Below are 55,339 nucleotides of genomic sequence, written 5' to 3' on the forward strand. Positions count from 1 at the left end.
CAACCCGCTCGCGCAAATCCATCGAATATCCAGCCATCGATGCTGGCCTCCTGCCCAGCAGCGATGTTGAATCAGATCATTGCTGATTTGGGAATCCAACGACTCCTACAAACCTCATCCCGCTCTAATCCGCAACGGTTGCGCTGATTTTCACCGAAACGCGCAGTGAAAATCGTCTCTGCCGGGCCTCTATTTTGCTAGCTTGCGCAGTGCAGCTTCGTATTTGTCCATGACAACGCGAGCCGCGTCCATTTGCCGTTGGTGGTTGTCGTGGCGGATTGGCCTTAGAATGAGGCCATCGTCGGTTTCGATGATCTGGAGCTCATCGCCAACTTGAAGGTCCAAGCTGTCAAGCATTTCGCGTGGCAGCAGCAGGGCCCCCGATCCGTCCTCAAGCCCGTGGATGGTTGTCTTGAACATCATCGCGCCATGGTTGTGTCTATTTCCATGGAACAACCTTTCGGCCAAATCAGCAAGCCCTCACTGATCGGCCAGCAACCGATCCATCAGCCGGTTCGCCGCTTCCGGGATGACCGTCCCTGGCGGAAAGATCTCGGCAGCACCCGCCGCAAGCACCGCGTCATAGTCCTGCGGCGGGATAACGCCGCCGGCGACGATCAGCATGTCGCCATGGCCGAGCTTCTTCAGCGCTTCCTTGAGCTCGGGGATCAGCGTCAAGTGCCCGGCGGCCAAAGAGGAGGCGCCGATGATGTCGACGTCGTGCTGCACCGCGAGCTTCGCGATCTCGTCCGGCGTCTGGAACATCGGCCCGACGGTGACATCGAAGCCAAGATCGGCAAAGGCGCTGGCGATTACCTTCTGGCCGCGGTCGTGGCCGTCCTGGCCCATCTTGGCGACCAGGATGCGCGGCTTGCCGCCGGATTTCTTCTCGAACGCTTTGATCTTCTCCTGCAGCGGGTCGAGCGCCGGGTTGTCGCCGAGCGCGTCCCGGTAGACGCCGGAGATCGTCTGCACCGCCGCCGTGTGGCGGCCGAACACTTTTTCCAGCGCCAGCGAAATCTCGCCCACGGTCGCGTTGGCGCGCGCCGCGCGGATCGCGAATTCGAGTAGGTTCTCGTCGCCCTCGGCCGCGCGGGTCAGCGCCGCCAGCGCATCCTCCAGCGCCGCGACGTCGCGCGTGCCCTTGAGCCGCTGCAGCTTCGCCAATTGCCTAGCCTTCACCTCGGCATTGTCGATCTTCAGCACATCGACTTCGATATCCGTCTGCGGCCGGTGCGCATTGACGCCGACCAGAATTTGCTCGCCCGAATCGATGCGGGCCTGGGTGCGGGCCGCCGCTTCCTCGATGCGTAGCTTGGGAATGCCTTTTTCGATCGCGGCCGCCATGCCGCCGAGGTTTTCGACCTCCTCGATATGGGAGAGCGCTCGCGCCGCCAGATCATGCGTCAGCCGCTCGACATAGGCCGAGCCGCCCCACGGGTCGATCATGCGCGTGGTGCCGGATTCCTTCTGCAGGATGAGCTGCGTGTTGCGGGCGATCCGCGCCGAATGGTCGGTCGGCAGCGCCATCGCCTCGTCGAAGGAATTGGTGTGCAGCGACTGGGTGTGCCCCTGCGTCGCCGCCATCGCCTCGATCATGGTTCGGGTGATGTTGTTATATGGGTCCTGCGCCGTCAGTGACCATCCGGAGGTCTGGCAATGGGTGCGCAGCGACAGCGAGCGCTCGTCCTTCGGCGCGAAATTCTTCTTCATCAGGCTCGACCACAAGAGCCGCGCGGCCCTGAGCTTGGCGACCTCCATGAAGAAGTTCATGCCGATCGCCCAGAAGAAGGAGAGCCTTGGCGCGAAGCGGTCGATGTCGAGACCGGCGGCAACGCCCGCGCGCGCGTATTCGATGCCGTCGGCGATCGTGTAGGCGAGCTCGAGGTCGGCCGTCGCGCCGGCTTCCTGCATGTGATAGCCGGAGATCGAGATCGAGTTGAACTTCGGCATGTTGTGCGAGGTGTAGGCAAAAATGTCCGACACGATCCGCATCGAAGGCTTCGGAGGGTAGATGTAGGTGTTGCGGACCATGAACTCCTTCAGAATGTCGTTCTGAATGGTCCCGGCCAGATCCTTCTGCGCGACGCCCTGTTCCTCYGCCGCCACGATGTACAAGGCCATGATCGGCAGCACGGCGCCGTTCATGGTCATCGACACGGTCATCTCGTTGAGCGGAATGCCGTCGAACAGCTGCCGCATGTCGAGAATGGAATCGATCGCCACGCCCGCCATGCCGACATCGCCGGCGACGCGTGGATGGTCGCTGTCATAACCGCGATGCGTGGCGAGATCGAAGGCGACCGACAGGCCTTTCTGGCCTGCCGCGAGATTGCGCCGGTAGAAGGCGTTGGATTCCTCGGCCGTCGAGAAGCCGGCATATTGCYGGATTGTCCAGGGCTGCTGGACATACATTGTGGGGTAGGGGCCGCGCACGAAAGGCGGCATGCCCGGATAGGTGTCGAGATTGGCAAGCCCCTTCAGGTCGCCTTGAGTGTAAAGATGTTTTACGGCGATGCCTTCCGGCGTCATCCGCTGGCCTTTGAGCTCGACCGGCGCGCGACGCGGCGCCGTCCAGCCGATCTGGCTGAAATCCGGGATCATGATCCGGCTCCGATCGACTGGTCGATGCGCACCGGAAACAGCGGCTCGCAGGTCGCGACGCCTTCGGTCAGGGCTGGGCGCCGCTCCTGCGGCAGCGTCTCGACCGGGCGTTCCGTGCCGACGCGGTAAAGCGTTGTTCCGACAATGCCGCGTTCGCCCGACCGGTAGGCGCCGTTGCGCTTGGCGGCAGCAGTCTGGACCCGATTCTGGATATAGCCCTGCTGCAGGCTGGCGAGCACGCCGCCCTCGGCCTCGATGCGCTGGAATTCTTCCCAGGCGGCGGCGCAGAGGTCGTTTGTCAGCGCCTCGACCGCGCCCGAGCCGCTCGCCGGATCGGCGACATGGCCGATATGGCTCTCCTCGGCCATGATGAGCTGGGCGTTGCGGGCGATGCGGCGGGCAAAGCCCGCCGGCAGCCCATGCGCGATCGTGTGCGGCAGGATCGAGATCGAATCGGCGCCGCCGGTCGCCGCCGCGAAGGCCGCGATCGCAGTGCGCAGGATGTTGGTCTCCGGGTCCGCTATGGTCATCATGCGGTAGGAGGTCTCGGCATGGATGCTGGCGGTCGAGGCCGGGATCGAGCAGGCTTCCTGGATGCGCGCCCAGAGCTTGCGCAATGCCCGCACCTTGGCCATCGACAGGAACTGGTCCTGGTCGACGCTGAGGGCGAAGCCGATATGGGGCGCCGCATAGACCAGAGGCTGGCGCGCCTTCTCGAACATCCTGAGATAGGACACGACAGAGGCCATCATCGTGCCGAGCTCCTGCGCCTCGGTGGCGCCGGCATTGTGGAAGACGCGCCCGTCGGCCTCGAGCAGCACGCCCGGCACACCCATCGAGAAGAAATGCGCCAGCGACTGCGGCATCGATTCCTGCAGCGCCTCGATCGAGGTGCGCAACCGCCCGGTTCCGGCGAAGATCGCCGCCGGGTCGATGCCGAAGGAGAGGTTGAGCTTGGTCGGGTCGGAGCGGCGTTTGCTCAAGAAAGCGAGCAGCCAGTCGGCCACGGCGCGGCTCCAGGGATGCGCGTCTATGCGCACCTGYACGCGGTTGAGCGGCACGCCGTCGAGCACCCTTTCCAGCGCTTCCGCGGTGCGCGGCAGGCCGTAGCCGAAGGCATTCGGCGCGCCCTCGAAGACGAGCGACAGGCCGGTGGCGCCTTGGGCGATGTCTTCCAGGGCCTGAGCGCTGGCCCGGGCGATGTCCGGGTTGTCGACACGCTGGCTGACGATCCAGGGCGCGGTCGGATTTGCGCGCGGCAACGGCTCGCCGGCCGTCGAGCGTTGGCTGAGCGGTTCGATGCGGATTCCGTCATCGGTGTGGGAGACGAGCTTTTCCTCGAAGGAACCACCGGCAAGCGCCTTTTCCGCCAGCGCCTGCCAACGCTTGGCATCCGGGTTCGGAAGGTCGACATCCCTGGTCAAGGCGCCGGCGCCCATCGCTCTCCTCGCTTATCGGCCGCATCAGCCGGTCCAGCCAATCTAAGGTCAGGAACCGGATATCACAATGCGTCATCCGGCCGGGTTCTCTCGCGGCCAGCCAATCGATTGCCAAACAAGCGCGGAATCCGCAAGCGCCAAGAGCCAAATTCGGGTGTGCCGCAAAATCGATACTGGGCATTGCCGCATGCGACGAGCGTTACTATACCTCCGGGTGAGGCCCTTTGAGCGGAACAGATTGCGGAGACCGGATATGGTTGACGAGACCAGCATCTTCATCGGCGCCAGCCGCAAGCCCGACGATTCTTATCAGCGCGCGGAGGAGCTGCTGCTGCGCTACGGCAATCGCCACGGCCTTGTCACTGGGGCTACGGGCACCGGCAAGACGGTCAGCCTGCAGGTCCTGGCCGAGGGCTTTTCGAACGCCGGCGTGCCCGTCTTTTGTGCCGACATCAAGGGCGACCTTTCCGGCATATCCATGATGGGCGAGGCCAAGGATTTCCTGGTCAAGCGCGCCGAGCAGGTGAAGCTCGATCCTTACCAGTTCCAGGAATTCCCGGTCATCTTCTGGGACCTGTTCGGCGAACAGGGCCACCCGATCCGCGCCACCATCTCCGAGATGGGACCGCTGCTGATGTCGCGGCTGATGAACCTCACGGAAGCGCAGGAAGGCGTCATGAACATCGCCTTCCGCATCGCCGACGAAGAGGGCCTTCTGCTGCTCGATCTCAAGGACCTGCAGGCGCTGCTCGCCAACATGGCCGAGCGCTCCGACCAGCTCAGCGCGCGCTATGGCAATGTCACCAAGCCCTCCGTCGGCGCCATCCAGCGCACGCTCCTGGTGCTCGAGAGCCAAGGCGCCGCGAACTTCTTCGGCGAGCCGGCGCTGCGCATCGCCGATCTGATGCGCACGACGCGAGACGGCCGCGGCGCGATCAACGTGCTCGCCGCCGACAAATTGATGATGAATCCCAGGCTCTACGCCACCTTCCTGCTCTGGCTGATGTCTGAGCTGTTCGAGGAACTGCCCGAGGTCGGCGATCTCGACAGGCCGAAGCTGGTGTTCTTCTTCGACGAGGCGCATCTTTTGTTCGAGGACGCGCCGAAGGTTCTGATCGACCGCGTCGAGCAGGTGGTGCGGCTGATCCGTTCCAAGGGCGTCGGCGTCTATTTCGTCACCCAGAACCCGCTGGATATTCCCGAAAAGGTGCTGGCCCAGCTCGGCAACCGCGTCCAGCACGCGCTGCGCGCCTATACGCCGCGCGAACAGCAGGCGGTGCGCACCGCGGCCGAGACCTTCCGGCCCAATCCCGATTTCGATTGCGCCACCGCCATCACCCAGCTCGCCACCGGCGAGGCGCTGGTCTCGATGCTGGAGGACAAGGGCGTGCCGGCCATGGTCCAGCGCACGCTGATCCGCCCGCCATCGTCGCGGCTCGGACCGATCACGCCCGACGAGCGCCGCAAGATCATCGCCGAGAGCCCGGTCGCCGGCCAGTACGACGAGGCTGTCGATCGCGAATCGGCCTTCGAAATGCTGCAGAAGAAGACCAAGGAGGCGCAGGACGCCGAAGCGCAGGCAAAGCAGCAGAACRGCGGCGGCTCGCGCTGGACCATTCCCGGGTTCGACGATGTTTTGGGAACCGGCAATCGGCGGTCCTCCAACCGCCAGACGGTCGCCGAAGCAGCCATCAAGTCAGTGGTGCGCTCCGTCGGCTCCTCCGTCGGCCGCGCCATCGTGCGCGGCATCCTGGGCAGCCTGGCCAAGGGACGGTGACGGCCGTCAGCCAGGCCCCTGAGAGGTCACACCGGAATGAGTGGCGCGACCTCGCGATCGGACGGCCGCTCGCTCGCTGCCAGGCCGGCCAGCACGCCGGCGCGATCGGCCGCGTTGCGGTTCTGGCTCATCTTGCGCTTGCCTTCGAGCTTCGTGATCGGCATGCGCAGGCCGACAATGCCTTTCAACTGCGACTGGATGAAATCCGCCGGCGCGTCCGACACGGCCCAGGGTGTGCTACGCTCGCCTTCATGCAGGTTGGTCAGGCGGGTCACCACGTCGAGCAACCTGCCGGCGTCCTCGAAGAATTCGATCGGCCCATGGGCGTGGACGGCGACGTAGTTCCAGGTCGGCACCACTTTCCCGGTCTCCTGTTTGGTCTGGTACCAGGCCGGCGTCACATAGGCGTCCGGCCCCATGAACATCGCCAGCCCGCCGCCCAGCACCGGTGCGCGCCATTGCGGGTTTGCCTTCGCGACATGGCCATAGATCACGCCTTGCTCGCCCTCGTTCTCGTCAAGGAAAAGCGGCAGAGGCGTCGCCAGCGGGCCTTCCGCCGTGGCGGTGACCAGGATTGCAAGTCGCGCGGCGCGGATCGTGGCCGTCAGGCTCTCATGATCGTCGTCGCGGAACGCGGGCGGTGTGTACATGGCTAAACTCCTCGGGGCATAAAATGCACGAAGTCCGGCCCGCTTAGAACATCCAGTCTTGAAAGTTTTGTGTGGTCCAGCCTGGCTGGAGGCCTGGAGCCTGCCCGGATAACCGATGTTCGTCCCAGCGCCGGGCCGCGGTGCCGGCCGCCATACTGGCCAAGCACCGCTGAGAGATCGGGGTCGTTAGAAAATCTCGTTGGTGAGCTGCTTCACCGGGCCGAGCAGGATCGAGCCCGTCGGCACGCCGTTGTCGATCGGGATCGCCTTGCGCTCCGGCATGTCCTCTTCCGGCGCGCCGATATTGGCCGTCACGATGACCGGCGTCTTGGTCGGCACGCGGTCGTAGAGGTCGATGATGTCCTGGTTGATCAGGCGCACGCAGCCCGACGATACCGACTTGCCGATCGACCACCATTCGGGCGAGCCGTGCAGGCGGTAGAGCGTGTCTTGGTTGCCCTGGAAGAGATAGAGCGCACGCGCTCCGAGCGGGTTTTTCAGGCCGCCCGGCATGCCGCCATTCTTGGCGCTGTATTGCGTCAGCTCCGGCTGGCGGGCAACCATCTCGTCCGGCGGCGTCCATTTCGGCCACTTCTGCTTCCACTGCACGACCGCGTCGCCCGACCATTCGAAGCCGGCACGGCCGAGGCCGACGCCGTAGCGGATCGCCTGACCGCCCTCGCGCACCAGATAGAGGAAGTGGCCGGTGGTATCGACGACGATGGTGCCCGGGCGCTGTCCGGTCGGATCGGGAACGATCTGGCGCAAGAATCTGTGATCGATCTTGTTCACCGGGATGGCCGGCAGGTCGAAGCCATTATCCGACATCGCGCCATACATCGTCTCGTAGTCGCCGAGCGGCGGCTCGACATAGGTGGGCGGCGGCGGCTGGATGGGAGCAGGGGCCGGACCGGTGGTGGTGCAGGCGGACACGGCGGCCGAAGCAGCGCCAAGGGCCGTGAAATTGAGGAAGCCACGGCGGCTGATGCGGAAGGAAGCGTCTGACATGGTTGCCTTTTCTAGGTCTTAATTCGCAAGAAAGCATGAATCCGCGGGCAGGTCGCCGGGGGCATTCATAACAGTCGGCGGCGATAGGCGGTTCCAATTCTGGCCTGAGGGTGGACAGAAAAAGGCGAAGCTGTGACCGAGCAGCCGCTGTTGCGCTGCAGCAACAGCGGCGTCAGACGCCTCGCCCTTGCTCTATTTTTCCGGCAGGCCCGCGGTCATCGCCAGATGGCGGACGTCGTTAGGGGCCGTCCCGTAGCGAAGCCTGAACTGGCGGTAGAAGGTGGAAGGCTCGACGAAGCCGGCCTCGAAGGCGATGTCGGCGATACGCCGCAGGACCTGCCGGCGGTCGATCAGGCAGCTGTGCACATAGGCCAGTCTGAGCTCTGTCAGGTAATCGGAAAAACTGGTGTTTTCGGCGGCGAACAACTGGCGGATATAACGAGTGCTGATGGCGAACTTACGCGCGACCTGGTCGACGTTCAGCCCCGGTTCATGGAATGCGGTGGAAAGGTGCTGCTTGATCGCGGCCAGTCGCGCCGCCCTGACACCGGACGACGCGGTATCGTGGCGCGCGCCGAGCGCTAGGACGAGCAAGTCGGTGACATGCCGGGAAATCAGCGCGGTCAGTGCCGGCGGTGCCGTGTCCGGTGACAGCGACGAAAGGTAGCTGAACAGCAGGCGATGCACCGGATTGCTGCCGTCGATGTAATCGGGGCGGATGTCATCCAGGTTCCTGACGAAGGGCGTCACCAGCGAACGCTTGAATTGTATCGCCATCGACCAGGTCGAATCTTCGGTGGAAACGGAAAAACGGCGATCGAGCGCCAGCAGCGCCGGAACCGCTGGCCGGGCCGCGAAATCGCCCAGGCCGGGCATCGAGACGTGGGAACCGCCCCTGTTCCACGACAGCATGATGTCGTCGTTGCCGTCATCCATCAATTCGGCCGTCCGTTCCCATGCCATGAGGGAAACCGACCCTTTCGTGCACATCATATCGGGCAGAAGCACGGTCGTGCCGTCGAACTTGAGCGTGTGGTCGCGGTGCGGCGAAACCTCCATCCGCCTCTGGGTGCGCCCGCAAACATCGCGGATGAACGCTTCGCGATGCTGGACCGGAACGTCATCGAGGCTGAAGGATACGACGTTGTCGGCGCTTGAGAACACGCACCGTTCCCCCCAGAACTGTTGATCGTCCTATGTATGATAGGGCCACGTATGATTTGCAACCAAAAGGTGTGCCAGGCGCGTGTGGCCCTGCGTGCAAACCGGCCTCGCACGCGTCTCAGACGCCCGCCAAGAGGCCCTCGAGCGAAGGCAGGATAAGCCCGGGCGGAAAGTCGCGGTATTCGTCCGGCTGGTTGGTCCGGTTGATCCAGACCGTGCGGAAACCGAATTTCGTCGCGCCGGCGACGTCCCAGCGGTTGGACGATTGGAAAGACACCGCGCCCGGGTAGAGCCGCCAGTTGGTGACCACCATGTCGTAGACCGACGGGTCGGTCTTGAAGCGTTTGACCTGGTCGACCGAGAACACGTCGTCGAGGATCTGGTCGAGCGCGGCGGATTTGACCGCCGCGGCGAGCATCTCCGGCGAGCCGTTGGAGAGGATCGCGAGCTTCGCGCCCGACGCCTTGAGCGCCTTCAGCACGGCCGGCACCTCCGGGTAGCAATCGAGCCGCCAGTAAGCTTCGAGCAGTTTCGTCCGCAGCGCGGGATCGGCCGAGGGCACCTTGCGCAAAGCGAAATCCAGCGCCTGCTCGGTCAGTTGCCAGAAGTCGGCGTATGAGCCCATCAGCGTCCTGACCCAGGAATATTCGAGCTGCTTGGCGCGCCAGATTTCCGACAGCAGCTGGCCATCCGGACCGATCTCGCCGGCATGGCGGCGCACGGCGGCGTGCACGTCGAACAACGTTCCATAGGCGTCGAAGACATAGGCCGCATGATGCATGGAAAGAGTTTTGCGGCGGCAAGCCGCGCCGTGCAAGCGCTGATTGCCGTTAAGTACCGCTGGCCTCAACGATTTTCGGCCATGTCGGTTGACGCCGACCCTGAAAACATCGTCCTATGCCGGCCCGAAATCACTCATTTGGACGGCAAACATGACACTGGCGGCGGCGGCGCAAACCGCGACTTGGACCTATGTGGACGGCGACTGGTATGAAGGCAATGTCGCTATACTGGGGCCGCGCAGCCATGCCATGTGGCTCGGCACCAGCGTCTTCGACGGCGGCCGCTGGTTCGAAGGCGTCTCGCCCGACCTCGAGCTTCACGCCGCTCGCGTCAACGCTTCCGCGACCGCGCTTGGCCTGAAGCCTTCGATGACGACGCAAGAGATCGTCGGCCTGACCTGGGATGGTCTGAAGAAATTCGACGGCAAGACCGCGGTCTATATCAGGCCGATGTATTGGGCCGAGCATGGCGGTTATATGGGCGTGCCGGCGGACCCGGAGTCGACACGCTTCTGCCTGTGCCTCTATGAAGCGCCGATGATCCCGCCATCCGGCTTCTCGGTCACGGTCTCGCCGTTCCGCCGCCCGACCATCGAGACCATGCCCACCAACGCCAAGGCGGGCTGCCTCTACCCCAACAATGGCCGCGCCATACTGGAAGCCAAGGGCCGCGGCTTCGACAACGCGCTCGTGCTCGACATGCTGGGCAACGTCGCCGAGACCGGAACCTCCAACATCTTCCTGGTCAAGGACGGCCATGTGATGACGCCGGCGCCGAACGGCACCTTCCTGTCGGGCATCACCCGCTCGCGCACCATCAACCTGCTCGGCGACTACGGCTTCAGGACGATCGAGAAGACGCTTTCGGTTCGCGATTTCCTCGAAGCCGACGAGATCTTCTCGACCGGCAACCACTCCAAGGTCGTGCCGGTCACCCGCATCGAGAACCGCGACCTGCAGCCCGGACCCGTGGCTAAGAAGGCGCGTGAGCTCTATTGGGAATGGGCGCATTCGGCGTCCGCCGCCTGAGCCGTCGGAGCGTTTTTCCGTTTCGCGGAAACGGCGAACCGCCCATCTCCTTGTTTTGCGCAATTCCGGGCGGAAACCGTTTCACACTTTTCCCGGAATTGCTCTAAAAAGTCGCTCGGCGCTCCATTCCGGAGTTGCCCCGATCCATTCCAGACCTATCTTAGCTCGGTAGTATCACCGGACTTTTTTCCTCGAGGGAGTACCATCCATGGCTTTTGAGTTGCCCGCTTTGCCTTATGACTACGAGGCCTTGCAGCCTTACATGTCGAAGGAGACGCTGGAGTATCATCACGACAAGCATCACAAGGCCTATGTCGACAACGGCAACAAGCTGGCCGCCGAGGCCGGAATGGGCGACCTGTCGGTCGAAGAGGTCGTGAAGCAGTCCTTCGGCAAGAATGCCGGGCTCTTCAACAACGCCGCCCAGCACTACAACCACATCCATTTCTGGAAGTGGATGAAGAAGGGCGGCGGCGGCAACAAGCTGCCCGGCGCGCTGCAGAAGGCTTTCGACAGCGACCTCGGCGGCTACGACAAGTTCAAGGCGGATTTCATCGCCGCCGGCACCACCCAGTTCGGCTCCGGCTGGGCCTGGGTCTCGGTCAAGAATGGCAAGCTCGAAATCTCCAAGACCCCGAACGGCGAGAACCCGCTGGTCCATGGCGGCTCGCCGATCCTCGGCGTCGACGTCTGGGAGCACTCCTATTACATCGACTACCGCAACGCGCGGCCGAAATACCTCGAGGCCTTCGTCGACAGCCTCATCAACTGGGACTATGTCCTGGAACTCTACGAGAAGGCCAAAGGCTGATCGATCTTACTGAAAAGCCCCGGCATGCCGGGGCTTTTCTTTTCGGGCGATGGAAACGGCAAGCCAGCAGGCAAAATCGTCACGGCGAGGGGGAATAATCCCGTTGTGACGTCCGTTAACGTTCAGTCGCGTACTCTCCTTCCTCACCACGGAGCCAATTGAATGAGAAAGCTTGTCCTCGCCATCTCTATGCTTGCCTTTGCCGGTTCGGCCGCTGTTGCCGATCCGATTCAGGATCGCCAGGCCCTGATGAAGGAGCGCGGCAAGCTCGCCGGCCAGTTGTCCAAGGTGGTCAAGGGCGAGGAGGATTTCGATGCGGCCGCCGTTCTGGCGACGCTGAAGGCCCTGCAGGCCAATGCCGAGAAATTCGATGCCGAAAAGCTTTTCCCGGCCGGCTCCGACAAGGGCGACACGACGGCCGCGCCGAAGATCTGGGAAGATATGGCCGGCTTCAAGGCCGCCGAGGACAAGTTCCTGGCCGATGCCAAGGCCGCGGTCGCTTCCCCGCCGGCCGATGCCGACGCGCTGAAGGCGCAGCTCAACACGCTGGGCGGYGATTGCGGCACCTGCCATCAGACCTACCGTATCAAGAAGAGCTGATCGCCTGACGATGGCCTGGTTGAGGAAGCTTGTCGGCGCCGTCATCGTGCTTGGCGGTGCCGGGGCGGTCGCCGGCTGGGTCCTGTCGGCGCCGGTCAGGCTGGACGCCGGCACCATCGCACAACTCGGCCCCGGCGACGCTGCAAAGGGCAAGCGCATCTTCTACGCGGGGGGCTGCACTTCCTGCCACGCCAAACCGGGCGCCCAGGGCGACGCCCGCCTCGAACTCGCCGGTGGCCTGGAGCTGAAGACGCCGTTCGGCACCTTCGTTCCGCCCAACATCTCGCAAGACCGGAAGGACGGCATCGGCGCCTGGAGCGAGGAGGACTTCGCCAACGCCATGCTGAAGGGCGTTTCGCCTTCCGGCGAGCATTTCTACCCGGCCTTTCCCTATGCATCCTATGCGCGCATGAAGCCGGCCGACATCGCCGATCTCTATGCCTTCATGAAGACGTTGCCGGCGGTTGCCGGCAAGGCGCCGGACCACAAGCTGTCCTTCCCCTTCACTATCCGCCGCGGCATCGGCCTTTGGAAGCTTCTCTATCTCAGCCCGGACCCGGTGATCGCGCTACCCGGCGGCATGCCGGACAAGGTGCTGGCCGGGCGTTACCTGGTCGAAGGGCCGGGCCATTGCGGCGAATGCCACACGCCGCGCGATTTCGCCGGCGGCGTCAAGAAGAGCGAGTGGCTGGCGGGCGCCGTGGCCGCGGAAGGCTCAGGGGTCGTGCCCAACATCACCCCGCAAGGYGGCACCAAGGACTGGTCCGAGGCCGACATCGCCAACTATCTCGAAACCGGCTTCACGCCGGATTTCGACTCGGTCGGTGGCGCCATGGTCGACGTGCAGCGGAACATGGCCCAACTGACGGCCGACGACCGGGCGGCGATCGCGGCCTATCTGAAGGCTGTCCCGCCGCACTCCAACGGCTACCCGGCGCGCAAGCCGGCGAGTTGACCTTCCGCCTGCATCTTACGGATGACGGTCGCCCAGAAAATCGAAGCCGTTTTCGAAGAAATGATTGTAGTTGCAGGTGAGTTCCTCGCCCGGTGCGATGTCGCGCAGCGCGTAAGTCTCCTCGGGCGAGGAGACGTCGCAGTTCGGATCGTCGTCGTGGTTCATGTAGCGCGCGTCGTCGGCTTCGAACACGATGTAGCTCGGGTCGTGCCGGTCCGGATAGGAATAGCGGTCGAGATAGGATTTCACCGGTCCCGTCTGGCTCTCATAGGTGTCGACGGGAATGCGCCGGTCGAACCGCGGGTCGAGCTTCCAGATCAGCGTTCCCTTCGGGATGCGATTCCTGGCGAAGACACCGATGCCCTGGATGGACGATTTGTCGAGATAAGTGTCGACGAGAAGCATGACGAACCTTGTTGAATGCAGATTAGCCGGCCCGAACGCGGGATCCAAATGACCGCGCCCAAGACGACCGTGCATTGCGTAACGCGCGGTCTTGCGGATTGCGAGCGGAAAATCAGGCTTTGCCCGTCACTTTCAACGCATAGGCGTAAATGTAGGCGATCTCCTCCAGCCGCGAGAACCGGCCGGAGGCGCCGGCGTGCCCGGACTCCATGTTGATCTTGAACAGGACCGGATTGCCGCCCGTCTTGCGTTCGCGCAGCCGCGCCACCCATTTCGCCGGCTCCCAATAGGTGACGCGCGGATCGGTGAGGCCCGCCAGCGCCAGGATCGGCGGATAGTCGAGCGCCGCCACATTGTCATAGGGCGAATAGGCCGCGATCGTCTCGTAGTCGTCGGCGGACGCGATCGGATTGCCCCATTCCGGCCACTCCGGCGGCGTCAGCGGCAGGCTGGCGTCGAGCATGGTGGTAAGCACGTCGACGAAAGGCACCTCGGCGACGATGCCGCCGAAATCCTCCGGCGCCATGTTGGCGATCGCCCCCATCAGCATGCCGCCGGCGGAGCCGCCCTGCGCCACGATGCGGTCGTGCCTTGTGTAGCGCTCGGCGACAAGATGGCGGGCGCAGGCGATGAAGTCGGTGAAGGTGTTCATCTTCTTCGCCCRCTTGCCGTCCTCGTACCAGCCGTAGCCCTTGTCCTTGCCGCCGCGCACATGCGCGACGGCATAGACGAAGCCGCGGTCGACCAGCGACAGGCAGTTGGTGTTGAAGGCGGAAGGAACGGTGATGCCGTAGGAGCCGTAGCCGTAGAGCAGGCAGGGCGCGGAACCGTCGAGCTGTGTCTCGCGATGGTAGAGCAGCGAGATCGGCACCAGCTCGCCATCGGCTGCCGGCGCCATCAGCCGGCGCGTGACATAGTGCTCGGGATCGTGGCCGGAGGGCACTTCCTGCGTCTTCAAAAGCACGCGCTCGCGACTGCGCATATTGTAGTCGAACACCTGCGCCGGCGTCGTCATCGACGAATAGGTGAAACGCATCACTTCGGTGTCGTATTCGTAGGAGCCGGAAAGGCCGAGCGAGAAAGCTTCTTCGTCGAAGGAGATGAAATGTTCCTCGCCGCTTGAGCGCTCGCGCACGACGATGCGCGGCAGGCCGTCCTTGCGTTCGAGCCGGACCATGTGATGCTTGAAACCGAGCACCGACAGGATCAGCCGGCCCGGCTCGTGCGGCACCAGTTCCTCCCAGTTGGCGCGCACCGGATTGTCGACCGGCGCGGTCATGATCTTGAAGTCCTTGGCGCCGTCGGCGTTGGTGAGGATGAAGAAGACGTCGCCGCCTTCTTCCAAATCGTATTGTAGGCCGGTCTCGCGCACCGCCACCAGCTTCGGCGCTGCGGTTGGATCATTGGCGGGAAGCAGGCGGCATTCCGAAGTTTCATGATCGTTGATGCCGATCAGGATCCAGTCATTGGCACGCGTGCCGCTGACATCCATGAAGAAGCCGGGGTCGGTTTCCTCATAGATCAGCCGGTCGTTTTCCGACTTGTCGCCGAGYGCGTGGAAGAACACTTTCGACGGGCGATGATTGTCGTCGAGACGGGTATAGAAGAAGCCGTCGTGGCCGGCGTTCCAGACCCCGCCGCCGCCCGTATCCGGAATCTGGTCGGCAAGGTCCTTGCCGCTCGTGAGATCGCGCACGCGCAGGGTGAAGAACTCCGAGCCCTTCTCGTCGAAGGCCCACAGGAGCTGCCTGTGGTCGCCCGAATGGTCGACGCCGCCGAGCCTGAAATAAGCCTTGCCCTCGGCCTCCTTATCGCCGTCGAGCAGGATCTCCTCGGCGCCGCCGTCGCGCGGCGTGCGGAAATAGCGCGGCTGCTCGCCGCCTTGCCGGAAGGAAGAGCCATAGGCAAAGGGGCCGTCCTTCATCGGCACGGTCGAGTCATCCTCCTTGATGCGCCCCTTCATCTCGGCAAACAGCTTGCCGCGCAGGTCCGCCGTGCCCGCCATCAGCGCCGCCTGATAGGCGTTTTCAGCCTCGAGATGAGCCCGGATGCGGCCGTCGAGCAGGGAAGGATCACGGAACACGGCCTGCCAGTTGTCGGCCCGCATCCAGGCATAGTCGTCGTTGCGGGTGACGCCGTGATGCGTGTCGGAAACCGGATGTTTCTCAGGGATAGGCGGGCTGGCGGCCGGGAAGGCGGAAGTCAAGGCGGGAGCTCTGGTCATTACGTCTCGCTGCGGAATTTGCTTGAATGACGAATGAACACGCCGCTCAGCGGCGGTTCAAGAGGCGCGGCTCAAGATGGTCTACAGAAGCTAAGTCGAAGGGGGAAAGATGAAATCCTGTGTTTCTACCGCAATGTCTGTCGCCGTCCTCGCGGCGGGTCTGGCTTTTTCCAGCCAGTCTCATGCAACCGTCTTTGCCGCCTGGCAAGTGGCGGGCGTGCCGTTCGGCGACACGCTCAATGCGCGAAAGTATCCGTCCAACGCATCCCAGAAACAGGCTGCCTATCCGAACGGCACCGTGCTGCAGATGACCGGCCGCTGCACCGGTGGCGTAAACCTGCTCGATATCGCCCGCCAGCCGCAATGGAAGCAGCGCCAGACGATCCGTTATCGCTGGTGCGAGGTCTGGCACGATCCGGCGCAGAACGGTCATTTCGTCACCGGCTGGGTCTACGGCAAATATATCGCGCCTCACTGAGGGATACCATCGCGCCGCCTTGTCGGGTCCAGCCGCCAAGGCGACGTCCTTGCGCTTCGTTGCGCCACAGGATTCGTTGTGCTGGCGCAACGGCGCCCAAGCATTGGCCAAGCATTGAACGCCGTGTAGAGCGGCGATCGGATGTCTAACATGCGGATGACGCAACGTCACGGCATGCTGGTCTGGCCAGAAAAATCTCGCGAAGTTACACGGTGCACGAATTTTTGAAGCTGAATCGGCAATATTTGATGAATATCGACCAATATAAGTCAATATGCGAATTGACTTACTTTCAATGCGGCGTCATTAAGATAACCGACGCGAATCTCAGAGCCTTTCCTGAATGAAATTCGCGCGATGCCCGATCCAAGAAAAAGGGCGCAGTTTTAGAAACAAACTCTCGTTGGGGCCTTAGCACTATGGAAATCGTCGAAACACCTTCGAAAAACGGTGATGCGCTGATCGAGCTGACTGCCGATGTCGTCGCCGCCTATGTCAGCAACAACCCGGTGCCGGTCGGGGAACTGCCGAACCTTATTRCCGACGTCCATGCCGCGTTGGGCCGCGTCGGCGGCTCGTCGGAGCAGCCGTCGGCCGAAAAGCAGAAGCCGGCCGTCAACCCGAAGCGCTCCGTCCACGACGACTACATCGTCTGTCTCGAGGACGGAAAGAAATTCAAGTCGCTGAAGCGGCATTTGATGACCCATTACAATCTCACGCCGGAAGAGTATCGCGAGAAGTGGGGTCTGGACGCCAACTACCCGATGGTCGCCCCCAATTACGCGGCTGCCCGCTCGCAGCTGGCCAAGAAGATGGGTCTGGGCCGCAAGCGCAAGGGCCGCTGATAAGCCTCGCCTGCTGCAGTTCGACGGCGCCCTCCGGGCGCCGTTTGCTTTAAAGATCTGAGGTCAGGCCGTCTGCTTCAGCGCCGCTTCCGCGTCGCGTTTGATGCGCTTGACCATCGAGCGGAGGCCGTTGGCGCGTTGCGGCGACAGGTGCTCATCGAGGCCGAGCTCTTTCAGCGTCGCCTCGGCGTCCGTGTCCTGGATCTCGCTTGCCGGCCGGCCCGAAAACAATGCCAGCATGATGGCGACGAGGCCGCGCACGATATGGGCGTCCGAATCGCCCTGGAAGCGGATGACCGGATCGGTACCTGCTCCCTGCTCGGTGGTCAGCCACACCTGGCTCACGCAGCCGGGCACCTTGTTAGCGGCCGTGCGTTCCGCCTCGGGAAAAGGCGGCAGGCCTTCGCCGAGCTCGATCACATAGCGATAGCGGTCCTCCCACTCGTCGAGCAGGGAAAAGTCGTCGCGGATCGTCTGGATCGACGGAGTCATCGCACCGCATATAGTGGCCCGGCACCGCCACGTCACGGAAAAAGAAAGACGCCGCGGGCGTCGAGAGGTCGGACGGGCCCGCGGCGGAGAGCAATTCCAGGAAAAGTGCGTAGCGGTTTTCCGTCCGGAATTGCGCCAAACCGAATAAAGAGCAATTCCAGGAAAAGTGCGGAGCGTTTAGGCTCGGCGACTTCGCCGCAGCCTCTCCGTCTGGAATTGCGCCAAAACCAAAGAGCCGAGCAAACGGCCGAGAAAGCTCTCAGTTCTTCGCCGTCAGCATCACCGGAATGTTGACCTTGGCGGGCAGCACGACCTCCTCGGCGATGCTGCCGGTGGTCGCGACGGCGCCATCCGCGACCTTCGTCTCGGGCGCGGCGGGCTGCCCGGACTGCTGCTTGTCGTCGATCATGGCCGCGGCGATCTTGGCCGTTTCCTTGGCGCGAACGGTGATGGTGTACATGGCCGATTTGCCGGTTTCGCAGACATCCGGCTTGCGCTCGCAGAGCCCGGCAATGTCGCCGACCGCCTCGCGCGCCGCAAACAGCGCCTGGATCGGTCCGACGCTCTGCTGCCCGTCTTCGCCCGGGCCGACGCCGAGCGGCAGCGCCAGCAGCACCAGCGAGAACCAGAAAGCCATCCTGATCAGAAAGCCCATCTTACTTGCCTCTCATCCGGGATGGATGATGCATCCATCCGTCACGGATCATGCATCCCTTGGCATGACCTCTTTTATGGGCGCGATAATGGCACAGTCACGCAAAGGACGACTTGCATCGAAGCCGCCAATTTTCCTCAAATTTTAGGCAAATTCGAAAGGAATTGGTTTTGAAACGGACTTGTCTCGAATCTCGTGGACCACGTTTACTTTATGATAACCATATATCCTATTGCTATTAAATGATTTTTCCTCATGTGACGGTTAGCCGGATCAAGGTGCGGCCCGTTTTGGAACAGGCCTCGCGGCTAACTCGCCGTTTACCATGGCGGCAACTCGGCGTGCTTTGCGGGGCCGGCGTCACAATATTTGCCTTGGACGGGTCGCCGGCCCCACCAGCCTTATCCATTCCTTAAACGCTGGATGCGAGTTTCAAGTCATTGATTGAGTCACCTGCCAGGCAGGGCGTTTTTTACCACCGGGTACGCGTGCGTTGAGTTCGATTTCAGCCAGATACGTTCAATTGCCCGGGGCGGTTTCAGCCGGCTGCGAACRCATGGTTCACCCGACCGTGACGGGTGAGGCCGAACGCTTGCGCCAGCGCCGCTTCATCGGCGTCATGCTCGCCGCTCCGTTCCTGGCCGCGGGCGCCGCGGTCACGCTCGTCACATCCGGCCTCGGCGCGGCCGTCACGATGGCCGCGATCTTTGCCGCTTTCGGCCTGTGCTGGTTCGCGGCGCTTCTGGTGGCGGCCACCGGCCATATGGCGCTCGCCGGCCGCATGGCGGTCGTGCTGGGCGGTTTCGCCCTTGCCGGGGCTGTTGCCGCGGCGGGCGGATTGGCCTCGCCGGCAGCACTCCTTGCCATCGCCTTGCCGGTTGAGACCTTGTGGGTCTCGGGATCGCGGCGGGCCGCGCTGTCGGGCGCGCTGGTGGCCATTGCCGCCATCGCGCTGCAGCCCTTTGTCGGGCAGTTCCTGYCGCTCGGCGAAATCGCCGCCTGGCATTGGCTGCTGCCGCTCGCCTGGGCGCTGACGCTGTTGCCGCGGGCCGCCGCCTTCGCCAACCCGGCAGGCTCGCAGCTGACGGAGCCTGGCGGCGATCGCCTTGAGGACGTCATCGACGCCGTCGTCCTGCGCGTTGGGCGCCAGGGCGACGTGCTCGACGCGTCCGCCAAGGCGCGTTCGATCCTAAAATTGGCGCCGGAGCTCCTGCTCGGCACCGGCCTTTTCGACCGCGTCCATCTTTCCGACCGCGTCGCCTATCTCACCGCCTTGGCCGACATGCGCGAGGGCGCGCCGAAGCGCCGGCTTGATCTGCGCATCCGCTTGCCGCGCGAGGGTTCGAGCGCGTCCGACAATTTCCGCCCGTTCAGCCTCGAGCTGCTGCGGGGCGAGGCCGACCGCGATGTCTTCACCCTGGTCCTGCGTGAAAACGACGATGTCGCGGCACTTCGCGAGGAGCTTGCGGAAGCGAGGGAGGCGGCCGCGACCGCCGAAGTGGCCAAGGGCCGCTTCCTTGCGGTGGTCAGCCACGAGCTGCGCACGCCGCTCAACGCCATCATCGGCTTCTCCGACATGCTGCTGCATGAGATGTTCGGCGCCTTCAAGGATCCGCGCCAGAAGGAATATGTCGGCCTCATCAGGGAGTCCGGCCAGCATCTTCTGTCCGTCGTCACCTCGATCCTCGACGTATCGCGCATCGAGGCGGGCGCCTATGCGACCGAGCTGGAGCCGTTCCGCTTCGTCGAGGCGGTCGACATGTGCCGCTCGATGATGCGGCCGCTGGCCGACGCCAAGGGCATAGTTCTCGCCACGCAGATCGCGCCGGATGCGGGCGAGATCAATGCCGACCGCCGCGCCGTGCAGCAGATCCTGATCAATCTCGCTTCGAACGCCRTCAAGTTCACGCCCGATGGCGGCAGCGTGGTGATCGGCGCCAAGCGCGTCGGCTCGCGCCTGCATTTCTGGGTGAGCGATACCGGCATCGGCATCGCCGAGGAGGATATGGCCAATCTCGGCAAGCCATTCATGCAGATCCAGAACGACTACACGCGCCGCTTCGAGGGAACCGGGCTCGGCCTGTCGCTGGTCAAAGGTCTGGTGGCGCTGCACGACGGCACGATGTCGATCGAGAGCGCGCCGGGTGAGGGCACCACGGTGACGATCGGCCTGCCGGTGAACGGGCCGAAGCGGCATACCGGTGCGCCTTCCGGCGTGCTGGCCATGCCGGCGGCGAAGCCGAAGGGGGATAGAGATGGGGAGAGGAATGGCTCGCTCCGCAAAACGGCCTAAGGTCGTCGAACCCGAACGCGGCGTCCTTGCCGAAGGCGCGGTCGCGGTCGGTCAGCTGATCGCAAGCAATCCGGTCCTCGTCGGCGGTTCGACCGCCTTCCTGGTGACGCTGTTCTATGTCTCGGCCAATGCGCTCTGGTACCAGCCTTTTCCACATACCGGCGCCTTCTTTGCCACCCGCAGCATCGAGAATTTCCCGCACACCGTCTCCAACGAACCGGAAACCACCATCAACATCGTGCGCCAGGCACCGGCGCAGCCCGTGGCCAAGCCGGACCCGGTCGTCCAGCAGGTGCAGGGCATTCTGAAGGACCTCAATTTCTATGACGGTACGGTCGATGGCCTTACGGGTCCGGCGACCCGAAAGGCCATCCAGGCCTATCAGCTGAAGGTCGGGCTGCCGGGGTCGGGCGAGATCGACGGGGCGCTGCTCGACCAGCTTGGCGCCCGCCAGACGACGGCGGCCATTCCCCACCCGGCGCCGCGGCCGGCCGATGCGGCAGCCGCCACGCCGTCCGCCAAGCCATCGGTCATTCCGGTCTCGGCGCCGGCCGGTGACCCCACATTGTCTCCCGACGCCCGCATCGTCAGGATCCAGGCCGGCCTCAAGGCCTTCGGCAACAACGACATGCAGCTCGACGGCAAGGTCGGCGCCCGCACCAAGGCTGCGATCAAGGAGTTCCAGGCCCTCTTCGGCCTCCCCGAGACCGGCGAGCCGGACGAAGCGGTCTATGTCAAGATGCGCGAGATCGGCCTGACGAACTGAGCGACCGCATCCGATCGTTTCGGTTCCTTCACCGCTGCTGTAAGGAACCGCGCATGCCATCCGGAAACCTCCCATGCGCGTAACCACTGATCTCTGGGTTTCGGCCCTCGTCCGCCGCGTCTTCGGCGCCGGCGGTTTTGCCGCTATCGTCAAGCGCGGCGCGACCGAGGCGGGCGCCGTCTTCGTGCTGTCGCGCGGACGTCTGGGGGAGGTGGCCCTCTACGGGCCGGCGCCGCAGACGAGCTACGATTCGGCCAAGCCCGACGAGCGCTTCTTCACCCTGCTCGATTCAAGCGACGACAGCTCGGCCTTCGATGCCCGGCTGGAGCGGGAGAAGAAATTCGATCCGGACATCTGGGTGGTCGAGATCGAGGCGGGAGCCGTTCCGGTCGAAGAGCTTCTTTCCGTGAAGGCGGAGTAGCCGCGTCAGGAGGCCTTGAGGCCGGCGCGCGCCTCGTCGCTGTTCGAGGCTTCGCGGCTCTCGATGCTCACCGCGTCGGGAGCATTGCCGCGGATCGCCCGCGAAAGGGTCTCCGCCTTCCAGGCGCGTACCTTATCGAGCGCCGCCTCGCGGTGCATCAGCCGGTAGCGGTCGAGGAAGAGGCGGATCGCCTGCGGATGCGGGAACTCGCCGGGATAGACCGCGACCGCGATCAGGAAGGCCCTGTCTTCGCTGAGGTCGAGGGCGCGCAGCGCTGCAAGCAATGCGCCATAGCTCGATTGCCCGGTCACCGAGCGGGCCGTCGCGAAGTCGATCCCCAGCGCATCGGCAAGGGCGGTCTGGAAGAAGGCAGCGTTGCCGGTCAACGCCGTCTCGCGCAGCTTCACATAGGCCGGCTGGCCGAGGAATGTGTTGACGTCGGCAGCGTCTCCGGTCGGGCGCATCATCGACCGCAGGCGGCGCCGCGCGTTCTCCGCGGCTTCGCCGGAGGCGGGACGGTCGGAGTCGGTCTTTCCCGCGGGCTCCGGTTTCGGCGTGAGCTTCGTGACCGTCTCCGGCGGCCGCGTCTTGACCAGCGTCGGTCTTTCCAGCGCGCGGATGAGGTCGGCGATCGTCGGGTTGAGCTCCTTGCGGCGCGCGATGGCGCGCGCGTGCGGCAGCCCGTGCCGGCCGATCAGCGCGATGAGATCGATGTCGCTCAGCGCATTGGAGCGGGTGAGCAAGGGAGCTGCGGTCTCGACCGGCTCCTCGGCCAGCCGCCGCACCAGGGCTGTCGGCGCGTAGTCGCATTCGGAAAGGGCGGCGGCGACGTAGCGGCGCGACTCGACCGAGACCTCATCGAACAGCGGCAGCGTCAGATCCTCGAGCTGCGCGATCTCGCGGCGCGAGGGACGGGTCAGCGAGCAGAAGGCCGACACGGCGGCGCGGAACAGCCTTTCGGCCTTTCCCGCTTCGGTCCGGATAGCGATTTGCCTGAAATCCGAAGATGACACGGAGGATACGCCCGACACTCGACACAATCCCGAACTTGCGCAATCCGGCCGGGCCGGTTTCGCGTCTTCAGGAAAAACAAACATCAAATTAGCGGCGATCCGTTAGCGCTCCGTTAACCCTCTACGCCCCTTAATCGACTTTGGAGGCGTTGCGTTGTGCTCCGGTCAAACCGAGAGGAATGCGCGAACCATGGGCATGGTCCTGTCTTTTGTGCCGCGTGCGGCACCTGTAAATCGAGCAAGTCACGACACCACGACGGCGGCGGCGGTCATTATCTTCCCCGGCGTCCGCTATGAGTTGCGTCCGCAGGCCGATGAGGCCCGGCCGGACAGCGGCGCTGACAGGCCGGGCTCCCCGCCACCCGCCAAGCCGCATCACTGATCGGCCCGCCTTTCTCAGTAGTCCTGCAATTCGCAGGCGCTCTGCTCGAGGAAGCGTGACACGATCGGCTTCCAGCTCTCGTCCGGCACGAAGGCGCGGACGACGAAGATACCTTCCTCGATCGGCGCTTCGACGAAGATCGCGCCCTGCAGATCCTCCGGAAGGTCGCGCCGCACATCGATCATCTGCGCCGGCGTCAGCACCACCGCATCGAGCTTCTCGCCATTGGCGTTGTGATCGTTGAAGGAATAGATGTTGTGGCCGTTGCGGTCGTAGACCGAGGCCGACCAGAACGGCACGTCGCCCGGCGCCCTGATCCTGACCAGCCCGTCCGTGAGATCGAACCGGCAGGCGGCGGCATAAAACAACGGGTCGACCGACTTGACCACCGGCGCGCCGCCGGCCTCGGCGTCCAGCCGCGTCATCTTGTAGAGGTCGGATGCCATCGCCAGCCGCGACCAGGCATCGCGTTCGGAAAATTCCGGCACCAGGAACAGCACCACGATATGCACGATGCCGGCGCCGAGCAGGCCGAGGATCAAGGCATGCAGCAGCTTACGCATTGCAGCCCGCCTTCAGGATGCGCGGCAGCGTGACGTCCGAGAGACCGGTGCTCGAGGCGATCGGCGTGTCGTAGAAGGTCAGCACGAAATACATCTTGCCGGAGCCGCCAGTCAGCAGCCAGTTGCCGGGAGCAGGGCGGCTGCCGACGGAAATGACGACCGAATTGTCAGGCCGGCGCAGGACTTCGTAGGACTGAAGCGCTGATTGCCTCGGCTTGCCTGTGTCGATCACCCCTAGCGACTGGTCGGCGGCATAAAGCGTCCAGAAGCGGGCGGCGGGATAACCGCCTTCGATCGTGTAGGTGCATTCGCGTTTCAGCGGCTCGCCGGCATCGTCGCGCTCGGCGACGAATGCAAGCCCCTCGGCCTGGCCGAGCGCCAGCACGCCCTCGCGTGCCACACGCGCCTTGGAGTAGGGGTCGGCGGCTAGAGTCCCGACTTCGGGGAAAGCGGTCCATTGGCCGATGCGGATCGCGCCGACGCCGTCCTGCGCATTAAGCGCATACCAGACGCTGTAGCCGCCGAGCCCGATGGCAATGGCAAGCGAAAGCAGCGTCAGGATGGCGTTCTTGAGCATGAGAGCCGCAACAGAGGAGATTGCCCGGGATATCGCGACGCGGGGTGCCGTGGCAAGCCGGCTTCACGCCAGCGCCGCCCTAAAGCGCATCGCAATTTTTCAGATTCGCTCCCTGCACTTTAGGTTTTTGATTTTACGCATGTCGTCATCCCGAAACCGGTTCCAACTTTCGGGAGACATGCTTTTTAAAGCGCCGAAAGCGTCTCCGGCAAAGCGGGGGCGCTGAGCACGGGCGCGGCCTGGAAAGCCTTGGTCATGTCCCGCAGCGTCTGACTGGTGCGGCTGGACAGCACCGGCGGGCGTTCGGCCTCGGCCTGGGCCGCCGCGGCGTCGGCTTCCTTCTTCGCCGCTTCCTCGGCCTTGGCTGCGACCTCTGGATCGACCCAAGGATGATCGATGCCCGGGATCGGCTTCAGGTCGATGTTCTGATGCGCATAGACCATCAGCCGCTGCCAGACCATCGCCGGCAGCGTGCCGCCGGTCATCTTGTTGGTCGGCGTGAAGTCGTCATTGCCGAGCCAGACGGCGGCCGTGTAGTTGCCGGTGAAGCCGACGAACCAGGCGTCGCGATAGGATTGGGTGGTGCCTGTCTTGCCGGCGACGACGATGTTGGGCAACTGGGCGCGCCGCGCCGTGCCGATCGCCGGCACCGCCGCCAGCATCGTGTTCATGTATTTCAGCGCCTTTTCCGACAGCACGCGGTGCGGCGGCGGCGCATCCTTGGCCCAGTCATAGACCACCTCGCCGGTGCGGGTGACGAGCTGGGTGATGCCATGGCGGGAGCCCACGAAACCGTTCTGGGCAAAGACGCTGTAGCCGGTCGCCTGGTCCATCACGGTCATGCCGGACGTGCCGAGCACCATGGTCTTGTGCGATTCCAGCGGCGATTCGACGCCCATCGATTCGGCCATCGCCTTGATCGGGGRAATGCCCAGGTAGTCCTTGGCCAGCCGCACCGGCACGGTGTTGATCGACTTGGCGATCGCCGTGAGCAGCGTGACATTGCCGGCCGAGCCGCCATTGTAGTTATGCGGCGACCAGCCGCCCCAACTGATGGCGCCGCCCGAAACGACCGAATCCGGCGTGAAGCCATGCTCCATCGCGGTGGCATAGACGTAGGGCTTGAACGACGAGCCGGTCTGGCGCAGCGCCTTGGTCGCGCGGTTGAACTGGCTGGTGCCATAGTCGCGGCCGCCGACGATGGCGCGAACCGCGCCATTGGTCTCGATCACCACCACCGCGCCTTCGGTGACGTTGTATTCCTTGCCGAACTGCCGCAGATGGAATTCGACCGACTCTTCCGCGGCCTTCTGGATATTGGCATCGAAAGTGGTGTGGGCGACCAGCGAGTGCTGGCCGGGCTTGGCGATCTTCTTCACCTCGTCGAAGGCCCAGTCGAGGAAATAATCCGGGCTCTTCTGCTCGCCGCGGTCGACGACGTCGGCCGGATGCAGCCGCGCCTGCAGCACCTGGCCTTCGGTCATGAAGCCGGCGTCGACCAGGTTGGACAGCACCACATTGGCGCGTGCGCGCGCCGCCGGCAGGTTGATGTGCGGGGCGTATTTGGTCGGCGCCTTGAACAGGCCGGCCAGCATCGCCGCCTCGGCGAGGCTCAGGTCCTTGACGCTCTTGCCGAAATAGAAGTCCGCCGCCGCCTCGATGCCGAACGTGCCGCCGCCCATATAGGCGCGGTCGAGATAGAGCTGCAGGATCTCCTTCTTGGAGAGATTGGCCTCGAGCCACAGCGACAGGAAGGCTTCCTTGATCTTGCGCTCCAAGGTGCGCTCGTTGGACAGGAAGAGATTCTTGGCGAGCTGTTGGGTGATGCTGGAGCCGCCCTGGACCACCGAATTGGCGCGCATATTCTCGAAGAGCGCACGCGACAGGCCGAGCACGTCGATGCCGTAATGGTCGAAGAAGCGCCGGTCCTCGGTCGCCAGCACCGCCTTGATGACGATGTCCGGCATCTCGTCGACCGGCACGGAATCGCGCTGGATGATGCCGCGCTGGCCGATCTCGTTGCCGTAGCGGTCCAGGAAGGTGACGGCGAAGTCGCCCTGGTTGCGCCAGTCGCCGGCGGTGATGTCGAAGGCCGGCATGGCGAGCGCCAACAGCACCACGAAGCCGCCGGCGCCCATGGTGAAACCCTCGCTCAGCACCTCGATGATGGCGCGGCGCCAGCCATGCACGCGGAAACGACGGGAAAAGATGGTCGCCGCTTCCCAGAATTCGCGCGCTTTGAAGCTGATCTCATAGAGCGAGGAATCGAGCCAGGCGTCGACGGCAAGAGCCGCCGAGGCGATCCGGCCTCTTCTCTTGCGTGGTTTCGAAGGACTTGCCATTCCAGACTTCCGCCCCAACGCGCTTTCGCCCGAAAACAGCATGCGGGCAGTTTCAGGGTGGCGCCCCTGTCGAAACTATTCGACCATTTTATCACCGCCCACAAGGGCAGCGAAGCCACAGCACAAGCTTTGTTGATTGGAAGTACGCCGTTAGCGGCCGATCGGTATCACCGCGCCGCGATGAAGCGCATGAAATGCGCCACATCCGCCTCGGTCGGCTCCAGCCCGGTGAAGGAGCGCAGATAGGCGGCGAGATGGCTGACGCGCGCCTCCACCGGCTCCTTGAGGTCAAGCACGTAATAGCCGATCTGCATGTAATAGAGCACGCGGGCGCGGATGAAGGCGTCCTCGCTCTCATAGCCGTGCCGGCGGTACATGTCGCGTATGGCCAGCAGGCGCTCCTCGTCGGCCTTGTCGATCATGCGCCGCACGTCGTCCGAGCGCCTTGCCCATTCGCGCACGGCGAAGTCGAGCCGCGGATCGAACAGGCGCTCGTCGGCCCAGCATTCGAACACGTTCATCACACCCATGATGATGGTATCGGCCGGCCGGCGGGCCCGCTCGACGATCGCCGTGGTGTTGGTCTCGTGCCAATGCTTGAGCAACTGGTCGAGCAGGTCCTGCCGGCTTTCGAAATACCAGTAAAAGCTCGAGCGCGAGACGCCGAGCTTCTGTCCCAGCGTCAGCACGCGCACGCTCTCGATGCCGTCGGAAATCAGCGTCTGCAGCGCGAGGTTGATCCAGTCCGCGCGGGTCACCTTGATATTGCCGGGCGGCGGCTCGTCCCGGGGAGCAGTCATGATCATGACCGAACAAGTGGCACGGCGCGCGGCGGCGTGCAAGCTCTGGACAGAAGTGTCTAGACACATATGTCCAGGAGATGTATCGTAAAAGCCTCCAACGAGAGGGAGAGGCTCGTGAAGTCGCATTACCGGGCAGTTGTCATCGGGGGAGGCGTGGTCGGCGCCTCCGTGCTCTATCATCTGACGCGTTTTGGCTGGAGCGATGTGGCGCTGATCGAGCGCGCCGAACTGACGGCGGGCTCGACCTGGCATGCGGCGGCCGGGTTCCACGCRCTCAACGCCGATCCCAATGTCGCGGCGCTGCAGGATTACACGATCAAGCTCTATCGCGAGATCGAAGCCGAGTCCGGCCAGAATGCCGGCCTGCACATGACCGGCGGCGTCAACATGGCGAGCGACCCGCAGCGCTGGGAGTGGCTGAAATCGGCCTGGGCGGTGTTCCAGTCGGTCGGCATCGAGACGGCGCGGCTGGTCACGCCGGAGGAAATCAAGGAGATCTGCCCGATCGTCGACGTGAATGGCGTGCTGGGCGGCCTTTATGATTCCAACGAGGGCCATCTCGATCCTTATGGCACCACGCACGCCTATGCCGGCGCCGCCAAGAAGCGCGGCGCCGACGTCATCCTGCGCAACCGCGTCGTCGAGCTGAAGCAACGCGCCGACGGCGGCTGGGACGTCGTCACCGAGAAGGGCACCATCGTCGCCGAGCACGTCGTCAATGCCGGTGGTCTTTGGGCCAAGCAGGTCGGGCTGATGGCCGGCGTCGACCTGCCGGTGACGCCGATGGAGCATCATTACTTCGTCACCGAGGACATTCCGGAAGTTGCCGCCCTCGACAAGGAACTCGGCCTGGCCGTCGATCTCGACGGCTTCTCCTATCTTCGCCAGGAGCGGAAGGGTGTGTTGCTCGGCGTTTACGAGCAGAACCCGAAACATTGGAACATGGACGGCGCGCCTTGGGACTACGGCATCGAGCTGATTCCGGAGGATATCGACCGCATCAGTCCCGAGCTTGCCAAGGCCTATGAGCGCTTTCCCTGCCTGGCCAAGGCCGGCATCCGCAAATGGGTCAACGGCGCCTTCACCTTCACGCCGGACGGCAATCCGCTGGTCGGTCCCGTCAGGGGGCTCAGCAACTACTGGGTCGCCTGCGGCGTCATGGCCGGCTTCAGCCAGGGCGGCGGCGTCGGCAAGTCGCTGGCCGAGTGGATGATCCACGGCGAGCCGGAAGCCGACATCTTCGGCATGGACATCGCCCGCTACGGCGCCTTTGCCGCCAACCGGGAGTATCTGCGGCAAACCACGGGCCAGTTCTATGCCCGCCGCTTCGTCATGACCTTCCCCAACGAGCGCCTGCCTGCCGGCCGGCCGCTGAAGCGCCCAGGCGCGTATGAGGGCATGAACGCCGCCGGCGCCGAATGGACGGCGTCGTGGGGGCTGGAGATCCCGGCCTATTTCGCGCCGATGGGGTTCCGCGAGGAGACGACGCTGAAGCGCTCCAACGCCTTCGAGATCGTCGGCGACGAGGTGCTGCAGGTTCGCCGCGCCGCCGGCCTCGTCGATACGACGGCCTTCTCGCGCTATGCCGTGTCAGGCCCCGGCGCCGCGGCCTGGCTCGACAGGCTGCTCGCCTGCCGGCTGCCGAAGCCCGGCCGCGCGAAGCTGGCCCCGATGCTTGGCTCCGACGGCCGGCTGAAGGGCGATCTCACCGTGCTCAACTGGGGCGGCGGCGAATACTGGATCATGGGCTCCTACTATTTGCGCGAATTCCATATGCGCTGGTTCGAGGCGCATATCGCCGAAGGCGTCTCCGTCACCGACATATCGGATGGGATGTCCGGTTTCCTCGTCACCGGTCCGAACGCACGCCGGATCGTCGAACGCACCACGCATCAGGACGTCTCGGCGGCAGCCTTGCCGTTCATGGCTTGCGGTGAGTTCGACATCGGCATGGTGCGCGCCCGAGTGGCTCGGCTGTCGATTGCCGGCGAGCTCGGTTTCGAGATCAACGGCCCGGCCACCCTGCATTCGACCCTGCGCGAGACGCTGCTTGCCGCCGGCGAAGACCTCGGTCTGGCCGAGATCGGCTATTACGCGCTGAATTCGCTCAGGCTGGAAAAGAGTTTCGGCATCTGGTCGCGCGAATTCACGCAAGGCTACACGCCCGGCCAGACCGGGCTCGACCGCTTCATCGCTTTCGACAAGGGCGATTTCATCGGCCGCGAGGCGGCGCTGAAAGAGCGCGAGGCCGGCGTCTCGCGACGCATCGTGACGCTGGAGGTCGACGCCGTCGACGCCGACGCCAGCGGTTTCGAGCCGGTCTGGTCCAAGGGCCGGCGTGTCGGCTTCGTCACCTCCGGCGGCTACGGCTACACGCTTCGCAAGAGCGTCGCCCTGGCGTTGCTCGATGACGGTTTCGCCGGGGAGGGGACGGAACTTTCCGTACACATTGTCGGGGTCGAACGGCCGGCGCGCGTCATCGCGGCCTCGCCCTACGACCCCGAAGGCAAGGCGATGCGGCAATGAGGAGGAACCGCCATGATCGATGAGGCCGCACGTGATGTCCGGCGCGAGCGCCGGCGGGGACGCACCGGCGAGGCGGGCAGCGAATCCAGCCGCCACCCGAACTACCGGTCGCTGAAGAACCCCTTCCTGCCGCAGCCGATCTTTTCCGACGATCACGTCGCCGCCATCCACGCCACCGCGCTGCGCGTGCTGGAGGAGCTCGGCATCAAGGTGCTGCTGCCCGAGGCCCGCGCCGTCTACGCCAGGGCCGGCGCCTTGGTCGATGAAGACAGCCAGATGGTGAGGATCGGCCGCGACATGGTCGAGGCCGGGCTCGCCTCGGCGCCGCGCTCCATTCCTGCCTTTGGCGGCGACCGCTCGCGCGACCTGATGCTCGAACTCGGCTCGATGGCCTTCCTGGCCGGCTCCGGCGCCCCCAACGTCACCGACCTCGAGCGCGGGCGCCGGCCGGGCACGCTCCAGGCCTTCGAGGAATTCACCAAGCTGATCCAGCATTTCGACGTGCTGCATATGCTCGGGCCGTGCGTCGAGCCGCAGGACATTGACAATCGCTTCCGCCACTACGCCGTCAACCGGGCGCAGCTGACGCTCTCCGACAAGTTTCCCTTCGTGTTCGCGCGCGGCACACCTCAGGTCGAGGACAGCTTCGAGATGATCCGCCTGGCGCGCGGCCTCTCCGAGGACCAGTTCCGCGCCGGCGCCCATTGCTACACCGTCATCAACACCAATTCGCCGCGTCAGCTGGACATCCCGATGGCGCAAGGCATCATCGATTTCGCCAAGGCCGGCCAGGTTCTGGTCATCACGCCCTTCTGCCTGGCGGGCGCGATGGCGCCGATCACGGTCGCCGGCGCGCTGACGCTGCAGCATGCAGAGGCGCTGGCGGGCCTGACGCTGGCCCAGATAGCGCGCCCCGGCGCGCCGGTGGTCTATGGCTCCTTCTCGTCCAATGTCGACATGAAGTCCGGCGCCCCGGCCTTCGGCACGCCGGAACACATCAAGGCGACGCTTGGGGCGGGGCAGCTCGCCCGCTACACCGGCCTGCCTTGGCGCTCCGGCGGCGGCAGCGCCGCCAACGTCTCCGATGCGCAGGCGGCGCATGAGACGCAGTTCGCGCTCTGGGGCTCGGTGCTGGCCGGCGCCACTATGTGCATCCACGCTGCCGGCTGGCTGGAAGGCGGCCTGAGCGTTTCCCTGGAAAAGCTGATCACCGACATCGAGGCGCTGCAGACCGTCGCCGAACTCTGCGCGAAGCCCCCGGGCGACGAGGATGCGATCGGCTTCGAGGCCATCGCCGAGGTGCAGCCCGGCGGCCATTTCTTCTCGGCGGCGCATACCATGACGCGCTACCGCACCGCCTTCTATGAGCCGGTGGTGGCCGACTGGTCGAATTTCGGCAACTGGACGCAGGCCGGCGGCAAGACGGCGACAGAGCGCGCGACCGGTATCTGGAAGCGGATTCTCGCCGACTTCCAGCCGCCGGCCTCCGCTGCCGCCGCCGGCATGCTCGACGAGTTCATTGCAAAGCGCACCGAGGAAGGCGGCGCCGCGCCGGTCTCCTGATTTGACGAAAACGTAATAAATTCGAGACCTTCGCCATTCACGTTATAGTCAAAACGATTCGCGATCTGGCTTCGGATCGCGAGCGCGGCTACGTTGTTGGGCCGCGGCGCGGAGACATGTGTTGGCGATGGACGGTAGATGACGGCGCCTGGCGATTTGATGCAGGCCTTGTTCCTGAGGCTGAAGACCGATGCGTCGCTATCGGCGCTGCTCGGCGGCGCCGGCCTGCTCGAGCAGGCGAACGACAAGGCGGCTTTTCCACACGTGACCTATGGGCGCACCAGCGCCTTCGACCTGGACACCGGAGCTGACAACAATGGTGACCAACTGATCACCTTGCATGTCTGGTCGAAAGCGCAGGGCGAGGCCGAGACGCGCCTCATCATGGACAGCATCAAGGCGCGCCTCGATGGCGCGGCACTGTCCATCGGCCCGCGTGGCCAGACGCGGCTGTCGCTGGAATTCGCCGAGGCGCGTTATGACGAGGACCTTGCGGTCCATCACGGATTGCTGCGCTTCCGCGCCTTGACACAGGAAGCCGTCTGAGACGCTGGCTAGCGCATGATCCCGAACCGAAGGTCAGCGCAGCAAAAAGTGGGAACCGGTTTTCGGAAAAGATCATGTTCAACAAGGAGTTGGATCAGGGTGACGATTCAACGAAACGTCATCCTGATCTAAGCTGCCCCTGGATGGCGGCCTTGTCGATGACCGACCACACCTCTCTTATGCGGCTGCCGTGGAACTCGTAGAAGACGTTTTCGGCGAAGGAAACGCGCTTGCCGTTGACCGGCAGGCCGAACAGCACGCCCTTGGGATGGCAGTCGAAATGCAGGCGCGCCGCCGCGCGCGGCGGCTCCGAGATCAGAAGCTCGATGTTGAAGCGCAAGTCAGGAATGGCCTCGAAATCGCCCTCCAGCATGCGGCGGTAGCCCGAAAGCCCGATCGTCTCGCCATTATACTGCACCTCCTCGCCGACGAAACGGCCGAGATTGTCCCAATCCTGGTCGTTCAGGCAGGCGATGTAGCCCCGGTAGAGATCGGCAATATTGTCGCGCGTCATCGCATGCTCCTATGATCGTCCGGCGTACCTGCACTAGCTAGCGCAGGATGGAGAATCCGCACCCGAAAAGCGTAGCCGATCGACTGTTTTTCCGGCTATGAATTCGAAGCCGGGCTTGAGGAAGCCTTGGCATCGGCACGCGGGGGAATGGCGGCATGAATTTTCGATCGTTCACCGTTCATTTCACGTTCAGCCCATATGCGGTAGAACCGTGATCATGAAAAATCTCGGCTTCCACCTCCGCAAAGCAGTGCTGGCGCTTGCCGCAGCCGGCCTCTTTGCGTCGCAGACGACGGCGATGCCGGTCATCGATCCGTCGGTCGATCAGCCCGTCGTGCTTGCCGCCGGCGATTGCTACGCCATCGGCCAGCAGGTCGCCGCGCAGAATGGCGGCACGCTGGCCAAGGCCTCGCAGGCGACGCGGGGGGGCCAGCAGGTCTGCGTCATCGTCGTGCTCGTTCCCGGCAAGGATGGACAGCGTCCGCGCCGCTCGGAAATCGTCGTCCCGATGGGCTGACCCCTCTCGTTTCCCTGGCTGGCGGAATCGGCCTATACGTCTACCCAACAACAGGCTTCAACCCATGCGCGTGCTCGTCGTCGAGGATGACAAGGATCTCAACCGGCAACTGGCCGAGGCGCTGGTCGATGCCGGCTATGTGGTCGACCGTGCCTATGACGGCGAGGAGGGGCACTTTCTCGGCGACACCGAGCCTTACGATGCCGTGGTCCTCGACATCGGCCTGCCGCAGATGGACGGCATCAGCGTCGTCGAGCGTTGGCGCCRCGGCGGCCGCAAGATGCCGGTGCTGATCCTCACCGCGCGCGACCGCTGGAGCGACAAGGTCGCCGGTATCGACGCCGGCGCCGACGACTATGTGACAAAGCCCTTCCATATCGAGGAGGTGCTGGCCCGGGTGCGGGCGCTGATCCGCCGCGCGGCGGGTCACGCGTCGTCCGAGCTCACCTGTGGGCCGCTGCGGCTGGACACCAAGGCCTCCAAGGCCGACGTAAACGGTGTGCCGCTCAAACTCACCTCGCACGAATTCCGACTTCTCGCCTATCTGATGCACCATATGGGCGAGGTGGTGTCGCGCACCGAGCTGGTCGAGCATCTCTACGATCAGGATTTCGACCGCGATTCCAACACCATCGAAGTGTTTGTCGGCAGGCTTCGCAAGAAAATGGGTATCGACATGATCGAAACCGTGCGTGGCATGGGCTATCGCATGCGTGAGCCGGAGGCGTGACGCGGAACCGCTGAAGCCAACGATGAGAACGTGGCTTTCAAGGCTGCGGCTCTGGCCGCGCTCGCTGACCTTTCGCGTTATCGCCTTTTCGACCATCTGGGCGATCCTGACGCTGGTCGTCATCTTCACCCTCATCACCACGCTTTACCGCCAGGCCAGCGAGCGCGGCTTCGACAGCCTCCTTTCGGCGCATCTGTTCAACCTGATCGGCTCCGTCGGCATTTCCGACAACGGCGCGCTGACCGGCTCGCCCGACCTTGGCGACCTGCGCTTTTCCGAGCCCAATTCCGGCTGGTACTGGTCGGTGGAGCCCGCCTCCGAAGGCGTGCACGGCGAAATCCATTCCTCCTCGATGACGACCTCGCTTCTGTCGCCGAGCGTCGCGGAAGTCCCATTCAACGCGAACTTCCAGCGCAGCTACTCGATGGAGGGCATCAAGGGCGAGCAGCTCGAAGTGTTCGAGAGCGAGTTCGTGCTGGACGCCAAGAACCGCGCCGCGCGTTTCCGCGTCATGGGCAACCACAGCGAACTGGAACAGGAGATCGCCAGCTTCCAGCGCCGCCTGCTCACCTATCTCTCGCTGTTCGGCGTCGGCATGATCGCCATCAACGCCATCGCCATCCTCTTGGGCCTCCAGCCCTTGCGCCGGGTCCGCAATGCGCTGGCCATGGTGCGCGAAGGCACCGCGCAGCGGCTCGACGGCAGCTTCCCGGCCGAGATAGAGCCGCTGGCCAACGAGACCAATGCGCTGATCGAGAACAATCGGCGCATCGTCGAGCGCTCGCGCACCCAGGTCGGCAATCTTGCCCATTCGCTGAAGACGCCTTTGGCCGTTCTGATCAATGAGGGCCGCGCGCTCGGCGGCGCCAAGGGCCAGCTGATCGCCGATCAGGCGGCCTCCATGCAGAAACAGGTCGACCACTATCTGCAGCGCGCGCGTGTCGCCGCGCAGCGCGACAGCGTTGTCTTCCGCACGCCGGTTTCGCCGCTGGTCGAACGCATGGTGMGCGTGCTGCGCAAGCTCAACCCGCAAACGAGACTGACGCTGTCCCTGCCGCCGGCCGAGATCGTCTTTGCCGGCGAGCGCGAGGATCTCGAGGAACTGCTCGGCAATCTGCTCGACAATGCGATGAAATGGGCAAAAAGCGCGGTTGCCGTGACGATCGCCACTATTTCGGGAAGCGGCAACCTGTTTGAAATCGTTATAGAGGATGACGGTCCGGGCATTCCCGAGGACAGCGCGCGAGAGGTGTTGAAGCGTGGCAAGAGACTGGACGAGACGAAGCCGGGAACAGGGCTTGGCCTTGCCATTGTCGCCGACCTCGTCAACGAGTATGGAGGCTCGCTGGCGCTGGAACGGTCCGGCATGGGGGGCTTGAGGGTGGTGGTGAGATTGCGGAGCCTTCAGTGATGTTTCTTATCGATTTGCGTGCGGCTGCCGACGGCCAAATTTCCGACAAATATCAACACTATGGCGATGACAACCTCCTGATGGCGCGCCCCCAGTCCATCCAGTTCCATCCCGCTGAAGAGAACCGGTTGTCGGCATGAAGATTCGCGTCGCGCTCGTTTCCGCCCTGCTCGCCGTTTCCGGCTGCACGACGTTGGGCAGAGGGGGTCCGACCTCTCCTGTCACGCCTGTTTCCACGCCGCCGCCCGGCGGCAAGGTCTCGACCAGCATCGTCTCGGCCATGAATGGCGGGCTTATCGGCGGATCGATCGGCTCGGGCCTCAGCGATGCCGAAAAGCGCAAGGGGCTGGAGGCGGAGTACAAGGCGCTGGAATACAACGCCAGCGGTCAGAAAGTGACGTGGAAGAGCGACAACGCCGCGCATTACGGCGAGGTGACCGCCGCCCAGCCCTACCGGGTCGGCTCGCAGGATTGCCGCCAGTACACCCACACCGTCTACACCAGCGGCGCGGGCGTCACCGCACGCGGCACCGCCTGCCGCAACGCCGACGGCAGCTGGACGCCGCTGACCTAAGGTAGGGGCAACAGCCGGCGCGATTTTTGATATCGATCAAGGCTGGGCGGCGCCTCTGCCGTCAAAGCGTCGCACGATGGTCGTGTTGGCAGGGCAGGACTCTGCCGTTATTGGAATAGGCATGCTGTTCTGGGTCATAGCCGCAATCCTCACGCTGGGCGCCAGCCTGGCGGTGCTGTTGCCGCTCACCGGCGGTATGAAGGGCGCGTCGCCGGCCGGCGATCACGATCTCGAAGTCTATCGCGACCAGCTTTCCGAGCTCGACCGCGACATGGCGCGCGGCCTGATCCAGCCCGGGGAGGCCGAGGAGGCGCGTGCCGAGATCGGCCGGCGCATCCTGCGTCTGGGCGCGGCTGCGCGGCCGGGCTCCGCCACGCCCAAGCCATCGCACGGCGCCAGATGGGTCGCCAGTGTGGCCGTGCTTGTGGTTCCCCTGCTGAGCTGGGGGCTTTACGGCATGCTTGGCTCTCCCGATCTGCCGTCGCAGCCGCTGGCCGAGCGTCTGGCCAAGAACCCGGCCGATTCCTCGGTCGACGAACTGGTCGCCCGCGCCGAGGCCCATCTCGCCGCCAATCCGTCGGACGGCAAGGGCTGGGACGTGCTGGCGCCGATCTATCTTAGGCTGCAGCGCTTTCCTGACGCCGTGACCGCCTACCGCAACGCCATCCGCCTCGACGGCGACAGCGCCGTGCGCCAGTCTGGCCTCGGCGAGGCGATCGCCAGCGCCACCGGCGGCATCGTTTCGGCGGACGCCCAAAAAGCCTTCGAGGCGGCCCTGAAGCTCGATCCGGCCAACGCCAAGGCCAATTTCTACTTGGGCGTCGGCCTCGCTCAGGAAGGCAAGAAGGCCGAGGCCGTCGCCGCCTGGCAAAAGATGCTCGGCCAGCTCGCGCCGGATTCGCCTTGGCGCAGCGCCGTCCAGCAGGCGCTTGACGAGGCCGGCGGGCCTGCTGTCGCCGATGCCACGCCGGCCAACGGCCCCGACGCGCAGCAGATGGAAGCCGCGCAGCAGATGTCGCCGCAGGACCGGCAGGCGATGATCGAGACCATGGTCGCGGGGTTGGACGACAAATTGAAGCAGAATCCCCGCGACGAGGAAGGATGGATGCGGCTCATCCGTTCCTATGTCGTGCTTGGCAAGGCCGACCAGGCGCGGGGCGCGCTCGGCCGCGCTGTCGCCGCCTTTGGCGCGGACAGTGAACAGGCCAAGAAATTCACCGCCTTCGCCGCCTCGCTCGGCGTGACGGCGACGGAGTAAGGCAATGACGCGCAAGCAGAAGCGGTTGTCGGTGATCGTGGCGGGCCTGGCTTTCCTCGGGGCCGCCTCGGGACTCACCTTCTACGCGCTCGGCCAGAAGGCGTCCTATTTCTACATGCCGGCCGAACTGGCCACGGCAAGCCTCCAGCCTGGACAGCGCATCCGTCTTGGCGGCCTCGTCGAGAGCGGCACCGTGATGCGCGGCAACGGCGCAACCGTCGCTTTCTCGGTTACCGACACGCAGAAGTCGGTCAAGGTGACCTACACCGGTATCCTGCCCGATCTCTTCCGCGAGGGGCAGGGGGTCATAACCGAAGGCGCTTTCGGCCCGGATGGCGTTTTCGTCGCCGACAGCGTTCTGGCCAAGCATGACGAGCGCTATATGCCGAAGGAAGTCGCCGACGGGCTCAAGGCCAAGGGCGTCTGGGTGGAAAGCAAGAGCCAATAATGGTTGAGACCGGACATTTCGCCCTCGTGCTCGCCTTTGCGCTGTCGCTGGTGCAGATGCTGGTGCCGCTGGTCGGCGCCCGCACCGGCAACCAGCGGCTGATGGCGGTCGGCGGTCCAGTGACCGTCACCGGCTTCGCGCTCACCGCTCTGTCCTTCGCGGCCCTTGCGGGCGCCTATGCCGGTTCGGACTTCTCGGTGGCGAACGTGTGGGAGAATTCCCATTCGCTGCAGCCGATGATCTACAAGATCACCGGCACCTGGGGAAACCACGAAGGCTCGATGCTGCTGTGGGTGCTGATCCTGACCTTCTTCGGCACGCTTGTCGCCGTCTTTGGCAACAATTTGCCGGCAACGCTCAAGGCCAATGTGCTGGCCGTGCAGGGCATGATCGGCGCCGCCTTCTTCCTGTTCATCCTGGCGACGTCCAACCCTTTCATGCGCCTCAATCCGGCGCCGATCGAGGGCCGCGACCTCAACCCGATCCTGCAGGATCTCGGCCTCGCCATCCACCCGCCGATGCTCTATCTCGGCTATGTCGGCTTCTCGATCTGCTTTTCCTTCTCGGTCGCGGCGCTGATTGAGGGGCGCATTGACGCCTCCTGGGCGCGTTGGGTGCGGCCGTGGACGCTGGTCGCCTGGATGTTCCTCACCGGCGGCATCGCTATGGGTTCCTACTGGGCCTATTACGAGCTCGGCTGGGGCGGCTTCTGGTTCTGGGATCCGGTCGAGAACGCCTCCTTCATGCCCTGGCTCGCGGGCACCGCGCTGCTTCATTCGGCCATCGTCATGGAGAAGCGCTCGGCGCTGAAGATCTGGACGCTGCTCTTGGCCATCCTCACCTTCTCGCTGTCGCTGCTCGGCACCTTCCTGGTGCGTTCCGGCGTGCTTACCTCGGTGCACGCCTTCGCCACCGATCCGGCGCGCGGCGTCTTCATCCTGTGCATCCTGACTTTGTTCATCGGCGGCTCGCTGACGCTGTTTGCGCTGCGCGCTTCGCAACTGACGGCGGGCGGTCTATTCCATCCGATCTCGCGCGAGGGCGCGCTGGTGCTGAACAACCTGTTCCTCACCACCGCCACGGCAACGGTGCTGGTCGGCACGCTCTACCCGCTGGCGCTCGAGGCGCTGACCGGCGGCAAGATCTCTGTCGGCGCCCCCTTCTTCGACCTGACCTTCGGCCCGCTGATGCTGCCGCTGCTTGCGATCGTGCCGTTCGGCCCGCTGCTCGCCTGGAAGCGCGGCGACGTCATTGCCGCCTCGCAGCGGCTGATGGCGGCTTTCGCGCTGGCGATCGCCGCGATGCTGGTCACCGGCCTGTTCATCGACGGTGCCTCCGTGTTCGCCGCCCTCGGCGTCGGCCTCGCCGTCTGGCTGGTCGCCGGCGCGCTGACCGACCTTGCCGTCAAATCCGGTTTCGGATCCGTGGCGCCGGCCGCCGTGCTTCGCCGCTTCGCCGGCCTGCCGCGCTCGGTCTTCGGCACGGCGCTTGCCCATCTCGGCCTTGGGCTGACCTTGCTCGGCATCGTCGGCACACTCTGCTTCGGCACGGAGAAGATCCTCACCATGCGTGCCGGCGAAACGGTGGAGCTCTCCGGCCACACGCTGCGCTTCGAGGGGCTCGTCCCACAGAAGGGTCCGAACTTCACCGAGGATCGCGGCCGCTTCCTTCTTATGAACTCCGACGGCAACGCCGATGGCGCGATCACATCGGCCAAACGTTTCTACCCGGCGCGCCAGATGGTGACGACCGAGTCCGGCATCAGGACGCTGGGCTTGAGCCAGCTCTATCTGTCGCTCGGCGACGAGAACAATGACGGCTCCGTCGTCGTGCGCCTCTGGTGGAAGCCGCTGGTGACGCTGATCTGGGGAGGCGGGCTGGTGATGATGGCGGGCGCCGCCATGTCGCTGCTCGACCGCCGCCTGCGTGTCGGCGCGCCGGCGAGGCGGCGCAAGCCGGCCGGCGCCTTGGCGACCCCGACATGAGGTTGAGATTTTCGCTCGCCTCGCTGGTCCTGCTGCTGGCTCTCGCCTTTGCCGGCGCGGCGCAGGCGGTGAAACCCGATGAAGTGTTGCAGGACCCGGCGCTGGAGGCGAGGGCGCGTGCGCTGTCGGAAGGCCTGCGCTGCATGGTCTGCCAGAACCAGTCGATCGACGAATCCGACGCCGATCTTGCCCGCGACCTGCGTGTCCTCGTGCGCCAGCGGCTGGTGGCCGGCGACACCGACCAACAGGTGATGGACTATATCGTCTCGCGCTATGGCGAATTCGTCCTGCTCAAGCCGCGCTTCAGCCTGCGCAACGCGCTTTTGTGGGGCACGCCGGTGCTTCTGCTTCTGGCCGGCGGCCTGTTCATCGTGCTTGGTGCCCGCTCGCGCCGCCCGGCACCGGACAGCACTCTCAGTGCCGAGGAGAAGTCGGCGCTCGACAAGATGTTAGGCGATTAGTCCGGCCATTCCTCGGCTGGCCAATCGCGTGACGTATGAATAACGCGCAGAATGACAACGCTCTCACGACCTGCGACTGGCCGCAGTGCGTAGGCCACGACGTAGGGTAGGCGTCCGACGGGCTTTTCATAAGTCCCGGCCACGCGACCTGGTCGACCCGTTGCCATGTCGCCAAGATTTTGACCCGTGGCACGAATTCGATCCGCAACGCGTTTGGCTGCGGCCGGATTATCGCGCGCGATGAAGGCGACCTGCTGTTTGAAGTCGTCGAGAGCTTCTCGTGACCAGCGAACGGCCCGCTTCACGCCTTACCCGCGCGCTTGACTTCCGCTGCCTCGATTATCGCGTCGAGCTCGAGCATGGCTTCATCGTGGGACACGAGACGGTCTGCCTTAGCGTCCGCCAAGCCACGTTTGATACCTTCGATGATCTCGAGTTCCCGATCGACATAGTCCGAAACCGCTTCGGCCGCGAGAAAGGACTTACTGCGTCTTGTATCGGCGGCGATCCGCTCGAGTTTCTGTTTGGTTTCGGACGAGACTCGGATTGTCATGGTGGTGCTTGCTGTCATGAAGAAAGCCTTATGATTAGTTGTGTACACCATAGCACATATGGCCACCATTCCCAAGGGAGGGAATGAAGCGAAGTGACGTAGAATCCAAACGACGAGCGGTCAGCCAACATTACAAAACTTTCATGTACCGGAAATGGCGCCGTAATGTGCGGCTCTCTAATCCTCTTGCCCGAGGATGCTTCGCCTGAGCGCATCCCTTCGAAAGAGGAAACGAAATCCCATGAATATTGCCCCCAATTCATATTCCCGCACCCGAAAGCGCCTGATGGCCGCCGTCGCTTCCCTGGCCGTTGTCGGCACGGTCGGCGCGGGCATGCTCGCAACCGGCACCGCCCCCGTGCTGGCCGACGCCGTGCGCGTCGAAGCCCCGCAGATGCCGAGTTTCGCTGATGTCGTCGAGCACGTCTCTCCGGCGGTCGTCAGCGTCAAGGTCAAGGCCAAGATCCAGCCGACCGCCGATGACGGCTCCGACGATCAGGACGGTTTCGACAACCTGCCCGACAACCCGCAGCTGCGCCGCTTCTTCAAGGAATTCCGCGGCTTCGGCGACCAGGGCGGCCAGTTCGGCATGCGTCGCTTCAATCACCGCGACCACGGCAATGGCCAGCCGCGTCCGATCGCTCAAGGGTCGGGCTTCTTCATCTCCGAGGACGGCTATCTCGTCACCAACAACCATGTCGTGTCGGAAGGCTCCGATTTCAGTGTCGTCACCAATGACGGCAAGGAGCTCGACGCCAAGCTGATCGGCACCGATCCGCGCACCGATCTTGCCGTGCTCAAGGTCGATGGCGGCGGCAACAAGTTCACCTATGTCGACTTCGCCGACGATTCCAAGGTCCGCATCGGTGACTGGGTGGTTGCGGTCGGCAATCCGTTCGGCCTTGGCGGCACCGTCACCGCCGGCATCGTCTCGGCCCGCGGCCGTGACATCGGCGCCGGCCCCTATGACGACTTCATCCAGATCGACGCTTCGGTCAACCGCGGCAATTCGGGCGGCCCGACCTTCAACCTCAACGGCCAGGTGATCGGCATCAACACTGCCATCTTCTCGCCCTCGGGCGGCAGCGTTGGCATCGCCTTCGACATCCCGGCCTCGACCGCCAAGCAGGTCGTCCAGGATCTGATGAAGAGCGGCTCGGTCCAGCGCGGCTGGCTCGGCGTCGAGATCCAGCCGGTCACCTCCGACATCGCCGAGTCGCTCGGCCTGAAGTCGGACAAGGGCGCGCTGGTGTCGAGCGCCCAGGATGGCGGGCCGGGCAAGAAGGCGGGCATCGTCGCCGGCGACGTCATCACCCAGGTCGACGGCAAGGATGTAGCCTCGCCGAAGGAACTCGCCCGCATGATCGGCGCGTTCGCGCCGGGCAAATCGGTCGACGTCACCGTCTGGCGCAACGGCAAGGACGAGACGGTCAAGGTCGATCTCGGCACGCTGCCCGCGAGCGACAAGCAGGCCTCGAACGACGACAACAACAAGCAGTCGGCGCCGGCCGCTAAGCCCGACACGCTTGCCGATCTCGGCCTGACCGTCACCAAAGCGGAAAAGGGCAAGGGCCTCGTGGTAACCGACGTCGATCCCGACAGCGACGCGGCCGATCGCGGTATCCAGCCCGGCGACGTCATCACCTCGATCAATTCGAACGAGGTGAACACGACCGACGACGTCTCCAAGGCGATGACCGATGCCGCCAAGGCCGGCCGCAAGGCCGTGCTGATGCAGATCACCCGCGACGACTCGAACCGCTTCGTGGCGCTGCCGGTCGGCAAGGGCTGATCTTTAGGATCTCGACTTTTCCCTGCGGCGGTATCAACACCCCCGAGCCGCCGCCGGGAAAACATGGGGCCGAGCACGTAAGTCAGTCACCGTGTTTCGCTCCTGGCGGCAGCGGGTTTCCCATCACCCGCTGCCGCTTTAACTTGAAGGCATGAAGAATGGCTGCCTCTCAACCTTTCAGTGAAATCGCGTATAACGGTCCCATGAAGATTCTCGTCATGGAAGACGATCGCGAGGCGGCGGATTACTTGCAGAAAGCCTTTGCCGAGGCGGGCCACACCGCCCATGTCGCTGGCGACGGCGAGACCGGCTTCGCGCTCGCCGATGCCGGCGACTATGACGTGATGGTGGTCGACCGCCTGATGCCGCGCCGCGACGGCCTGTCGGTGATCGCCGCCCTTCGCTCGCGCGGCAACACCACGCCGGTGCTGATCCTGTCCGCGCTGGGCGAGGTCGACGACCGCGTCACCGGCTTGCGCGCCGGCGGCGACGATTATCTCACCAAGCCCTACGCCTTTTCCGAATTGCTCGCCCGCGTCGAGGTGCTGAACCGTCGCGGCAGCGCGCGCGAGTCCGAGACCGTCTACCGGGTCGGCGATCTCGAGCTCGATCGGCTGTCGCATTCGGTCAAGCGTGCCGGCCGTGAGATCACGCTGCAGCCGCGCGAGTTCCGCCTGCTCGAATATCTGATGCGCCATGCCGGCCAGGTGGTCACGCGCACCATGCTCCTGGAAAATGTCTGGGACTACCATTTCGACCCGCAGACCAATGTCATCGATGTCCATGTCTCGCGCCTGCGCGGCAAGATCGAAAAGGGATTCGACAAGCCGATCCTGCACACGATCCGCGGCGCCGGCTACATGCTGAAGGGTGGGTAAAGCCGATCATGGCTCTTTCCCTGCCGGCCATCATGAAGACGACGGCGGCCCGGCTCTCGGCGCTTTATCTTCTGCTTTTCGCCCTCTGCGCGGTGCTGCTCGTCCTCTACATGACGTCGCTGTCGGCGCGCATGCTGACCGCGCAGACGCAGGAGACCATCAATGACGAGGTGCTGGGCCTTGCCCAAGCCTACCAGCGCGGCGGCCTGCCGGTGCTGGTGCGCGTCGTCGAGGCCCGTTCGCGCCAGCCCGGCGCCAATCTCTATCTGATCGCCGATGCCAACGGCCAGATCCTCACCGGCAACGTGCAGAGTCTGGAGCCCGGGGTGATCGAGACCGAGGGCTGGACGACCGAGCCCTTTTCCTACCAGCGCTTCGGCGAGGGTGAGCTCGACCGGCTGCGCAGCGGAGCGACCGACCAGCCCGCGCCGCAGGCCGGCGACGGCGCCAACGCTCCCCAGTCGACAGGAGAGGAGGGCCATAACGCCATCGCGCTGGTGCTGAGGTTGCCTAACCAGATGATCATGCTGGTCGGCCGCGACCTCGGCGAGCCGGAGCGCTTCCGCGCCGTCATCAGCCGTGCGCTGACACTGGCGCTCGGCATGATGGGGCTCGGTGGCATCCTGATCTGGTTCTTTGTCGGACGCGCGGCGCTCAAGCGCATCGACAGCGTCTCGGACGCAAGCCGCCGCATCATGGGCGGCGATCTCAGCGGACGTCTGCCGGTCACCGGCGCCGGCGACGAATTCGACCGCCTGTCGGAAAACCTCAATTCGATGCTGGCGAGGATCGCCATGCTGAACGAGGGGCTGAAGCAGGTCTCCGACAACATCGCCCATGATCTCAAGACGCCGCTGACCAGGCTTCGCAACCGCGCCGAGGCGACGCTCGCCGGCAGGCACAAGACGCAGGATTACCGTCAGGCGCTGGAAGGCGCGATCGCGGAATCCGACCAGCTCATCAAGACGTTCAACGCCATCTTGATGATCTCGCGCCTGGAGGCCGGCTATTCCTCGGAACAGACCGGCCCCGTCGATCTCGCGGCCACGGTGAGCGATGTCGTCGAGCTCTACGAGCCGGTGGCGGAGGAAGCCGGCGTCGCGCTGGAAACGACCGTGGCCGAGGCCTTCACGATCAACGGCAACCGCGAGCTGATCGGTCAGGCGCTTTCCAACATCGTCGACAACGCCATCAAATACTCGACCGACGCCGCCGAGGCGCCGAAAGTGCGTGTGGCGTTGGAGCGCCTCGGCAACGAAATCAAGCTTACCGTCACCGACAATGGCCACGGCATTCCCGACGATGCCGATCGCGCCCGCGCCACAGAGCGTTTCGTGCGCCTGGAAAAGAGCCGCTCGCAGCCGGGCTCGGGTCTCGGCCTCAGCCTGGCCAAGGCAATCATGACTTTCCACAACGGAAGGCTTGATCTTTTACCCGCCAATCCCGGATTGTCCGTGGTCATGAGTTTCCCGTCGCGGGAGGCGCATTGAAGCAGGTCGCGTGAAAAGGGATTCACGCGACCTGCTTCAGGTTTTTTGATTTAAGTATGTGTTTGTCCCGAATCCGGGCCCACTTTCGGGAGACATGCTTTGATGGCGCGGGTAAATGGCGAAGAAGAAAATCGAATCCGAGTTCCGGCTTAGCCCGACACTGGCGCTCCGCCCCCTGGACGCGGAGCATGCCCGGCGTGAACTGTCGGAAATCGCCGATGCCGCCGAGGAGGAGGGGCTTTCCCGCCTCGCTGCGTTCCTGGCGGGCGAGGGGCCGCTGCAGCACCTGCTGGCGGCCGTCTTCGACCTCTCGCCCTTTCTTCGCGATGTCGCGCGCCGTCGGCCGGCGATCCTTGACACGCTGTTCGACCAGACGATCGAAGCGCGGCTCGATGCCATAGGCGAGGCGATCGGCGGCGCGGCCAGGGCGGAAGACGCCTCGGAAACCAGCCTGATGATGGCGCTCAGGCAATGGAAGACCGAAGCGCATTTCCTGATCGCGCTGGCCGATCTTTCAGGCGAGGCGGAGACCTCCGCGACGGTGCGCCGGCTCAGCGATCTTGCCGATGGCTGCGCATGCGCCGCCGTCGATTTCCTGCTGCTCGACGCGGACCGCCAAGGCAAGCTCAAGCTGCCGCATCCGGCGGAACCGGCGAGGGATTCGGGCTGGATCCTGCTCGGCATGGGCAAGCTCGGCGCGCATGAGCTGAACTTTTCCTCCGATATTGATCTTGTCGTCTTCTTCGATCCCGAAGCGCCGGCCGTCATCGATCCGCTCGACGCGACCGAATTGTTCTCGCGGCTCACGCGTCGTCTCGTGCGCATCCTGCAGGACCGTACCGAGCACGGTTATGTCTTCCGCACCGATCTGAGGCTCCGCCCCGATCCCGGCTCGACGCCCCTGGCGATCCCTGTCGAGGCAGCGCTTCGTTATTACGAGGCGCGCGGCCAGAATTGGGAGCGCGCCGCAATGATCAAGGCGCGGCCGGTTGCCGGCGACCTTGCCGCGGGCGCCGCCTTCCTCAAGGAATTGCAGCCCTATGTCTGGCGCAAATACATGGACTATGCGGCGATCGCCGACGTCCATTCGATCAAGCGCCAGATCCATGCCCATAAGGGCCATGGCGAGATCGCGGTGAAGGGCCATAACGTCAAGCTCGGCCGTGGCGGCATCCGCGAGATCGAGTTCTTCGTCCAGACCCAGCAGCTCATCGCCGGCGGCCGCTTCCCGGAACTGCGCGGCCGCGAGACGGTGCCGATGCTTGCAGCGCTCGCCGCGCGCGGCTGGATCACCACCGACGCGCGCGATGCGCTCACCCGGCAATACTGGTTCCTACGCCGCGTCGAGCACGCCGTCCAGATGGTGGCGGACGAACAGACGCACATCCTGCCCGAGGAAGACGAGGAACTGAAACGCATCGCACTGATGCTGGGTTTTGCCGGCGAGGCGGAATTCACGCAGGCCTTCCGCGCCTCGCTGCAGCAGGTCGAGCGCCATTATGCGGCGCTGTTCGAGACAGCGCCCGAGCTTTCGGCGGGCGTCGGCAATCTGGTCTTCACCGGCGATGTCGACGATCCCGACACGCTGCAGACGCTGCATGGCCTGGGCTTCCAGCGGCCAAGCGACATCTGCCGCGTCATCCGCGGCTGGCATTTCGGCCGCTACCGCGTCACCCAGTCGGCGGAGGCGCGCGAGCGCCTGACCGAACTGACCCCGGCGCTGCTCAAGGCCTTCGGCCAGACGCGGCGCGCCGACGAGGCGCTGATGCGCTTCGACGAGTTCCTCGCCGGCCTGCCGGCGGGCATCCAGCTTTTCTCGCTGCTGCAGTCGAACCCGGCGCTCCTCAAGCTGATGGCGACCATCATGGGGGCCGCGCCGCGGCTGGCGGCCATCATCACGCGCCGTCCGCATGTCTTCGATGGCCTGCTCGACCCGGCGCTGCTCACCGAATTGCCGGACCGCGCCTATCTCTCGGCCCGGCTTGCCGCATTCATCGAAGGCGACCGCGCCTATGAAGATGTGCTCGACCGCCTGCGCATCTTCGCCTCCGAGCAGAAATTCCTGATCGGCGTGCGCCTGCTTGCCGGCTCGATCGATCCGGCGCGCGCCGGCCGCGCCTTCTCCGATCTTGCCGATCTTACCATCGAGGCGGCACTTCAAGCGGTGATCGCCGAGTTCGCGCAGCGCCACGGCGAGGTCGCCGGGGGCAGGGTGGCCTTGCTCGGCATGGGCAAGCTCGGCAGCCGCGAGCTCACCGCCGGCTCCGACGTCGATCTCATCCTGCTCTACGACCATGACGCGGATGCCGAGGACTCGAACGGCGAGAAGCCGCTGGCGCCCTCGCATTATTATGCCCGCATGACGCAGCGCCTGATCGCCGCCGTCTCGGCGCCGACCGCCGAAGGCGTGCTCTACGAGCTAGACCTGCGCCTGCGCCCCTCCGGCAACAAAGGACCGGTCGCCACCCATATCGACGCGTTCAAGAAGTATCAGCGCCAGGACGCCTGGACCTGGGAGCACATGGCGCTGGCACGGGCTCGCGCCATCGGCGGCGATGCCGAGCTCTGCGCCGAGCTCGAGACGGAAGTGGCGGCGGTGCTGACGCAGCCACGCGATGCCGCCAAGGTGAAAGCCGAAGCCTCGGAGATGCGGGCGCTGATCGAGAAGGAGAAGCAGCCGCGCGACCTCTGGGACATCAAGCTGATCCCGGGCGGGCTCATCGATCTCGAATTCATCGCCCAGGTTGCGGTCATCACCGGCAATGTCGAGGCCGGCCGCCGGGTCACCGCGACGGCCGACATTCTGGCGCGGCTGGCCCCCGGTTTCGCAGGCGGCGATATCCGTGAAGAACTAGGCGAAGCCTACCGGCTCTATCTGGCGCTGACCCAGATGATCAGGCTGTGCCTCACCGGCGAGTTCCAGCGCGACGATGTCCCGCCGGGGCTCTCGGATCTGTTGCTGGCGGTCACCGACCTGCCGGATTTCGCTGTGTTGGAGGCGCATCTCAAGGAGACGTCGCGGAAGGTCAGGCGGAACTTCGACCATCTGCTTCGCGCGGGGGCACGGCTAAACCCCTAGATTAACTCGCGCCTCATTCCTTCGCGCCCCCCTCTGTCCTGCCGGACATCTCCCCCACAAGGGGGGAGATTGGCAGCGTCGGCGCCTCGCTCATTCCTACGGCGCTGGAGATTGGCGAAAGCCGGCGCGACATCTGATCTCCCCCCAAGTGGGGGAGATGTCCGGCAGGACAGAGGGGGGCGCTGTCCCGCCAGCGTCTCAAATTGAAGCCGCAAATTAAGCCGCCGCCTTCACCACAGCTGGCGCCTTCTTCAGCGGAATGCGCACCGACACGATGGTACCGACGCCTTCGGTCGAGCGGATCTTCAGCGCGCCGCCCTGCAGCTCGGCCAGCGAGCGCGAGATGGCGAGCCCGAGGCCCGAGCCGGTGTGGTTCTTGGAGAACTGGTTCTGCACCTGCTCGAACGGTCGGCCGAGCTTGCCCAGCGCATGCTTGGGGATGCCGCAGCCATTGTCCTCGATGGTTAGCAGCAGGGCGCCGGAGGTGTTGCGCGCCCTGACCGTGATCTTGCCACCCTGGCCGGTGAACTTCACCGCATTGGAGAGCAGGTTGATGGCGATCTGCTTGATCGCGCGGCGGTCGGCGTAGACCCGCATCGTATCGGCGATGCGGGTCTCGACATTGATCGACTTTTCCGCCGCCTGCAGCGAGATCACTCGCACCGTCTCCTTGATCAGCGGACAGAGGTCGATCTCCTCGCGGTCGAGCGAGAACTGGCCGGCCTCGATCTTCGACATGTCGAGGATGTCGTTGATGACGCCGAGCAGGTATTTGCCGCTGCCGTTGATGTCGGTTGCATATTCCTCGTAGCGCTCGGAGCCGAGCGGCCCGAACAGGCCTTGCTGCATCAGCTCGGAGAAGCCGATGATGGCGTTGAGCGGCGTGCGCAGCTCATGCGACATGTTGGCAAGGAACTCCGATTTAGCGCGATTGGCCGCCTCGGCGCGCTCGGTTTCCTTCATGTACTTGCGGTTGAGCTCGACCAGCTCGCTCGCGCGTTCCTCCTCGGCGCGCCGCGCAAGGCTGAGATCGTGGATCGTCGCCATCAGCCGGCGCTCGCTGTCGACCAGCTTTTCCTGGTGCAGCTTGATCTGGGTGATGTCGGAGCCGACCGAGACGATGCCGCCGTCGCGGGTCCTGAGCTCGTTGACCTGCAGCCAGCGGCCGTCTGCGAGTTGGCGTTCGAAGCTGACGCCGCCCTTCGGCCCGTTGGCATTGGCGAGCCTGCGCTCCGAGGCGAAGGCCAGCATCCGCTCCTCCACCGCTTCGCGGAGAATGCCGGGCACGACGTCGCGGTCCGAAAGCCCGTTGTCCTTCTGGAACTTCGAATTGCACATGATCAGCCGCTCGGCGGCGTCCCATAGCACGAAGGATTCGTTGATGTTCTCGATCGCGGTCCTGAGCCGCATGTCCGCCGCTTCCGAGCGCAGCGCCAGGTGCCGCTGCTCGGTGACGTCGACGGCGATGCCGATCAGTTGGATCTCCGGCGCTTCCGGATCGATCACCTGGGCGCGGGCCCGCATCCACACCCATTGTCCGTCGGCGTGGCGCATGCGGAAAACCTGGTCGATATGATCGATCTCGCGCTCGACGATGCGGTTGGCGAGTTCGAACAGGTCGCCGTCGTCCGGATGGATGATCTCGTCGACTTCGCCGAAGGAAAGCATCGTATCGCAGGGCTCGTAGCCCAGCATGTCATACATCGAGCGCGACCAGTACATCTTGCCGCGCACCATGTCCCAGTCCCACAGCCCGCAACGGCCGCGCACCAACGCCATGTCGATGCGTTGATGCGCCTCGAGATAGATGCGGTCCGCGGCCTGGGCGCGCGCCGCCTGGCCGAAATAGGCGTAGAGGATGACGATCAGCACGCCCGCAGTCAGCACGAACAGCGTGACGTTGAGCGACATCGACTTGCGCCAGCTGTCGAACACCGCTTCCTGCGGCACCAGCACGGCCGCGGCATGCTTGCGGTCACCGCTGAGGCTGACGGCGGCAAACCAGTCCTGTCCCGAGATGCTGACATCCATCACGCCGGCGCGGTCGCCGAACATGAACAGCGGCTGGCCGCCCAGCACGAGACTGTCCAGCGTGCGGCCCTGCCAGCCCGTCGACAGCGGCGAGACGGCGATGACCTTGAAGTTGGCGTCGGTGATGGCGAGCACATGGGCGCGGCTCATGGCGCCCTGGCGGCCGATGTTTTCCAGGAGGCTTATGGCGTTGGCGCCGGCCGCTGTGGGGTCGGCGGTGACGGCCTGCGCCATCTGGCCGGCGCCGAGCGCCAGCACCGCCTTCGCGTCGCGCTCGATCTCGTCATGCTCGTTCATCAGCGACAGGAAGCGCAGCGCGGCGATGACGATCAGGAAGATGATGATCAGCGCCGGGATCGAACGGCGCAGCAGCGGCTCGGCGGCTAGGAGCCGCTGATAGGCGGGTTCGGCGATCAGGCGCATGTTGCCGGCAAGTCCATCGTTCCTTGCCTTGCGACGCGCAAAAGCCTTCCCTCCGGGCGCGCCCCACGCGTCCGCCTTGGCCATAAATGGCACTCCCCGATCTGCCGTATACTGGATGATCCGGATACGCCGCACGCCCGAATCGCCATTAAAGAATCAAAGGTGATTCGCCTTGTCCAGAGGCGCGCGCGAAAAAGATTAAAAGTTAATTGAAATTTGCCTTTTTCCTTCTCCCACAAGGGAAGAAGGAAAGAGCGCTAAGCCAGCGTGCGCTCCACGATATCGCGCAAATCCGCCGACAGGTTCTCGGCCTTGGCCATATCGAGCAGCGTTTGCTTGGCCTTGGCTTGCCGCCCTGGCTCCAGCGAGCGCCAGGATCTGAGCGCGGTGGCCAGACGCGCCGCCACTTGCGGGTTGCGCTTCTCGACCTGCAGCACCGTCTCGGCGAACAGGCGATAGCCTTCGCCGTCGGGGCGGTGGAAGCCGGTCTGGTTGGCGCTGGAGAAGGTGYCGATCAGCGAACGCACCCGGTTCGGGTTGGCGATCGAGAAGGCCGGATGCCGCATCAGCGCGCGCACCTTGTCGACGGTCCTCGCGCCGGGCACGCCGGCCTGGATCTGGAACCATTTGTCGAGCACCAGCGCGTCGCCGCGATAGCGCGCTTCGAAGGCCGCCAGCGCCTCTTCGGCCTCGGCCGTGCCCGAATGACGATGCGCCAGCACGGCCAGCGCCGCGGCGCGGTCTGTCATATTGGTGGCGGCGTTGAAGTGCCACGCGGCAAGGGTGGCGCCTTCCGGCAGCAGCGAAAGATAGTCGAGCAGGATGTTGCGCAAGGCTCTGCGTCCGGCGCTCGCGGCATCGGGGCTGAACGGACCCTTGTCGACAAGGCTGTCATAGAGTGCCGAAAAGGCCGCGCGATTTGCTTCGGCGATCGCCCGCGCCAGCGCCTCGCGTGCGGCGAAGATGGCGTCGGGGTCGATGCCCTTGCCAATGTCACGGGCAATGTCCGCTTCGCCGGGTAGCGCCAGCGCCAAGGCCCGATATGCCGGCTCAAGCGTCTCGTCGCCGGCGATCCTGCCGGCGAGCTCGGCGAGGCGCCCTGCGAAGGCCGGCTGCTTGCCGCCGAGGATCTGGCGGAAGCCTGCGATAAGCGCGTCGGTCAAAAGCGTGTTGAACGCCTGCCAGCGCGAGAAGGCGTCGCTGTCATGCGCCGCCAGGAAGAACTGGTCGTCGGCCTTCTGCTGCACCGAAAGCGTGATCGGCGCCGAGAAGCCGCGGTTGAGCGATACCGAGGGCCGCTCCGAGATGCCAGAGAAGCGCACCGTGTGCCGGCGCTTGCGGATATGGATGACGCCGTCATCCACCGTTGCGCCCTCGACCGAGTCCCAAGCGACAGGCTTGCCGTCGGCGCCGACAAGTCCGAACGCAAGGGGAATATGCATCAGCCGCTTACGGCTTTCAGACGGCGTCGGCGGCACCGACTGCTCGATCTCCAGCGTGAACTCCTTGGCGGCGGCATTGTGCGCGGAGCTCACCGTCAGGTTCGGCGTGCCCGCCTGATGATACCAGAGCGCGAATTGCGCGAGGTCTCGCCCCGAGACGTCCTCGAACACCTTCAAAAAGTCCTCGATCGTCGCCGCCTCGCCGTCGTGCCGCTCGAAATAGAGGTCCATGCCGGCGCGGAAGGTCTCCGGCCCAAGGATGGTGCGGATCATGCGCACCACTTCCGAGCCCTTCTCGTAGACCGTCGCCGTGTAGAAGTTGTTGATCTCGCGGTAGCGCCGCGGCCTGACCGGATGGGCCAGCGGCCCCTGGTCTTCCGGGAACTGATGCGCRCGCAGCGTGCGCACCTCGGCGATGCGCTTCACCGCCCGCGAGCGCTGGTCGGCGGAGAACTCGTGGTCGCGGTAAACGGTCAAGCCTTCCTTCAGGCAGAGCTGGAACCAGTCGCGGCAAGTGATTCTGTTGCCGGTCCAATTGTGGAAATACTCATGCGCGATGATCGCCTCGATATTGGCGAAGTCGGCATCCGTCGCGGTCTCCTCGTCGGCCAGCACATATTTGTCGTTGAAGACGTTGAGGCCCTTGTTCTCCATCGCGCCCATGTTGAAGTCGGACACGGCGACGATGTTGAAGACGTCGAGGTCGTATTCGCGGCCGAAGGCGTCCTCGTCCCATTTCATCGAGCGCTTCAGCGCGTCCATCGCATAGCCGGCAAGCCGCTCCTTGCCGGGCTCCACATAGATGCCGAGCTCGACCTCGCGGCCGGACATGGTGGTGAAGCTGCCCGCCACCTTGCCGAGCGCGCCCGCCACAAGCGCGAAAAGGTAGGAGGGTTTGGGGAAGGGGTCGTGCCAGATCGCGTAGTGCCGGCCGTTGGCGAGCGCGCCGCGCTCGACGGGATTGCCGTTGGAGAGCAGCAGCGGCGCCTCGTTGTGCGGGGCCTCGATGCGCACCGTATAGACCGACAGGATGTCGGGGCGGTCGAGGAAATAGGTGATGCGGCGAAAGCCCTCGGCCTCGCATTGCGTGCAATAGACGTTGTTGGAGCGATAGAGGCCCATCAGCGCCTCGTTGCGCGAAGGCGCGATCTCGGTCTCCAGGCGAAGCTCGAAGCGCCGTGTCGCCGGCGGCTTCAGGATTGTCAGCCGGTCCGGCGTCGCCTCGTAATCGCTGGCCGACAGCGCCTGCCCGTCTATCGCCACGCCAAGCAGCATCAGTCCGTCGCCGTCGAGCACCAGCGGCGCCGGCGCGGCGACGCCCTCGCGTCGTTCGATTGTAAGCAGCGCGGTCACATGGGTCGCGTCCGGCGACAGGCGGAAGTCCAGGCTGGTCGCGGGGATGAGATAGTCGCTGGCGCGATAGTCTTCGAGCTTGAAGACATGGCCGGTATCGGTGCGCATTCCTTGGGCTTTTCCTGTCGGTTTCGGGCGGAGAGCCAGCTTGGCTGGTCCAAGAATTTTGAGGTGCGCGCTCTTTACACGAAACGGCCACTCGACAAAACTGCGCAAAGGCTTCATTTGCGGCTTCGTTTTTCCGACCATCCTTACGAGGCAAGATGACCGTCGATCATGCCGTCGGCCACAACACGCTGCGCGGCATTACGTTGAAGATCGTCTCGGTGACGGTTTTCGTCGGCATGCAGACCTGCATCAAGGCGGCCGGCGACGTGCCCGCCGGACAGATCGTCTTCTTCCGCTCCTTCTTCGCCATCTTCCCGATCATCGCCTTCCTCGCCTTCAAGGGTGAGCTGGCCACCGCATTCACGACTAGGCGGCCGTTCAACCACGTCGCGCGCGGCGTCGTCGGCCTCGGCGCCATGGGGCTCGGCTTCTTCGCATTGACCAGGCTGCCGCTGCCGGAAGCGATCACGCTGAACTACGCCCAGCCGTTGCTGGTCGTGGTGTTCTCCTCGGTATTCCTCGGCGAGACGATCCGCGTCTACCGTTGGAGCGCGGTTGCCGTCGGTCTTGCCGGTGTGCTGGTCATCTCCTGGCCGGAACTGACGCTGCTCAATTCCGATGAGGGCCTCGACGACCAGGAGGTGTTGGGCGTCATGGCCGCGCTGATCGCCGCCGCGATCTCGGCGGTCGCCATGCTTCTGGTGCGCAATCTCGTCCAGACCGAGAAGACGGCGACCATCGTTTTATGGTTCTCCTCGACGGCTTCGGTGTTGTCGCTCTTTACGTTGCCCTTTGGCTGGCAGGCGCTGACACCGATGCAGGCCGCGCTCCTTGTTTTTGCCGGCTTCTGCGGCGGGCTCGGCCAAATCCTGATGACGGCGGCCTACCGCCATGCCGAGGCTTCCGTCGTGGCGCCCTTCGAATACACCTCGATGATCCTCGGTGTCGTCGTCGGCTATCTCGTCTTCGGCGACGTGACCTCGCTCAACACGCTCGTCGGCGGCGTGATCGTGGTTGCCGCCGGCATCTTCATCATCTGGCGCGAGCGCCAGCTCGGCCTGGAGCGCACGCGCACCAGGACGGCCGCGCCGCCGCAGGGGTGAAGGCTACGAGGCCGGCGCCCGTTCCTTCGCCAGCCGCACGAGCACCGCTCGGGTCTGCTCGTCGACCGGGAAGAAGGATTCGATCGCCAGCTCCGACAGAGTGACATCGAGCGGCGTGCCGAACACGGTGATGGTGCTGATGAAGGACAGCACCGTATCGCCATGCGCGAGCCGCAGCGGATGCACGATGCCGCTTGGTTCTACCGGCGCCGGACGGCTGCTCTTCAGGCCGGACGGATAGGTGCGCAACTCCCGCTCCAGCTCGATCAGCACCGGGTCGCCGGTGGCGTCGTTCTGGTGTTTCAGCCGCTCCAGCAGATGCGCGCGCCACTCCGCCAGATTGACGATGCGCGGCGCCACGCCGCCGGGATGCAGGCTGAGCCGCAGCACATTGACCGGTGGCGTAAGCAGGGATCCCTCGGAAATGTCGGCAAGGAACGGGGCGATCGCGGTGTTTGCGGAAACGAGGTTCCAGTGCCGGTCCACCGCCAGCGCCGGGAACGGCTCGTGGCCCTTGAGCACGGTTTCGACCGCGGTCAGCGCCGGCGCCAGCGTGGCGTCGGTGAGCGGCTTTTCGCTGAAGCTCGGTGCGAAACCCGCGGCGAGCAGAAGCTGGTTGCGCTGGCGCAGCGGGATCGACAGTTGCTCGGCCAGATGCAGCACCATCTCGCGCGACGGCTGCGCGCGGCCGCTTTCGACGAACGAAAGATGCCGCTGCGAGATGTCGGCTTCCATGGCGAGATCGAGCTGGCTCATGCGCCGCCGCGTGCGCCACTCGCGGATCAGGCTGCCGGCGGAGGGTTCGGATGCGCTCATGGGGGGATGAGTAGGGTGGCGAGCGGAGTAATTCAATTACCTGGGAGGTTATAGCTCCACCTTCTCCCCTTGTGAGGGCTTTGCACAGAATCGGATCAGTGATTCCATGCGGATATCCGGCAAGGAGGATTCGCGATGGTCGATCGAGTGCTTGGTCAGTTGAGCCTGGCGGACGGTTTTGCGGCGGCGGATGAGACGATCTTCGACCTGATAGCGAAGGAACTGGACTGGGCGCCGATCCGAACCTTGCTTGGTCAGCGCAGCGGTCCCGGCTCCGGCAACAMCAGCTATCCGGCCGAACCGCTGCTGCGCTGTCTCTTGCTGGGCGTGTGGCATGGGCTGAGCGATCCAGYACTGGAGGCGCAAATTCGGGACCGGCTGTCGTTCCGCCGCTTTGCCGGCTTCAGYCTTTCGGACCGCACGCCCGATCATTCGACGCTGTGGCGTTTTCGCGATGAGCTGACGCGCGAGCGGCTGATCGACAAGGTGTTTGAGGAGATCAACCGTCAGTTGGAGGGCAAGGGCCTGATCGTCAAGCGCGGCACCTTGGTCGACGCCACGTTCCTGCAGGCGCGCGGCCGGCCGACCAAGCAGCCGAAGAAGGGCCACCAGGGGCCGATCAAGCCCTCGGCCGATCCGGATGCGCGCTGGGGCAAGAAG

Annotated in this window: 50 protein-coding genes; 28 read left to right on the forward strand and 22 right to left on the reverse strand. The window is 64.6% G+C overall.

The genetic code is table 11. The features are described 5' to 3' along the window. Positions 1-189: 189 nt before the first annotated feature. Genes LCM4577_RS21055 through LCM4577_RS21065 form a run of 3 tightly spaced genes read right to left on the reverse strand, consistent with a single transcriptional unit; the run spans position 190 to position 4,043 of the window. A complete protein-coding gene (locus LCM4577_RS21055) occupies positions 190-420 on the reverse strand; it encodes an AbrB/MazE/SpoVT family DNA-binding domain-containing protein (protein WP_040991426.1) in 231 nt (76 codons plus the stop codon). 60 nt (positions 421-480) lie between these two features. Beyond that, positions 481-2,604 (reverse strand): methylmalonyl-CoA mutase, encoded by a 2,124-nt coding sequence (gene scpA, locus LCM4577_RS21060; RefSeq protein ID WP_071073247.1) that lies wholly within the window; start codon positions 2,602-2,604, stop codon positions 481-483. Beyond that, positions 2,601-4,043 (reverse strand): methylmalonyl-CoA mutase subunit beta, encoded by a 1,443-nt coding sequence (locus tag LCM4577_RS21065; RefSeq protein WP_071073249.1) that lies wholly within the window; start codon positions 4,041-4,043, stop codon positions 2,601-2,603. Before LCM4577_RS21065 ends, scpA begins: the two co-directional genes overlap by 4 nt. A gap of 253 nt (positions 4,044-4,296) precedes the next feature. Here LCM4577_RS21065 and LCM4577_RS21070 point away from each other — a divergent pair, with 253 nt between their 5' ends. After that, on the forward strand, positions 4,297-5,820 hold the full coding sequence (locus tag LCM4577_RS21070; RefSeq protein WP_071073250.1) for a helicase HerA-like C-terminal domain-containing protein: 1,524 nt from the start codon (positions 4,297-4,299) through the stop codon (positions 5,818-5,820). A 26-nt stretch (positions 5,821-5,846) separates the two neighbouring features. On the opposite strand, the gene LCM4577_RS21075 is transcribed toward LCM4577_RS21070, so the two are convergent. From LCM4577_RS21075 to LCM4577_RS21090, 4 genes are all read right to left on the reverse strand, one after another. Beyond that, positions 5,847-6,470, reverse strand: coding sequence for an FMN-binding negative transcriptional regulator (locus LCM4577_RS21075; RefSeq protein WP_071035603.1), 624 nt, complete (start codon positions 6,468-6,470; stop codon positions 5,847-5,849). Between the two features lie 186 nt (positions 6,471-6,656). Continuing rightward, complete coding sequence (locus tag LCM4577_RS21080) at positions 6,657-7,478, reverse strand: L,D-transpeptidase (RefSeq protein ID WP_040991313.1); 822 nt, start codon at positions 7,476-7,478, stop codon at positions 6,657-6,659. Positions 7,479-7,670: 192 nt separating this feature from the next. After that, positions 7,671-8,642, reverse strand: a complete 972-nt coding sequence (locus LCM4577_RS21085; RefSeq protein WP_052468338.1) for a helix-turn-helix transcriptional regulator — start codon at positions 8,640-8,642, stop codon at positions 7,671-7,673. Between the two features lie 118 nt (positions 8,643-8,760). Further along, positions 8,761-9,423 carry a haloacid dehalogenase type II gene (locus tag LCM4577_RS21090; protein WP_041005420.1) on the reverse strand — a complete coding sequence of 221 codons (663 nt, stop codon included), beginning with the start codon at positions 9,421-9,423 and terminating at the stop codon, positions 8,761-8,763. A 151-nt stretch (positions 9,424-9,574) separates the two neighbouring features. Between LCM4577_RS21090 and LCM4577_RS21095 the strand changes: the two genes are divergently transcribed. The 4 genes from LCM4577_RS21095 to LCM4577_RS21110 all read left to right on the forward strand — a co-directional run bounded on the left by LCM4577_RS21095 (position 9,575) and on the right by LCM4577_RS21110 (position 12,819). Continuing rightward, entirely contained in the window at positions 9,575-10,453 is an 879-nt protein-coding gene (locus tag LCM4577_RS21095) for a branched-chain amino acid aminotransferase (RefSeq protein ID WP_071073252.1), read from the forward strand. Between the two features lie 208 nt (positions 10,454-10,661). Further along, a complete protein-coding gene (locus LCM4577_RS21100; protein WP_071035608.1) occupies positions 10,662-11,264 on the forward strand; it encodes a superoxide dismutase in 603 nt (200 codons plus the stop codon). Positions 11,265-11,426: 162 nt separating this feature from the next. Next, entirely contained in the window at positions 11,427-11,864 is a 438-nt protein-coding gene (locus LCM4577_RS21105; RefSeq protein ID WP_071035609.1) for a cytochrome c, read from the forward strand. 10 nt (positions 11,865-11,874) lie between these two features. Next, the gene (locus LCM4577_RS21110) at positions 11,875-12,819 is read left to right on the forward strand and encodes a cytochrome c (RefSeq protein WP_071073253.1); all 945 of its coding nucleotides are present in this window, start codon (positions 11,875-11,877) and stop codon (positions 12,817-12,819) included. 15 nt (positions 12,820-12,834) lie between these two features. Here the strand turns inward: LCM4577_RS21110 and LCM4577_RS21115 are convergent, their stop codons facing one another. Beyond that, entirely contained in the window at positions 12,835-13,224 is a 390-nt protein-coding gene (locus LCM4577_RS21115; RefSeq protein WP_071073255.1) for an SET domain-containing protein, read from the reverse strand. Between the two features lie 112 nt (positions 13,225-13,336). Continuing rightward, positions 13,337-15,448: a S9 family peptidase gene (locus LCM4577_RS21120; RefSeq protein WP_071073257.1), complete on the reverse strand. Its 2,112-nt coding sequence runs from the start codon at positions 15,446-15,448 to the stop codon at positions 13,337-13,339. Between the two features lie 133 nt (positions 15,449-15,581). On the opposite strand from LCM4577_RS21120, the gene LCM4577_RS21125 reads away from it, so the two are divergent. Both LCM4577_RS21125 and LCM4577_RS21130 read left to right on the forward strand, forming a co-directional pair. After that, complete coding sequence (locus LCM4577_RS21125) at positions 15,582-15,926, forward strand: SH3 domain-containing protein (protein ID WP_198541069.1); 345 nt, start codon at positions 15,582-15,584, stop codon at positions 15,924-15,926. A gap of 419 nt (positions 15,927-16,345) precedes the next feature. Continuing rightward, on the forward strand, positions 16,346-16,771 hold the full coding sequence (locus tag LCM4577_RS21130; protein WP_071073261.1) for a MucR family transcriptional regulator: 426 nt from the start codon (positions 16,346-16,348) through the stop codon (positions 16,769-16,771). A gap of 63 nt (positions 16,772-16,834) precedes the next feature. Here LCM4577_RS21130 and LCM4577_RS21135 read toward each other — a convergent pair whose 3' ends face one another. Both LCM4577_RS21135 and LCM4577_RS21140 read right to left on the reverse strand, forming a co-directional pair. Further along, positions 16,835-17,263, reverse strand: coding sequence for a SufE family protein (locus tag LCM4577_RS21135; protein WP_040991332.1), 429 nt, complete (start codon positions 17,261-17,263; stop codon positions 16,835-16,837). Between the two features lie 259 nt (positions 17,264-17,522). Next, on the reverse strand, positions 17,523-17,918 hold the full coding sequence (locus LCM4577_RS21140; RefSeq protein ID WP_041005408.1) for a DUF5330 domain-containing protein: 396 nt from the start codon (positions 17,916-17,918) through the stop codon (positions 17,523-17,525). Positions 17,919-18,474: 556 nt separating this feature from the next. Here LCM4577_RS21140 and LCM4577_RS21145 point away from each other — a divergent pair. The 3 genes from LCM4577_RS21145 (at position 18,475) to LCM4577_RS21155 (ending at position 21,398) form a co-directional block, all read left to right on the forward strand. Further along, positions 18,475-20,211 carry a HAMP domain-containing sensor histidine kinase gene (locus tag LCM4577_RS21145; RefSeq protein WP_071073262.1) on the forward strand — a complete coding sequence of 579 codons (1,737 nt, stop codon included), beginning with the start codon at positions 18,475-18,477 and terminating at the stop codon, positions 20,209-20,211. Further along, entirely contained in the window at positions 20,186-20,977 is a 792-nt protein-coding gene (locus LCM4577_RS21150) for a peptidoglycan-binding domain-containing protein (protein ID WP_040991338.1), read from the forward strand. The genes LCM4577_RS21145 and LCM4577_RS21150 overlap by 26 nt, the downstream gene beginning before the upstream one ends. Before the next feature lie 73 nt (positions 20,978-21,050). Next, positions 21,051-21,398, forward strand: coding sequence for a DUF1491 family protein (locus LCM4577_RS21155; RefSeq protein ID WP_041005403.1), 348 nt, complete (start codon positions 21,051-21,053; stop codon positions 21,396-21,398). Positions 21,399-21,403: 5 nt separating this feature from the next. Here LCM4577_RS21155 and LCM4577_RS21160 read toward each other — a convergent pair whose 3' ends face one another. The 5 genes from LCM4577_RS21160 to LCM4577_RS21180 all read right to left on the reverse strand — a co-directional run bounded on the left by LCM4577_RS21160 (position 21,404) and on the right by LCM4577_RS21180 (position 27,081). Continuing rightward, positions 21,404-22,411: a DUF2336 domain-containing protein gene (locus tag LCM4577_RS21160; RefSeq protein ID WP_071073264.1), complete on the reverse strand. Its 1,008-nt coding sequence runs from the start codon at positions 22,409-22,411 to the stop codon at positions 21,404-21,406. A 396-nt stretch (positions 22,412-22,807) separates the two neighbouring features. Beyond that, a complete protein-coding gene (locus tag LCM4577_RS21165) occupies positions 22,808-23,356 on the reverse strand; it encodes a DUF1254 domain-containing protein (protein WP_041005399.1) in 549 nt (182 codons plus the stop codon). Continuing rightward, on the reverse strand, positions 23,349-23,933 hold the full coding sequence (locus LCM4577_RS21170) for a DUF1214 domain-containing protein (protein WP_071073266.1): 585 nt from the start codon (positions 23,931-23,933) through the stop codon (positions 23,349-23,351). Before LCM4577_RS21170 ends, LCM4577_RS21165 begins: the two co-directional genes overlap by 8 nt. Before the next feature lie 185 nt (positions 23,934-24,118). Further along, positions 24,119-26,275: a transglycosylase domain-containing protein gene (locus tag LCM4577_RS21175; protein WP_071073269.1), complete on the reverse strand. Its 2,157-nt coding sequence runs from the start codon at positions 26,273-26,275 to the stop codon at positions 24,119-24,121. Positions 26,276-26,442: 167 nt separating this feature from the next. Next, the gene (locus LCM4577_RS21180; RefSeq protein ID WP_052468339.1) at positions 26,443-27,081 is read right to left on the reverse strand and encodes a TetR/AcrR family transcriptional regulator; all 639 of its coding nucleotides are present in this window, start codon (positions 27,079-27,081) and stop codon (positions 26,443-26,445) included. A gap of 111 nt (positions 27,082-27,192) precedes the next feature. Here LCM4577_RS21180 and LCM4577_RS21185 point away from each other — a divergent pair, with 111 nt between their 5' ends. From LCM4577_RS21185 to LCM4577_RS21195, 3 genes are all read left to right on the forward strand, one after another. Beyond that, complete coding sequence (locus tag LCM4577_RS21185; RefSeq protein WP_071073271.1) at positions 27,193-29,604, forward strand: FAD-dependent oxidoreductase; 2,412 nt, start codon at positions 27,193-27,195, stop codon at positions 29,602-29,604. A gap of 12 nt (positions 29,605-29,616) precedes the next feature. After that, positions 29,617-31,167, forward strand: a complete 1,551-nt coding sequence (locus tag LCM4577_RS21190; RefSeq protein ID WP_071073273.1) for a trimethylamine methyltransferase family protein — start codon at positions 29,617-29,619, stop codon at positions 31,165-31,167. 138 nt (positions 31,168-31,305) lie between these two features. Next, positions 31,306-31,713 carry a DUF3168 domain-containing protein gene (locus LCM4577_RS21195; RefSeq protein WP_040991354.1) on the forward strand — a complete coding sequence of 136 codons (408 nt, stop codon included), beginning with the start codon at positions 31,306-31,308 and terminating at the stop codon, positions 31,711-31,713. A gap of 118 nt (positions 31,714-31,831) precedes the next feature. Here the strand turns inward: LCM4577_RS21195 and LCM4577_RS21200 are convergent, their stop codons facing one another. After that, on the reverse strand, positions 31,832-32,227 hold the full coding sequence (locus tag LCM4577_RS21200; RefSeq protein ID WP_071035624.1) for an ester cyclase: 396 nt from the start codon (positions 32,225-32,227) through the stop codon (positions 31,832-31,834). Between the two features lie 217 nt (positions 32,228-32,444). Between LCM4577_RS21200 and LCM4577_RS21205 the strand changes: the two genes are divergently transcribed. The 9 genes from LCM4577_RS21205 (at position 32,445) to LCM4577_RS21245 (ending at position 39,611) form a co-directional block, all read left to right on the forward strand. Continuing rightward, positions 32,445-32,744 (forward strand): hypothetical protein, encoded by a 300-nt coding sequence (locus LCM4577_RS21205; protein ID WP_040991358.1) that lies wholly within the window; start codon positions 32,445-32,447, stop codon positions 32,742-32,744. 64 nt (positions 32,745-32,808) lie between these two features. Next, positions 32,809-33,474 (forward strand): response regulator transcription factor, encoded by a 666-nt coding sequence (locus LCM4577_RS21210; protein WP_071073275.1) that lies wholly within the window; start codon positions 32,809-32,811, stop codon positions 33,472-33,474. 22 nt (positions 33,475-33,496) lie between these two features. Beyond that, a complete protein-coding gene (locus LCM4577_RS21215; protein ID WP_071073278.1) occupies positions 33,497-34,885 on the forward strand; it encodes an ATP-binding protein in 1,389 nt (462 codons plus the stop codon). Beyond that, entirely contained in the window at positions 34,885-35,025 is a 141-nt protein-coding gene (locus LCM4577_RS21220) for a hypothetical protein (protein ID WP_157900489.1), read from the forward strand. The genes LCM4577_RS21215 and LCM4577_RS21220 overlap by 1 nt, the downstream gene beginning before the upstream one ends. Further along, entirely contained in the window at positions 35,022-35,459 is a 438-nt protein-coding gene (locus LCM4577_RS21225; RefSeq protein ID WP_071035626.1) for a hypothetical protein, read from the forward strand. Before LCM4577_RS21220 ends, LCM4577_RS21225 begins: the two co-directional genes overlap by 4 nt. Positions 35,460-35,580: 121 nt before the next feature. Then, a complete protein-coding gene (ccmI, locus tag LCM4577_RS21230; RefSeq protein WP_071073280.1) occupies positions 35,581-36,717 on the forward strand; it encodes a c-type cytochrome biogenesis protein CcmI in 1,137 nt (378 codons plus the stop codon). A 4-nt stretch (positions 36,718-36,721) separates the two neighbouring features. Then, complete coding sequence (ccmE, locus tag LCM4577_RS21235) at positions 36,722-37,165, forward strand: cytochrome c maturation protein CcmE (RefSeq protein ID WP_071073282.1); 444 nt, start codon at positions 36,722-36,724, stop codon at positions 37,163-37,165. Beyond that, positions 37,165-39,150, forward strand: a complete 1,986-nt coding sequence (locus LCM4577_RS21240; protein WP_071073284.1) for a heme lyase CcmF/NrfE family subunit — start codon at positions 37,165-37,167, stop codon at positions 39,148-39,150. The genes ccmE and LCM4577_RS21240 overlap by 1 nt, the downstream gene beginning before the upstream one ends. Then, on the forward strand, positions 39,147-39,611 hold the full coding sequence (locus LCM4577_RS21245; protein ID WP_071073286.1) for a cytochrome c-type biogenesis protein: 465 nt from the start codon (positions 39,147-39,149) through the stop codon (positions 39,609-39,611). Before LCM4577_RS21240 ends, LCM4577_RS21245 begins: the two co-directional genes overlap by 4 nt. On the opposite strand, the gene LCM4577_RS21250 is transcribed toward LCM4577_RS21245, so the two are convergent. Beyond that, on the reverse strand, positions 39,608-39,916 hold the full coding sequence (locus tag LCM4577_RS21250; RefSeq protein ID WP_082048795.1) for a type II toxin-antitoxin system RelE/ParE family toxin: 309 nt from the start codon (positions 39,914-39,916) through the stop codon (positions 39,608-39,610). The two genes, LCM4577_RS21245 and LCM4577_RS21250, sit on opposite strands and share 4 nt — an antisense overlap. Beyond that, a complete protein-coding gene (locus tag LCM4577_RS21255) occupies positions 39,913-40,182 on the reverse strand; it encodes a CopG family ribbon-helix-helix protein (RefSeq protein ID WP_040991430.1) in 270 nt (89 codons plus the stop codon). Before LCM4577_RS21255 ends, LCM4577_RS21250 begins: the two co-directional genes overlap by 4 nt. Before the next feature lie 223 nt (positions 40,183-40,405). Here LCM4577_RS21255 and LCM4577_RS21260 point away from each other — a divergent pair, with 223 nt between their 5' ends. The 4 genes from LCM4577_RS21260 to LCM4577_RS21275 all read left to right on the forward strand — a co-directional run bounded on the left by LCM4577_RS21260 (position 40,406) and on the right by LCM4577_RS21275 (position 47,403). Continuing rightward, the gene (locus LCM4577_RS21260) at positions 40,406-41,956 is read left to right on the forward strand and encodes a Do family serine endopeptidase (protein WP_040991370.1); all 1,551 of its coding nucleotides are present in this window, start codon (positions 40,406-40,408) and stop codon (positions 41,954-41,956) included. Positions 41,957-42,159: 203 nt separating this feature from the next. Continuing rightward, positions 42,160-42,834, forward strand: coding sequence for a response regulator transcription factor (locus LCM4577_RS21265; protein ID WP_071035632.1), 675 nt, complete (start codon positions 42,160-42,162; stop codon positions 42,832-42,834). A gap of 8 nt (positions 42,835-42,842) precedes the next feature. After that, the gene (locus LCM4577_RS21270) at positions 42,843-44,324 is read left to right on the forward strand and encodes a HAMP domain-containing sensor histidine kinase (RefSeq protein WP_071073288.1); all 1,482 of its coding nucleotides are present in this window, start codon (positions 42,843-42,845) and stop codon (positions 44,322-44,324) included. A 115-nt stretch (positions 44,325-44,439) separates the two neighbouring features. After that, positions 44,440-47,403 carry a bifunctional [glutamine synthetase] adenylyltransferase/[glutamine synthetase]-adenylyl-L-tyrosine phosphorylase gene (locus tag LCM4577_RS21275; RefSeq protein WP_071073290.1) on the forward strand — a complete coding sequence of 988 codons (2,964 nt, stop codon included), beginning with the start codon at positions 44,440-44,442 and terminating at the stop codon, positions 47,401-47,403. Between the two features lie 216 nt (positions 47,404-47,619). Here LCM4577_RS21275 and LCM4577_RS21280 read toward each other — a convergent pair whose 3' ends face one another. Both LCM4577_RS21280 and pepN read right to left on the reverse strand, forming a co-directional pair. Then, entirely contained in the window at positions 47,620-49,941 is a 2,322-nt protein-coding gene (locus LCM4577_RS21280; RefSeq protein ID WP_071073292.1) for a PAS domain-containing sensor histidine kinase, read from the reverse strand. Between the two features lie 173 nt (positions 49,942-50,114). Continuing rightward, positions 50,115-52,760 (reverse strand): aminopeptidase N, encoded by a 2,646-nt coding sequence (pepN, locus tag LCM4577_RS21285; RefSeq protein ID WP_071073294.1) that lies wholly within the window; start codon positions 52,758-52,760, stop codon positions 50,115-50,117. Positions 52,761-52,915: 155 nt separating this feature from the next. Here pepN and LCM4577_RS21290 point away from each other — a divergent pair, with 155 nt between their 5' ends. Further along, a complete protein-coding gene (locus LCM4577_RS21290; RefSeq protein ID WP_071073296.1) occupies positions 52,916-53,863 on the forward strand; it encodes a DMT family transporter in 948 nt (315 codons plus the stop codon). Between the two features lie 3 nt (positions 53,864-53,866). On the opposite strand, the gene LCM4577_RS21295 is transcribed toward LCM4577_RS21290, so the two are convergent. Beyond that, positions 53,867-54,679 (reverse strand): helix-turn-helix domain-containing protein, encoded by an 813-nt coding sequence (locus LCM4577_RS21295; RefSeq protein WP_071073298.1) that lies wholly within the window; start codon positions 54,677-54,679, stop codon positions 53,867-53,869. Between the two features lie 135 nt (positions 54,680-54,814). Between LCM4577_RS21295 and LCM4577_RS21300 the strand changes: the two genes are divergently transcribed. Next, a partial coding sequence (locus LCM4577_RS21300; protein ID WP_131803496.1) for a transposase occupies positions 54,815-55,339 on the forward strand: 525 nt, incomplete at its 3' end.

Source organism: Mesorhizobium sp. LCM 4577 (assembly GCF_001854795.2).
Taxonomy (GTDB): domain Bacteria; phylum Pseudomonadota; class Alphaproteobacteria; order Rhizobiales; family Rhizobiaceae; genus Mesorhizobium; species Mesorhizobium plurifarium.

Coding starts and splice junctions, on each gene's coding strand:
- LCM4577_RS21150 (WP_040991338.1), top strand. CDS start 20,186: ATGGCTCGCTCCGCAAAACGGCCTAAGGTCGTCGAACCCGAACGCGGC.
- ccmE (WP_071073282.1), top strand. CDS start 36,722: ATGACGCGCAAGCAGAAGCGGTTGTCGGTGATCGTGGCGGGCCTGGCT.
- LCM4577_RS21265 (WP_071035632.1), top strand. CDS start 42,160: ATGAAGATTCTCGTCATGGAAGACGATCGCGAGGCGGCGGATTACTTG.
- LCM4577_RS21275 (WP_071073290.1), top strand. CDS start 44,440: ATGGCGAAGAAGAAAATCGAATCCGAGTTCCGGCTTAGCCCGACACTG.
- LCM4577_RS21075 (WP_071035603.1), bottom strand. CDS start 6,470: ATGTACACACCGCCCGCGTTCCGCGACGACGATCATGAGAGCCTGACG.
- LCM4577_RS21140 (WP_041005408.1), bottom strand. CDS start 17,918: ATGGGCTTTCTGATCAGGATGGCTTTCTGGTTCTCGCTGGTGCTGCTG.
- LCM4577_RS21280 (WP_071073292.1), bottom strand. CDS start 49,941: ATGGCCAAGGCGGACGCGTGGGGCGCGCCCGGAGGGAAGGCTTTTGCG.
- LCM4577_RS21195 (WP_040991354.1), top strand. CDS start 31,306: ATGACGGCGCCTGGCGATTTGATGCAGGCCTTGTTCCTGAGGCTGAAG.
- LCM4577_RS21100 (WP_071035608.1), top strand. CDS start 10,662: ATGGCTTTTGAGTTGCCCGCTTTGCCTTATGACTACGAGGCCTTGCAG.
- LCM4577_RS21245 (WP_071073286.1), top strand. CDS start 39,147: ATGAGGTTGAGATTTTCGCTCGCCTCGCTGGTCCTGCTGCTGGCTCTC.
- LCM4577_RS21135 (WP_040991332.1), bottom strand. CDS start 17,263: ATGACTCCGTCGATCCAGACGATCCGCGACGACTTTTCCCTGCTCGAC.
- LCM4577_RS21270 (WP_071073288.1), top strand. CDS start 42,843: ATGGCTCTTTCCCTGCCGGCCATCATGAAGACGACGGCGGCCCGGCTC.
- LCM4577_RS21115 (WP_071073255.1), bottom strand. CDS start 13,224: ATGCTTCTCGTCGACACTTATCTCGACAAATCGTCCATCCAGGGCATC.
- LCM4577_RS21190 (WP_071073273.1), top strand. CDS start 29,617: ATGATCGATGAGGCCGCACGTGATGTCCGGCGCGAGCGCCGGCGGGGA.
- LCM4577_RS21170 (WP_071073266.1), bottom strand. CDS start 23,933: ATGCTCAAGAACGCCATCCTGACGCTGCTTTCGCTTGCCATTGCCATC.
- LCM4577_RS21125 (WP_198541069.1), top strand. CDS start 15,582: ATGTCTGTCGCCGTCCTCGCGGCGGGTCTGGCTTTTTCCAGCCAGTCT.
- LCM4577_RS21080 (WP_040991313.1), bottom strand. CDS start 7,478: ATGTCAGACGCTTCCTTCCGCATCAGCCGCCGTGGCTTCCTCAATTTC.
- LCM4577_RS21155 (WP_041005403.1), top strand. CDS start 21,051: ATGCGCGTAACCACTGATCTCTGGGTTTCGGCCCTCGTCCGCCGCGTC.
- LCM4577_RS21205 (WP_040991358.1), top strand. CDS start 32,445: ATGAAAAATCTCGGCTTCCACCTCCGCAAAGCAGTGCTGGCGCTTGCC.
- LCM4577_RS21200 (WP_071035624.1), bottom strand. CDS start 32,227: ATGACGCGCGACAATATTGCCGATCTCTACCGGGGCTACATCGCCTGC.
- LCM4577_RS21090 (WP_041005420.1), bottom strand. CDS start 9,423: ATGCATCATGCGGCCTATGTCTTCGACGCCTATGGAACGTTGTTCGAC.
- LCM4577_RS21260 (WP_040991370.1), top strand. CDS start 40,406: ATGAATATTGCCCCCAATTCATATTCCCGCACCCGAAAGCGCCTGATG.
- LCM4577_RS21240 (WP_071073284.1), top strand. CDS start 37,165: ATGGTTGAGACCGGACATTTCGCCCTCGTGCTCGCCTTTGCGCTGTCG.
- LCM4577_RS21295 (WP_071073298.1), bottom strand. CDS start 54,679: ATGAGCGCATCCGAACCCTCCGCCGGCAGCCTGATCCGCGAGTGGCGC.
- LCM4577_RS21165 (WP_041005399.1), bottom strand. CDS start 23,356: ATGCGTAAGCTGCTGCATGCCTTGATCCTCGGCCTGCTCGGCGCCGGC.
- LCM4577_RS21225 (WP_071035626.1), top strand. CDS start 35,022: ATGAAGATTCGCGTCGCGCTCGTTTCCGCCCTGCTCGCCGTTTCCGGC.
- LCM4577_RS21290 (WP_071073296.1), top strand. CDS start 52,916: ATGACCGTCGATCATGCCGTCGGCCACAACACGCTGCGCGGCATTACG.
- LCM4577_RS21220 (WP_157900489.1), top strand. CDS start 34,885: ATGTTTCTTATCGATTTGCGTGCGGCTGCCGACGGCCAAATTTCCGAC.
- ccmI (WP_071073280.1), top strand. CDS start 35,581: ATGCTGTTCTGGGTCATAGCCGCAATCCTCACGCTGGGCGCCAGCCTG.
- LCM4577_RS21255 (WP_040991430.1), bottom strand. CDS start 40,182: ATGACAGCAAGCACCACCATGACAATCCGAGTCTCGTCCGAAACCAAA.
- LCM4577_RS21180 (WP_052468339.1), bottom strand. CDS start 27,081: ATGATCATGACTGCTCCCCGGGACGAGCCGCCGCCCGGCAATATCAAG.
- LCM4577_RS21055 (WP_040991426.1), bottom strand. CDS start 420: ATGTTCAAGACAACCATCCACGGGCTTGAGGACGGATCGGGGGCCCTG.
- LCM4577_RS21095 (WP_071073252.1), top strand. CDS start 9,575: ATGACACTGGCGGCGGCGGCGCAAACCGCGACTTGGACCTATGTGGAC.